Raw genomic sequence first — 57,671 nt, forward strand, 5'->3', positions numbered from 1 at the left:
GGGCGAAGGGGGGCGGGCCTGGTCAAATAGCTGATATTAAGGGAGTAAGCGTCGTTAGTCGGCGGCGTGGCGGCGTTAGAGGGTCGTTTTTAACAGCAGAACTGGGCCTCTAAGCGGTGAACGGATTGCCGTGTGATGCATTGCGATGGAATGGTTTCACGCGCCGGTTGCTCAAGTGGGCACCGATTGGCTGCCGTGGTGGGCGCGCGAGTCGGTTTTCTTGCTTGTCCAAGAAAACCGACGAAAAGAAGGACACCCCGACGCCTTGGCCCTGCGGGCCTGATCGCTGCCGCGATCAGCCTCGCGAACGGGCAATCGCGGACGGGTCGGTTCGACGCGACGTCCTGTCGCGGCGAACCTCGGGCCGCCGTCCCTGGCGGCCCGATCCTGCGATTCCCCGCCCGCGAGGCAAGGCGTAAGGGGACTCCCCCTCCGATTTGCCTGGTGATATGAGCGGACGCGGACAACTTGTCTTTTTGTTTCCGTGAGATGAGCGTTCGCCGTCCGAAGAGCACGGTCGCAAACGAAGGTCTCGCCCCCTGACGGCTTGCCTCACGGCCGGCGGGTGGCCGGGGTCGGAGCGACATGGACGTCGAGCCGGCCCCGAAGCCGGCCGGTGGTCGTGAGGCTTCGAGGTCGGACAAACGTCCGGCCTCGAAGGCCCGAAGGGCCAAGCCGTGGGGCTCGCACGCCGGGCACGGCGGTGGCCCAAGGCCACTCCGCGCAACAGGCGGGCGAAACCCTCCGCCTAGGTTCGAGATAGTTGGCTTGAGCCCGATCCAAAACGAAACGCTGCTTCGAACAGACAAAACCCCCGGCAAGAGCGACCTTGCCGGGGGTTTTTGGTCCAGGAGTCTAAGCGGCAGAAGCCGAACGGGCTGCGACGCCCCCACTTCGGCCCGCTTCGGCGCTCCTCCTCGTCACATAGTCACCACTATGCTCCTCAAACGAGCGCCGAAGCGGACTCGAATTGGGAACGCCTCGCCTCATCCGTTTCTACCGCTCAGACTCCTGGCGTCGGTCGCGCCGTTCGATCAGAAGTCGAACTGCGCCCCGACCATTACGGTGCGCGGTTTACCGACCCGGAAACCGGCCGGGCGGATCGAGGCGACGTAGGTCTCGTCGGTGAGGTTTTCCACCTCGGCGAACAGTTTGGCGTGCTTGGTCAGCCGGTAGTTCGCGGACAGATCGAAGATGGTGCGGGCATCGACCTTCTCGCCGGCCGGGATCGAGCCGCTGCCGGCCACGGCACGGGTCTCGCCGACGTAGTTGGCCGTGGCGTGAACGCCGAAGCGCTCACCCACTACACCCGCGGACACGGAGAGCTGGTGCTCGGGGGTGTTGGGCAGTTCGTCGCCCTGGTTCACGTCGCCCCAGGCGCCGTAGTCCGAGTCGAAGCTGTTCTGGAACTCGGTGTCGGTCCAGGTGTAGGCCACGCGCAGCGGCACGTTGACAGCCCAGTCGCGCCCGGCGGCCAGGTCGTACAGGGCGAGTGCCTCGATGCCGCGGACCTGCACCTCGCCACCGTCGAAGGTGTCACCGATGTTGCAGCCGCCGCCGGTGGAGGCGGTGCACTGGCCGACCAGGTTCTCGTAGTCGTTGAGAAAGCCGATCAGCTCGGACTGGAACGCGCCGTTCTGGTAGCGCACGCCGGCCTCCCAGTTGATGGCCTCTTCCTCGTCGGCCTCGCCCACGCCGGTCGGCGCGAAACCCTTGTAGACGCCGCCAAGCAGTTGCCAGTTCTGGTTGACGTCGAAGGTCGCGCCCAGCCCCGGGATCAGGACGTTGTAGTCGGCGGACTCGTCATCGCGCGATACCGTGCTGCGGTCGGCATCGGCGTACCGGGTGCGGTCGATGGAAATCGACTCGTAGCGCAGGCCCGGCGTGACGGCCAGTCGGCCGAAGTCCATGCGGTCCTGGACGAAGGCGGCGATGGTCTTCGCCTCGGTGACGCGGTTGCCGGCATCGCCCAGCGCGCCGCGATCGGTCAGCACCAGCGAGCCGTCGACCATGTCGTATTCGTCCTGCCACTGGAAGCGGTCGATCTCGTCTTCGTGGTAGCGCAGGCCGAATTTGAGGTGATGGCCGATGTCGCCGGTGGCGATGCGCCAGTTGGCGCGCGACTCGATGCCCTGCGAGACGTACTCGCGGTTGTTGGCCTTGATGGTGCCGCGCAGGTCGTCGTTGTTGGCGCCGGTGATCCAGCTCATTTCACCCGCGTTGGCGTCCGGGTCGGCAAGGATGCCGGAGATGCCGTTGCCGTCGACGCTGGCGAGCTTGTACCAGTTGCGGTGGAACTCGTTGCGATACAGGGTCGTGGTGACGTCCAGGTCCGGGTTGACCTCGATGAAGTGGCGCAGCTGGTATTGCGTGTGCTCGGTGTTCATCTGGTCGACGGCCGAGCCGGCGTAGCGGCGGAACGGGTCGGCCTCGTAGTCCTCGCGGGTCAGGCCCAGATAGGTCTCGTTGATGGTCTTCTCGTCGCGGGCGAGCTTGAGCTCCAGTTCCTGGTAGCGCTCGGCGCTGGCCGGGGTGTTGAGGCGGAACTTGCCCAGGTAGTTCTGAACCTCGTAGCCGGGGTTGTCCGTGCCGCGCTGGGGGGTGTCCAGATCACGGAAACCGTCCGCGCGGTCCTGGTAGGTCTCGAGCAGGTAGCCGAAGGTCTCCTCGCTGTCGCCGTACCAGGCGTGCAGTCGCTTGGCGTCGCGCTCGCCGGCGGTGACCCGCACGCGGCCCTGCGCCTCGCCCGGGATCGGGGTGGAGGTCATGTTGAGTGCGCCGCCGATGGTGTAGGGGCCGTACTCGATCGACGACGAGCCCTTCCTTACCTCGACCGAGTCCATGCGGGCGATATTGGGGAAGTAGTAGGCGGCCGGCGCGGCGTAGGGCGCCGGGGCGATCATCACCCCGTCCTCCATCACCGTGATCCGGCTGTTGCGATCCTGGTTCGCGCCGCGGATGGAGATGTTCGGGAACAGGCCGTGGCCTTCCTCTTCGGTGACGTAAGCGCCGGGGACCTGGCGCAGGACCTTCATCGGGTCGTTGCCGGGAATGGTCTCCAGCGTTTCGTGGTCGAGCACGTGCGCCGAGCCGGCGACGTCGCGGATGGCATCGGCCCCGCCGACGATCGAGATGCGGTCGAGAACGGGGCTGGCCGTGACCGGTACGGCCTGGGTGGTTTCCTGGGTGATTTTCTGGGTGCCCTCTTGAGCGAAGGCGGGGGCAGTCAGTGCTGTGGCGATGGCAGCGGCCAGCGCCCCACGCTGAGTGGGTCGGAAGGTCATGTCAGCTCTCCTGTCGTGTCGTTGTCGTGCCGGTAAGACCGGCCGATTGGCAGTGCTGGCTGGCTTGACCTGGTGACCCGGTGGGGTGTCGGTCTGGCTGGCTTGCGGTTAGGGAAATCTCCCCTCGATTACTTGGTAAGAATCAGCTTGTTGGCGGCGGTGACCCGTAGCTGGTAGCGCTGGCCGTCGTGGAAGATCCAGCATTGACCGTCGCGTGAGATCAGCTGGCGGCTGTCGATGCAGTGTTGCCCCGCGCTGGCTGGCCGATCCGGTCGTTGCTGCTCGGTTGCCTCGGTTGCGTTGTTCTTGGGTGGTTGTGTCATGGCGTTTCCGGCTCCGATACAAAGCCCAGTCGTTCGATGCCGGCGGTCTTGACCGTCGCCATGGCGCGCGCGACCAGGCGGTATGGCACCGACTCGTCGGCGCGCAGGTAGACGATCAGTTCGTCGTTGTCTCGCCGTGCCTGGATCAGCACGCTTTCCAGTCGCCTTTCCGAAACCGGCTTGTCGTCCAGGAAGAGCTGGCCGTCGCTGTCGAGCGACAGGGTCACCGATTCCGGGTCCTCGGCCTGCCGGTCGCTGCTCGCCTTGGGCAGGTCGAGGGTGACCGAGTGGGTGATCACGGGCGCGGCAACGATGAACACCACCAGCAGGACCAGCATCACGTCGACCAGCGGGATGACGTTCATCTCCGCCATCGGCTCGTCGTGATCGTCGAGTCGACCGAATGCCATGCTCAGACCCCCGCCGTTTGTGCCGTCGGTCGGTCAACGACCTTCCCGGTGGCCTGATTGCGCTTGCTGTGCGCCCAGTCCGACAGGTTCGGGTCGTGCATCACCAGGGAATGCACGTCATGGGCGGCGGCGTCGAGCGTCTGCCGGTAGAGGCGATGGCTACGGTTGAACAGGTTGAAGAACAGCACCGCCGGGATCGCGGCGGCCAGGCCCGCGGCGGTGGCGACCAGCGCCTCGCCCAGCGGCCCGGCGACCAGCCCCATCGAGACGCTTTTCGCGGAGGACAGCTCGATCAGCGCGCCGTAGATACCCCACACCGTGCCGAACAGGCCCACGAAGGGCGCGAGCGAGCCGACCGTGGCGAACAGCAGTTGACCGGCCTGGAGGCGGGTTTCCTGGCGGTCGAGTGCCTGGCGGATGCCGCGGATCAGGGCATCGTCGAGTCGCTGGCGGGCCTGGGCATCGCCATCGAGCGGCCCGCGGTAATCACGCACCGCTCGCAAGCCGGCTTGGGCGAGGGCGGCGGTCGGGTCATTGCGTTCGGCCAGGCGGGACTCGAGATCTGCTGCCTGATCGCTGTGGGCGATGGCGTCCATGCTGAGACGTGTCGCGCGACGGCGCTGGATCAGGGCGAACAGCTTGGTGGCGGCTACCGCCCAGGTCGCCAGCGACATGATCAGCAGCGTGACGAACACGCCGACGAGAACGCCGTCGCCATGGTCGAGAACAAGGAAAATATCCATCGCGTGAGTCCCTGGTTGGTGTCGTGAGATGGCGAATTAGCCGGCATGATAATCAAGACGAAGACAAATGCAAACCGTTCGCAATCGTGTTTGCAAGGCTACCGTAGCTGGAAGCGCATCGGCACGATGACCTCGCCTTCCACGGCCTTGCCGCCGCGGGTCGCCGGTTCGAAGCGCCATTGGGCCACCGCGTCCATCGCGGCGCGGTCCAGCCGTTCGTGCCCACTGGACCGGGAAATCGACCAATCCACCGGCTTGCCATCGGCATCCACCACGACGCGCAGGCGGACTTCGCCCTCCTGGCGCAATCGTTGTGCCGCGCGGGGGTAGGCCGGTGGCGGGTTGTCCAGGTAGCCGGCCGAGAATCCGGGTTCGGTAGTCGTCGCCTCCGCGTTCGAATCCAACGGGGCGTGCGTGTCGTCTGGGTCCTGTTCGGCGGCGGCTGCTGCGGGTGCCTCTTGCTCCGGGGCGTCTTGCGCATCGGATGCCGCCTCGCTCAGGTCCGGCGCTTGTGTCGACGGCGCCGGCCTCGGCTCGGGTTGGGGGTCCGGCCTAGGCTTTGGTTCGGGTTCGGGCTCGGGCTCGGGCGTTGGTTCCGGCTCCGGCTCCGGTTCCGGCATCGGCATCGGCACGTGACTGGGAGGGAGCGATTCCGACGGGGCGGGCTCGGGATTCGTTTCGACGGGTGGTGTCTCGACCCTGGTCTCGCTGAGGTCGACCCACTGCGCCTCGACCGGTTCGCCGCCGCCACGATTCGCCGCGCTCAAGCTTTCTTCGGGGCGCGTCCAAGTCAGCAATGCCCAGACAATCGCCGCATGCAGAGCCACGCTCGTGGTTGCGCCGGCCAACCACAGATGGCGACGTGATCGAGGGCGGCGGTACGAGGGGTGGTGTGCGGACATGGTGACTCGATAACCGATTTGGCCGAGCAGGATAGGGAATCAATAAAACGGATGCAAACCGAAACGATTCGCAACACGTTTGCGGGGTTGGCTGTATGGGTGTGCTGCTGAAGGAGTCGGCGGTTGTGCAGTAAAGTGGCGGCCGAAACGATCATTGAATGGACTCGATTGCCGAGTCACGAGCGAGGAATCTGAGATGTTGATGCCTGTGTTGGCCGTGCTGGCGGGGTTGGTGCTGCTGGTCTGGAGTGCCGATCGATTCGTGGACGGGGCGGCGGCGTCGGCCCGGCATTTGGGCATGTCGCCCCTGCTGATCGGGATGGTGATCATGGGGTTCGGCACGTCGGCGCCGGAACTGGTGGTGTCGGTCATGGCGTCGCTGGATGGCAACCCCGGGATTGCGTTGGGGAATGCCTATGGCTCGAACATCGCCAATATTGCCTTGATCCTGGGGCTGACGGCGGTGATCGCGCCGATCGCGGTGCACTCGCAGGTGATCCGCCGCGAGCTGCCCATCCTGCTGGCGGTGACGGCCGTGGCGGCCTTGCAGGTCTACGACGGTGAGATCACGCGCGTCGAGGCGATCGTGCTGCTGGTGCTGCTGGTGGTTCTGCTCGGCTGGAACATCTACCAGGGGCGCCGGGGCGAGGTCGACGCCCTGGGCGGCGAGGTCGAGAAAGACCTGGACGCGCACTCGATGCCGATGAAGAAGGCCCTGATTTGGGTGGGGGTCGGCCTGCTGCTGTTGGTGGTCAGTTCGCGTTTGCTGGTGTGGGGCGCGGTGGATATTGCGCAGTTCTTCGGCGTATCGGATCTCGTCATCGGGCTGACGGTGGTGGCCATCGGGACGTCACTGCCCGAACTGGCCTCCTCGATCGCCGCGATTCGCAAGGGCGAGCACGATATGGCGCTGGGCAATGTCATTGGCTCGAATCTGTTCAACACCCTGGGCGTCGTGGGTCTGGCCGGCGTGATTCATCCGATGGTCGCCGAGCCGGCGGTCTTCACGCGCGACATGCTGGTAATGGGCGCGCTCACCCTGGCCCTGTTCGTGTTCGCCTACGGCTTTCGCGGCCCGGGACGGATCAACCGCATCGAGGGTGGGTTGCTGCTGGTGGCCTTCGTTGCCTACACCACGTACCTGTTGAGCACCACGTTCGTCGGCTGACATGCGCGAGGTCTGCCCGCTCTGTGGGGGCTCGCTGGCGGCCTTTGTGACCGTGACGGCGGGCAGTAAGGCCGCCCCTCGGGATCTGGCCTTCCTGGAGTGCCCAACCTGCTCTCTGGTGGTGCGCGATCCGGCGGCCTGGCCCGATCTTCAGATCGAACGGGCGTACTACCGCTTGCACGAGAACCGGGCCGATGACCCGCACTACCGGCGTTTCCTGGCCCCGGCCATCGATCGACTGACGCCACTGCTTGGTCTCGGCGTGACCGGCCTGGATTTCGGCTGTGGGCCGGACTCGGCGCTGGTCGCCGTGGGGCAGAAAGCGGGGGCGTCGATGCTGGGCTACGATCCGTTGTTCGCCCCGGACGAGGCCCTGCTGCAGGACGGCGCGTACGACGTCGTCAGTTGCACCGAGACGGTCGAGCATCTGCATCGGCCGCGGTCGGCCTTTCGACAAATGGGGCGGTTGCTACGCCCGGGTGGCCGACTGGTGATTCAGACCGGGTTTGCCCCGGATGCCGCACAATTTGCGGCCTGGCACTACTGGCGCGATCCCACCCACGTGATTTTCTTTCGCGCCCGGACCTTCGAGTGGCTGGCCGCGTCCCATGGTTGGCGAGTGGTGGAGATCGCCGCGCCCGTGGTGGTGTTCGAGACACCGCAAGTCGCTCAGTGATTCACAGGAAAGAGGGTTGTCATGAAAGCCATCGGATTCGCGCGTCATTTGCCCATCGACCACGAGCAGGCGTTCGAGGCATACGAACTGCCGGTACCCGAGCCGGGACCGTCGGATCTGCGGGTGGCGGTCGAGGCCGTGTCGATCAACCCGGTGGACACCAAGGTGCGCGCCCCGCGCCACCCGGAACCGGATCATTCCGACAACCGCGCCGATCCCGCCCCGCGCGTGCTGGGCTTTGACGCCTGCGGGGTGGTCGACGCCGTGGGCTCGGCGGTGACGCGCTTTCGCCCCGGCGACGCGGTGTTCTACGCGGGCGATATCGGCCGGCCGGGCAGCAATGCCGAATTCCAGTTGGTCGACGAGGCCATCGTCGGCTGCGCCCCGCAGGGCGTCGATCCCTCGGCCGCGGCGGCCCTGCCGCTGACGGCGCTGACCGCCTGGGAGACCCTGTTCGACCGGCTGGGGCTGTCGCCCGATGGCGAGGATGCCGGTACGCCGGTGTTGTTGATCAACGGCGCGGGCGGGGTCGGGTCGATGGCGATTCAGTTGGCTCGTGCGGCCGGGCTCAAGGTGATCGCCACGGCCTCGCGGGCCGAGTCGCGCCAGTGGTGTCTCGACCTGGGCGCCGACGAGGTGGTCGACCATTTCGGTGATCTGCCGGCGCAATTGGCTGCACGTGATCTCGATTCGATCCCGGCGATCGCCTGCTTTAACGATCTTGATCGGCACTACCCGGCGATGGCGCAACTGGTCGCCCCGCAGGGACGGCTGGCCAGCATCGTCGGCAACAAGACGCCGTTGCCGTTCCAGGAACTGCGCGACAAGAGCGTGGGTTTTTTCTGGGAATACATGTTCACCCGGCCGCGGTTCGACACCCCGGACAAGGGACGGCAGGGTGAAATCCTGGACACGGTCGCCGGCATGCTCGAAGACGGGCGCATCCGGACGACCCGTCACGAGGTGCTCGGTCGTATCAATGTCGACAACCTGCGTGCCGCGCACCGGCTGCTGGAGGGCGAGCACGTGATAGGCAAGCTGACGCTAGCGGGATTTGACGGGCAGTAACGGAGAACCTGCCATCCGGCCAGCCGGATTGTCGGGCTGAAGCCCGACCCACAGCGGATGGCGCTTTCCTGATTCGGATAGCGGTGGGTTGGACTTCAGTCCAACGTCGGCCGGACGGCCGACTGTCGGATCGACGCATGCTTCGACCGGCTTGGCTTTAGCTGCCGAGGTGCTCTTCCAGCAGGGCCTGCGTGCGGGCGCTGATCCAGCGCGCCGGTTCGGCCATGGCCTGTTCGACCGTGATCGAGCCATCGCATAACGCGCGGGCATCGGCGAGTCCAAAGGCGGCCAGTTCCTCGTCGCTGCAGGCGATACTGCCGGCGATCGCCATGACGGGCACGTTCAGTCGCCCGGCTCGGCCCACCACTTCGGCGACCACCTTGCCGCGGGAGGTTTGTCCGTCGATCTGACCCTCACCGGTGATCACGAGATCGGATTCGGCGATGGCCGCATCCAGTTCGATCAGCTCGGCGATATAGGCCGCCCCCATCCGCGCGGTGCCCCCGAGCACGCAGTCCAGCGCGAACCCCAGCCCGCCCGCCGCACCGGCACCCGGCGTGTCCAGCGGACGTTGCAGGTGAGCTGCTGCATCGATGCTCTCGGCCAGGCACGCGAGATGCCGATCCATGGCCTCGATATCCGACTCGGCCAGCCCCTTCTGCGGGCCAAATACCGGGCTCGCACCGTGCGGACCGGTCAGCGGGTTGTCGACGTCGTTGAGCACGGTGATCTCGATATCCGCCAGTCGCGGATCGATTCCAGAGAAATCGACTCGCTCCAACGGGCGCAAGGCCGATGGGTTGGCGTCGAGCGCCTGCCCATCGGCATCGAGGAACCGCACGCCCAGCGCGGCGAGCATGCCCGCCCCGCCGTCCACCGTGCCGCTGCCGCCCAGACCGATGAGCAACTGACGGGCGCCGGCATCCATGGCCGCACGCATCAGTTCGCCCACTCCCCGGCTGTCGAGTTGCCACGGGTCGCGGCGATCCTCGGGAACCAGATCGAGACCGCAGGCGGAGGCCACGTCGATCACGGCCCGACGGTTGGCGGGGTCGAAACCCCAGCCGGCCGTCAGGTGCGTGCCGATGGGGCCGTGCACGTCGGAGAGGTGCCATTCCCAGCCCAGCGTATGGGTCACCAACTCCGCGGTGCCCTCGCCGCCATCGGCCATGGGCAGGGCGCGGATCTGTGCCGTCGGGCGAGTCGCATGAACGCCGCGTGCCATGGCCGCGGCCACGGCGTCGGCTTCCAGGCTGCCCTTGAAGCTGTCCGGGCAGAGGACAACGTGCAATTCGTCAGACAAGGACCAGCCCCAGCAGGTAGATGGTGATCATGGCGCTGATGCCCTGCAGCAGGGTGGCCGTGGTGAAGGTCTTGTAGGCCGTGGAGACCTTCATCCGGCTGAACTGCGAAACGACCCAGAAGAAGCTGTCGTTGGCGTGCGAGACGGTCATCGCCCCGGCGCCCACGGCCATGACGGCCAGCACGGTGCCCATCTCCGAATCGAGCCCCAGGTCTGGTAGCAGCGGTGCGACCAGGCTCGAGGCGGTAATCAGTGCCACGGTCGACGAGCCCTGCGCGGATTTGAGCGCCGCGGCAATGATGAACGGCACGAACAGCCCCAGGCCCAGGCCGGTCAGCATTGCACCGAGCTGGTCGCCGAGCGGGGTGGAGCGCAGCACGTTGCCGAAGGCGCCGCCGGCGCCGGTGATCAAGATGATCGGTGCGGCCAGCAGGATGCCGTCGACGGTCATCTGGTGGACGCGGTCCTTCTTCTCGCCGCCCTTGATCAGGCCCAGGGCGAATAGCAGGCCGATGGCCAGTGCCACGACCGGCAGGCCGAGGAAGATGAAGGTGTCGGCGATCAGGCCCGGCTCGGCGTCACGCGTGGCCAGATTGGCGATCGATCCCAGGCAGATCAGCGCGATCGGGGCGATGATCGGCATGAACGAGGCCAGTGTTGACGGACGATGCGTTGCGTCCGGTTCCGGCTCCTTGATCTCTTCACCGACCGCTTCACTGATCGGGTCGGGCTCGAGCATCTCGGCTTCATTGGCCGGGTCGGAAAAGCGGCTGGCCCACAGGGCGCCGATGATCGCGGTGACCGCGGCGACGAACAGGCCGACAAGGATGACCAGACCCAGCGAATCGGCAATGCCGAGGTTGGCGGCCGCGGCGATCGGGCCCGGCGTGGGCGGCACGAAGTTATGGGTGGCGAACAGGCCGGTGGCCAGTGCCACGCTCATGGCAACCACCGAGATGCCGGTCTTCTTCGCCATGGCGTTCTTCAGCGAGTTGAGGATCACGTAACCCGAGTCGCAGAACACCGGGATCGACACGATGTAGCCGATCAGCGAGACGGTGAAGGTGGGGAAGCGATCGGACAGCAGGCGAATGATCGCCTCGGCCATCACGATCGCCGCCCCGGTGCGTTCCAGGATCACCCCGATGATCGTGCCCAGGGCGATGACGATGCCGATGTAACCCAGCGTGCCGCCAAAGCCGTCGTTGATGATGCTGATGGCCTCTTTCGGCGCGATACCGCCGGCAAGGGCCATGGCAAAGGCGGCCAGCAGCAAGGCCAGGAATGGGTGCATGCGCAGTTTCGCGGTGGCGAACACCAGCGCGATCACCACGATGATCAGGCTTGCGATAAGCATGGGGCTCTAACTCCCTGTCTGGTTGGTATCCGCAGAAGCATAGACCCCCGAATCATGTGTAACGCCATGAAATGTATGAAGGGGCGATCAACTCGATTTGGTCCGGGAGTCGGGCCGTCCGGGGTGGCTGCTCTCGGGAACGGGAGGCGGCCGTTTTGGCGTTTACGAGCAGACGATCTGGTCGCGCCCTCTATCCTTGGCCAGGTAAAGGGCCTGGTCCGCGCGGTGCAGCATGGTGTCCGCGGTATCACCCGGCTGACGTTTCACCAACCCGGCAGAACAGGTCTGCCCGTAGGGTACGAGAGTGAGTAGGCGTTCGAGCACCTTCCGGCTCTGATCGATGTCCGTATCCGGGAGGGCGACGACAAATTCCTCGCCACCGAATCGGGCCAGGACATCGGATGGCCGCATCTCCTTTTCCCAGGCTTTGACGAGTTCTTGCAAAAGGACGTCTCCAGCCGAGTGCCCATGCGTGTCGTTGAAATCCTTGAAGTGGTCAAGATCTAGGAAGGTTAGGCTCAGGGGGGGTGCCGAGGCGCTCGGATCGGCCCATTTCTCGCGCCAGCTGATGGCTCAGTTCCCTGCGGTTGGCAGCGCCGGTCAACGGGTCGATCTTGGATAGTCGCTCTAGCGCCTCGGCTTGCCGTTGCGTTTCGTTGAGCAGGCCGCCCATGCGGTGCAGGACCAGGAGAAACAGCACAATCGAGGCGAAGGCGGCCACTTTCACGGTCTGCATGTCCGTCCCTGTCTGGAACAGGATCACCAGTGGAACGAGGATGGCGGCTAGCGCCAGGATGATTATGCGACGTTGCGAGAGTTGCTCGTTCGAGGTTTCGGCGTGAGCCTCGACGGAGGCGGAAGGATGATGGACTGCCGCGACGAAGAGGGCATAGGACAGCAACCAGAGGCTGTCGGTAAAACCGCCTGGAGCGTACCAGCCAATCAGGTTGCCGTGGGCATAGAGCAGATCGGCTGCCAGATAGGAGAGCATGCCCGCCAGGAGAAACAGGTTGGCAAGTATCCGGGCCCGTTGCAGAAACACCAGATAAAGAATCAATGGAAGCAGGATCAGGTCGGCGATCGGGTACGCCGCTGAGATGAGGAACTGACCCGCGCTGAGACTCGGGTCGTTCATGTAGGGGGCAATCAACAAAACCCAGGCCAGTACGGCCGCCGAGGTGCCCACCAGGAGGGCATCGCTCATGGCACCCTCGCTCTGCCCATCCGGGCGCCCGAGCTTGTAGAGGGCCACCATGAACAGAGGGTAGATAGCCAGGTAGAAAATGTCGGCAACCGACGGGAAGGGCGTCAAATCGTGCAGATCGAGCCAGTACCAGATGCCGTGGCCAATCGCCGCAAAGAGCAATGCAATGGCGATTAGTTTCCAGGCGGTCGGCTGAATCACCTCTGGGCGCTTATACGCGGCGACGCCGACGCCGAGTGCGGCGATCAGGCTGGTGAGCACGTAAACGAAGCTGGCCAGGCGGTCATAGGGAAGTGCAACGTACAACCCGGTCAGTATCACGCAGACGGCCGGCCAACACTGCCAGGCGAGCGCCTGTTTGGTCGCGGGGCTGTCGCTGGGATCAACCCCCGACTTTTCTGATTGCATTGTTCTGTCGATACTCAAATAACGACACCGTCCCGTGTGGCTGCCTTCCCGTGGCCCCAAGGACCCAAGGCATATCGCCGTCGTGGCGAGTGGCAAATTTCACAATAGCAGGAAGCGCTAACGAGAACACCCCCGAGGCGGTAAAGCCGTAACGGGGGTGTCGATCATCAGGGGAGCTAAGGAAACAGGGAGCCTGCGAGGGGGCTGTCGTGATTTTTTCCGGCTTCTTGCGACTCGGATGTGCCCGCGCAAGCCTTTTTGGAATTGGTGGGCCCAGCAGGGCTCGAACCTGCGACCAAGCGATTATGAGTCGCCTGCTCTAACCAACTGAGCTATGGGCCCGGGCGGCTGGTGGCGAGAACCACCAAGGCCGGCAAAAAGCCGGCCTGGAAGGGGGTTATTCCAACTTCGCGTCGATGAAGCTGCGCAGCTTTTCCGAGCGGGACGGATGACGCAGCTTGCGCAGCGCCTTGGCCTCGATCTGGCGGATGCGCTCGCGGGTGACGTCGAACTGCTTGCCGACTTCCTCAAGGGTGTGGTCGGTGTTCATGCCGATGCCGAAGCGCATCATCAGCACCTTGGCCTCGCGCGGGGTCAGCGTCGAGAGGATCTCGCGCACGATCTCGGAGAGCGAGGCGTTGGTGGCCGAGTCCAGCGGCGAGACCGCGCCCTGGTCCTCGATGAAATCGCCCAGGCTCGAATCGTCGTCCTCGCCGATCGGCGTCTCCATGGAGATCGGCTCCTTGGAGATCTTCATCACGCGGCGGACCTTGTCCTCGGGCAGGTCCATGCGCTCGGCCAGCTCCTCGGGGGTCGCCTCGCGGCCCATCTCCTGGAGCATTTGCCGGGAAATGCGGTTGAGCTTGTTGATCGTCTCGATCATGTGCACCGGGATGCGGATCGTGCGTGCCTGGTCGGCGATCGAGCGGGTGATCGCCTGGCGGATCCACCAGGTGGCGTAGGTCGAGAACTTGTAGCCGCGGCGGTATTCGAACTTGTCGACCGCCTTCATCAGGCCGATGTTGCCTTCCTGGATCAGGTCGAGGAACTGCAGGCCGCGGTTGGTGTATTTCTTGGCGATCGAGATCACGAGGCGCAGGTTGGCCTCGATCATCTCCTTCTTCGCCCGGCGGGCCTTGGCCTCGCCCAGGGTCACCTGGCGGTTGACCTCGCGGATGCCGCTCACGGGGAGTTGGTTGTCACGCTCGACGGTCGCCAGGCGCTTGGCCAGCCGCTCGATCTCCGGCTGGACCGCGGCGAACTTGGCCGTCGGCTTGCCCTTGGTGACCTCGACGACCCAGTCGTTGCTGGTCTCGTGGCCGCGGAAGGCATGGATAAAGGCCTCGCGCTTGATGCCGCCTTTCTCGACGGCATGCTGCATGATCTGTTTTTCCAGCAAGCGCACGCGCGCGATGGCGTCACGCACCTGCTTGACCAGCTTCTCGTTGAAGTTCGGGTTGAGCTTCAGGGTGATCAGCTGGTCGGCAATCTGGTCGGTCAGCGCCTTGATCTTGGCCGCGTCGGTCTTGGCCTTGCGACTCTTGGTGGCGACCGCGTGACGCTGCTCGTGCAGGTCCTTGATGTCCATGATCACCGTGCGGACGGCCTCGACGTCGATGCCGGTGTCCTTTTCCTCTTCGTCGTCGTCCGAGTCGTCGTTCTTGTTGCCGCCCGGCGTCGGGATCTCGTCCGTCAGGACGTGGAAGCCCACCACCACGTCGGCGAGCTTGATCTCCTCGGCCTCGACGCGGGCGTACTGGGCGAGCAGGGTGTCCAGCGTCGGCGGGAAGGCGGCCATCGCGATGGTGACTTCGCGCAGGCCTTCCTCGATGCGCTTGGCGATCGCGATCTCGCCTTCGCGGTTGAGCAGGTCGACCGTGCCCATTTCGCGCATGTACATGCGCACCGGGTCGGTGGTGCGACCGAACTCCGCATCCACCTGGGAGGCAAGGACGGCAACGGCTTCTTCGGTGGCATCGTCGTCGGTGGAGACGCGCTGTTCGTCCGACAGGCCCAGGTCGTCCTTGTCCGGCGGCGCCTCGGACACCTGGATGCCCATGTCCTGGATCATGCCGATGATCACCTCGATCTGTTCGGCATCGACCAGCGACTCGGGCAGGTGGTCATTGATTTCGGCGTACGTCAGGTAACCCTGCTCGTTGCCCAGGGCGATCAACTGCTTGATGCTGGTTTGTTGGTCTTGCTGCATCGGCGTGGAACCTGCTCCGGCAATTCGGTGAAAACGTCTGAAAGTCGCGCCGCGGGTGTGCAGGCGCCGAGCGCGGCGCGCTCAGGTGTCGAGCCGACCGCGTCAGTGGATTCTGGCGGCGCGAGGAGACGTTTGGGCCTCGCGCGGGAAGGCCCGAAGAGCCGGTCGACTGGACAGGCTGACGATTCGGGCGTTCCCGATGGGGAACACGAAATTATACCGCCCCGGGGGCGTTTCGTCCATGTTGCGCTTAGTCGCTAGGGAAGGCCTGCACGAATAGCCGATGTCTCTGGCTTACCGGCTTGTTCGCCATCAAGGCGCCGATTCTCGCCGGGCTCATTGCCCGGCGAGAATCGGCAACACCGAGGGCGGGCAAGCCGGTAAGCCCCGCAGGGCGGGCCGCCAAGCGGCCATCTGCGGTGTTGCAGCGCTTGCCAATGACTACGGCCATTGGGCAGCGCACTGCGCCTTGCATCTGGCCGCTTGGCGACCCGCAGAGGCGTCGACTATTCGTGCAGGCCTTCCCTAGGCGGCCGGGGGCGGCTGCCGGCCAGGTTGGCTCGTTGCTGCCGCTTCTTCTCCGCGAGTTCCTCGCGTTGACGTCGCTTCTCCAGGATGTCACCTAGCATGTTGGCGGCGATTTCGGCGTTTTCAATACCGACCAGGTTCTGCGCCCCGGCAATCTGGCGATCCTCGGCGGACAATTTATCGTCGAGCAGGCGCTGGATCACGGCCGGCGGCCTGCCTTCATACCAGACCTCCGCGGGGCGCAGGCGGTCGGTCAGGCGAGGGTGGGTCAGTGCCAATCGTAGAATGGCGTGCTCCTCCGCGCGCACCGGCGGTGGACGCTTGGCGGCAGTCGGCCCCGTTGCCCTGGTTTCCTCTCGGAATGGGCGGCCGAACAGCCCGTGGTGGCGGTCGACCTGGCGCGCGGTCAACCGCTTGAGGCTGCCCTGGGGCATGCGCTCGATCAGCTGGTGGGCCTGCTTGTTCTTGCGCGCCCGCGCGGCGGTATCGTCCCCGGGGCTTGCCTCGTCGAGGTGCAGGGTCAGGAAGCGATCGAACCCCACCGCCTCCTGCTCGAGGAAGCGGTTGAAGCCGGACTGTCCCTGGGCGCGCACGAAGCTGTCGGGGTCCTCGCCTTCGGGTAGGAAGGCGAACCGCAGGTCGCGCCCGTCCTGCATCAGGGGCAGGGCGACCGAGAGTGCCTTGACTGCGGCGCGTCGACCCGCGGCATCGCCATCGAAGCAGAACACGATTCGCTCGGTCTGCCGATAGAGCAGATCCAGTTGTTCGGCGGTCGTGGCCGTCCCCAGCGTGGCTACCGCGTGATGGACGCCGTTCTGCGCGAGCAGGATCACGTCCATGTAGCCCTCGACCACGACCAATTGGTCGGGGCGCTGGTCGATCTGGCGCGATTCGTACAGCCCGTAGACGCCAAAGCCCTTGTGGAACAGCTCGGTTTCCGGGGAGTTGAGATACTTGGGCTCGCCCGCCCCGATCACGCGACCGCCGAAACCGATCACGTGCCCGCGTGGATCGCGGATCGGGAAGATCACCCGGTCGCGGAATCGGTCGTAGCGGTCACCGTTGTCCCGCTGGATCAGCAGGCCGGTGGCCACCAGTTCGTCCGGGCGCGCCCGCGAGCCCAACGCTGCCTCGAGGTGGTTGCCGGACGGGGCGAAGCCCAGCGCGAAACGGGCGGCCGTCTCGCCGGTCAGGCCCCGTTGCTTGAGGAAGTCGATTGCCTCGGTCGACGAACGCAGATTGCCGCGAAACCAGTCGCTGGCCAGGGCGGTGACCTGGCGCAGCCGGCCGATCCGGTCGAGTTTCTCCTGGTCGCCCTTCTCGCGCGGGATCTCCAAGCCCAGCCGGCCGGCCAGGTGCTCGATCGCCGTGGGGAAGTCGAGGTGGTCGAATTCCATCAAGAACCCCACCACGTTGCCGTGCGCCCCGCAGCCGAAGCAGTGATAGAACTGTTTGTCGGGGGTGACGTAGAACGAGGGCGTCTTTTCCTGGTGGAACGGGCAGCAGGCGGCGAACTCCTTGCCCTTCTTCTTCAGTGGCACGCGCGCGCCGATCACCTCGACGATATCCGAGCGGCCGATCACTTCCTCGACGAAGGCTTCCGGGATACGGCTCATGGCGGTCCTCCGCGGTCGCAAACGACAAGACCGACCACCCCGGCAAGGGCGGTCGGTCCCGGATTGATGATGCCCCGAGCCAGATCGGGCCCGCGCATCGGCTTACGCCGCTTTGTTGAGCAGATCGAGCAGATCGCCGATTTCCATCGCCTTCGGCTTGACCAGCCAGAAGCGCTGCAGGTAGGCGTCGAAGTCCGCGAGGATCTCGTGGGCACGTGCGCTGTCGGTGCGGCGGGCGTGTTCCTCGATGATCGAGCGCAGGTGCTGGCGATGTGGCTCGAGTTCGGCGGCCTGCAGGCGGTGGATGTCGATCAACTCGTGGTTGTAGCGATCGACGAAATCGTTGGTCTCGTCGAGCACGTAGGCGAAGCCGCCGGTCATGCCCGCACCGAAGTTGATGCCGGTCGACCCGAGGATCGTGACCACGCCGCCCGTCATGTACTCGCAGCCGTGGTCGCCACAGCCCTCGATCACCGCCTGGGCGCCCGAGTTGCGCACCGCGAAGCGCTCGCCGGCCTGGCCGGCCGCGTACAGCTTGCCGTTGGTCGCGCCGTACAGGCAGGTGTTGCCGATGATCGGGGTTTCCGCGGAGTCGAAGGTGCTGCCCTTGGGCGGGTAGATGACGATCTCGCCCCCGGCCATGCCCTTGCCGACGTAGTCGTTGGCATCGCCCTCGAGCTCCAGGTGCAGGCCGCCGGCATTGAACACGCCGAAGCTCTGCCCGGCAATGCCGGTGAAGCGCAGCTTGATCGGGTGGTCGGCCATGCCCTGGTTGCCGTGACGGCGGGCGATCTCGCCCGAGACCCGCGCGGCGATCGAGCGATCGGTGTTGCGGATGGGATAGCTGTACTCGCCGCCGGTCATGCCCTCGATCGCGGGCATGACGTCCTTGACGATCTTCTCGGCCAGCAGGCCCTTGTCGTGCGGATCATTACGCGGCGCGACGCAGCAGCTGGGCGCATCCGAGACCATGCCGGCATCCGACAGGATCTTGGAGAGATCCAGGTGGCGCTGCTTGTCGGTGGTCGGCTCACGCAGTTCGAACAGGTCGGTCCGCCCAATTAGCTCCTCGATCGAGCGCACGCCCACGCTTGCCATCAGGTGACGCGACTCTTCGGCGATGAAGCGGAAGTAGTTGACCAGCTTGTCGACCTCGCCCTTGAAGTGCTCTAGGCGCAGCACCTTGTTTTGCGTGGCCACGCCGGTGGCGCAGTTGTTCAGGTGGCAGATGCGCAGGAACTTGCAGCCGATGGCGATCATCGGGCCGGTGCCGAAGCCGAAGCTCTCGGCGCCCAGGATGGCGGCCTTGATCACGTCGAGGCCGGTCTTGAGACCACCGTCGGTCTGCAGGCGGACCTTGTCGCGCAGGTCGTTGGCGCGCAGGGTCTGGTGTGCCTCGGTCAGGCCCAGCTCCCAGGGGCTACCGGCGTACTTGACGGAGGTCAGCGGGCTCGCCCCGGTGCCGCCGTCGTAACCGGAGATGGTGATCAGGTCAGCGTAGGCCTTGGCGACGCCCGCGGCGACCGTGCCCACGCCCGGCTCGGAGACCAGCTTGACCGAGACCAACGCCTGCGGATTGGTCTGCTTGAGGTCGAAGATCAGCTGCGCCAGATCCTCGATCGAGTAGATGTCGTGGTGCGGCGGTGGCGAGATCAGCGCCACGCCCGGGCGCGCGTAGCGCAGCTTGCCGATGAACTCGTCGACCTTGTGGCCCGGCAGCTGACCGCCTTCACCCGGCTTGGCGCCCTGGGCGATCTTGATCTGCAGTACCTCGGCATTGACCAGGTAGTGCGGCGTGACACCGAAGCGGCCCGAGGCGATCTGCTTGATCTTGCTCATCTTGGGCGTGTTGAAACGCGCCGGGTCTTCGCCGCCCTCACCGGAGTTCGAGCGTGCACCCAGACGGTTCATCGCTTGGGCGATGGTCTCGTGTGCCTCGGGGGACAGGGCGCCCAGGCTCATGCCGGCTGAGTCGAAGCGCGAGACGATCGATTCGATCGGTTCGACCTCGTCCAGCGGGATCGGCGTGACGCCCTCCTTGAGGCGGAACAGGTCGCGGAATGCCGCCACCGGGCGCTCGTTGACGTGGGCGGCGTACTCTTCCCAGGCCCGGTAATCGTCTTCCTTGACCGCCTTTTGCAGCGTCTGGACCACATCCGGGTTGTAGGCGTGGTACTCGCCGCCGTCGATGTACTTGAGCAGACCGCCCTGGCGCGGCAGCTTGCGCTTGGTGAAGGCTTCCTTGATCAGGATCTTCTGATCGGCCTCGAGATCGACGAAAGTGGCGCCGGCCACGCGGCTGGTGGTGTCCTTGAAGCAGAGGTCCACTACCTCGTCGGCCAGGCCGATGATCTCGAACAGCTGCGCGCCGCGGTAGCTGGCGACCGAGGAGATGCCCATCTTCGACAGGATCTTCTTCAGGCCCTTGTTGATGCCCTTGATGTAGTTGCTGGTCAGCTTGTCGGCCTGCTTGACGTCGATCTGGTTGCGGCGACGCATGTCGTTGATCGACTCGAAGGCGAGATACGGGAACACCGCGGTCGCGCCATAGCCGATCAGCACCGCGTTGTGGTGCGAATCACGGGCGGTGCCGGTCTCGACGACGATGTTCGCGTCGGTGCGCAGGCCTTCACGGATCAGGCGGTGGTGGACCGCGCCGGTGGCCAGCAGGGCGTGGACCGGCAGGCGATCGGCCGCGATGTTCCGGTCCGAGAGCACCAGCACGGTGTGCTCGCCCTTGATGGCGGCGACTGCCTCGTCGGTAATCCGGCGGACGGCCGCTTCCAGGCCCTCGTCCGGGGAGTAGTTGAGTTCGATGCGCTGCGAGGAGAATTCCCTGTCGGCCAGCCGGGTCAGGGCCTCGAAGCGCGCCGGCGTCAGGATCGGGCTTTCCAGCTGCACGCGGTGGGCGTGTTCCGGGGTTTCCTCGAAGACGTTGCGCTCGCGGCCGATCAGGGTCTCCAGCGACATGACCACCGCCTCGCGCAGCGGGTCGATCGGCGGGTTGGTGACCTGGGCGAACTGCTGGCGGAAGTAGTCGAACAGCGAGCGCTGGGTCCGCGACAGCACGGCCATGGGGGTGTCGTCGCCCATCGAGCCGATCGCTTCCTGGCCGTTTTCGGCCAGCACGCGGATGATCTCGTCCCGCTCCTCGTAGGAGAGCAGGAAGGCCTTCTCGTAGGTGCGTACCGTGTCGTCGTCCATCGGCGCAAGGGACAGGACTTCCTCGTCGGTGACCGAGTTCTTCAGTCGCACGGACTGTTCGCGCAGCCATTTTCGGTACGGCTTGCGGGTCTTGAGCTGGCCATCGATGTCCGGCGGCAGCAGCAGCTTGCCCTCGGCGGTGTCGACCGCAACCATTTGGCCCGGACGCACGCGTCCCTTCTCCACCACGTCTTCGGGCGCGTAATCCCAGACGCCGATCTCAGAGGCGAGCGTGATGTGACGGTCCTTGGTGATCACCCACCGGGCCGGGCGCAGGCCATTGCGGTCCATGGCGCAGGCGACGAAGCGCCCATCGGTCATCACGATGCCGGCCGGGCCGTCCCAGGGCTCCATGTGCAGGGAGTTGAATTCGTAGAACGCGCGCAAGTCGGCGTCCATGTGCTCGATGTTCTGCCAGGCCGGCGGCACGATCAGGCGCATGGCGTGGAACATGTCCAGCCCGCCGGTGATCAGGACCTCGAGCATGTTGTCCATCGACGAGGAATCCGAGCCGGTGGTGTTGACCAGCGGCTGGATGCGGTTCATATCCGGGATCAGCGGCGAGGAGAACTTGGCCGCGCGTGCCAAGGCCCAGTTGCGGTTGCCGCGGATGGTGTTGATCTCGCCGTTGTGGGCGAGGTAGCGGAACGGCTGGGCCAGCTTCCACTCGGGGAAGGTGTTGGTCGAGAAGCGCTGGTGGAATACCGCCTGCGAGGACTCCAGTGCCGGGTCGTTGAGGTCCTTGTAAAAGCGCGGCAGGTCCTCGGGCATCAGCAGTCCCTTGTAGGAGATGACCTGGCTGGCCAGCGACGGGATGTAGAAGTCCGGGTCGTCCTGGATCAGGTTCTCGGCATCACGGCGGGCGACGAACAGGGCGGCATTGAACTGCTTTTCGTCCATGCCCTCGGCCGGAGTGATGAACAGGTGCTCGATCTCCGGGCGTTTTTCGGCCGACATCTCGCCAAGGACCGACGGATCGGTCGGCACCGCGCGCCAGCCGGCGAGGTTCAATCCCTGCTCGGCGATCGCGCCGATCAGCGCCTCGCGGGCCCGCTCGCGCTTGGTCTCGTCGAGGCTGAAGAACACCACGCCCACGGCGTAGATCTCTGGCAGGTCGATGCCTTGGTCGGCGGCCGCCTTGCGGAAGAAGCCGTCGGGCTTTTTCAGCAGCAGGCCGCAGCCGTCGCCCGACTTGCCGTCGGCGGAAATGCCGCCGCGGTGGGTCATGCGAGCCAGCGCACCGATCGCAGTCGATACCAGGCCGTGGCTGGCCTGGTCGTCCATGTGTGCGATCAGGCCGAAGCCGCAGTTCTCTTTCTCGAAACTCGGGTGGTACAGACCTTGGGTGGGGGCTTGGCTCATGAGTTGCGCAACCTCTTGGATTCTTCCGGCTTGCCGGGCGAGCGACGCTCATCCCGCCCTCGGCTTGGCGGCCCGGCCGTCTGGTTGGCGTGCTTTTCAGCGTGCCAACAGCCTAGGTGCCGACCGTGGTTCGATGTGCGCCCGTATCCGGGGGATTTGGGCAAAATGGGCCGGAATTTTACCGGTCCGGGGGGAATCAGGCAAATCGATACGCTGGCGCGTCGCCGCGGCGCGGCGGCTAGGTGATGTGTTGGGGGCAGGCGGGGCGTGGATTGCCCCGAGGCAGTGCCTCGAGGCGGGCGACGAGACCCTTTAGTCCGCGGCGTCAGTGAGCCTGTCCTGAATCGCGCCCACCGAGCGCGGGTAGGGCTTGAGTTCGCGCAGTGCAGTCGGCAGGGAGGCGATGGCGTGCTCGGCCCGCTCGGCCGAGGCGAAGTCGCCGAAGGTCACCGTGTAGAGGACCTTGCCGTTGATTGCCTGGGTGAAGATGCGCCACTGATCACGCGGCTGCTCGTCGGTCGCGAAACGCTCGATCATCCCCTCGGCGCCGTCGAGATTGCCGAAGGCGGCCAACTGGATGGCGGCCCGGGCGCGTGGTTGGTCGCGGAACCAGGCGTTATCGACGTCGGCCGGTGGCGTGGACGCTGCGGTGCCACGGGCGTCTGCCGTGACGGGAGCCGCCGCGGCCTCATCGTCTTGTTCCGCGACGTCGGCGTTGGACGGCTCGCGGCCGTCGGTCGACTCGGCGGCATCGCTGTCGGCCGAGGCGTCGTCCGCGGGGGCAGAGGCGTTGCTTTCGTTCGGGGTCTCGTCGGGGAACGGGACGTACAACGGCAGGCCATGGTCGACCGGCGCGGCGGCCTCATCGGTCGAGGTGTCGGTGGTGCTCGGTGTCTGGCGGCCGGCTTCCTCGCTCACCGGTTGCTCCTCGGTGCTCTCCGCGTCGGCCGCGGTTGATGCGCCGGATTGCTCGTTCGACTCGTTGACGGTGATCGCGCTTTCGGTGTCCGAGGGCGTGGGGTCGTCCGACCGGCCGAGCAGGGCGAATACGCCAATGGCGACCACGGCGACGCTGATGACGGCGGCGATCAGCAGGGTCGGGCTGGCCCACATCGGGCGACTTGCCGGCATCGGCCGACGAGAACTGTTACCGGCCTGCCGGGTCGATGAGGTCGTGGCGGCGGCCGCTGTGGGAGTCGCCACGACGGCGCTGTCGGAGGCGCCTGCCGCGGCGACCGGTGCCGCGGCGGCCGCTTGTGTGGTGCCGAGCAACTGGGCGCAATGCAGGTCGGCGACCAGGCCGGCCAGTGGTTGGGCCGTTTCCGTCTGTTCACAGAGGCCGGCGGCGCCGACCAGGAGGAAAAGGATGCGTTCGCGTGCAAGCTCGTGCGACTGAGTGATCAGGTCAAACAGGGCATCGGCGCCGTCGGAGTCCAGCCAGTGGTCGGCATTTTCCACCACGATCAGGAGTCGCTCCTGGCCCTCAAGCGCGGCGGTGGCCGCGCTGATCAGCTGGTCGATCGTCTCGATGCCGGCGGACAGTTGCAGGAGGGTGCTCAGCTGGTCGATCAGGGCGGCGGAGCCGTTGCCACTGTCGGCACGCAACACGACCGGGCGGACCTGGCGGGGGAGTTTCTGGCCGATGAGCTTGACGAAGGCGCGACGCTCGGCGGCCGAGTCGCCCTCGACCACCATGAACCGGTCGGAATACTTGGCGTACTGGACGATTCGTTCGGCCTGTTCCAGGGCGTGTTCCGTCGCTTCGGTCATGACAGCATCCTTCGTGGCTTGAGTCGGTGGAAGTTGAGTGGTCAGTCGGCGGCCCGCGTGGCCTCGATGGTGGCGCGAATGTCTTCATCCGCCACCCAATCGACCAGGCGCGCCTGGCCAAGTCGGCCCAACAGGACGAGTCGCAGGCGACCCTCCTCGACCTTCTTGTCGCTATCCATCAACTCGCGCAGGCGGTCGGTGGACAGGTCGGCCGGGGCCCGGGTGGGTAGACCGGCCGATTCGATCAAGGTTTCGATGCGTTGGACCGTGGGCGTGTCGATTAGGTCGAGGCGATGGGACAGGTCGGCGGCCATGCACATGCCCGCGCCGACGGCCTCGCCGTGCAGCCAGCGCCCGTACCCCATACCGGCCTCGATGGCGTGACCGAAGGTGTGGCCCAGGTTGAGCAGGGCGCGAATGCCGCCTTCGCGCTCGTCCTGGCGGACGATTTCGGCCTTGATCAGGCATGACTGGCGGATCGCTTCGGTCAGTGCGGCCTTGTCGCGTTGGCGCAGCGCATCCATGTTGGTCTCGATCCAGTCGAGGAAGTCCTCGTCCCAGAGCAGTCCGTACTTGATCACCTCGGCCAGCCCGGCCGAGAGTTCGCGATCGGGAAGGGTGTCGAGGCTGCCGGTGTCCGCCAGTACGCAGCGCGGCTGATAGAAGGCGCCGATCATGTTCTTGCCGCGCGGGTGGTTGACGCCGGTCTTGCCGCCCACCGAGCTGTCGACCTGGGCGAGTAGGGTGGTCGGCACCTGGATGAAGGGCACGCCACGCTGGAAACTCGCGGCGGCAAAGCCGGTGATATCGCCGATCACGCCGCCGCCCAGGGCGATCAGGGTGGTCTTGCGATCCACCTGCTTTTCCATCAGGAAATCGAAGATGCGCTCGAGCGTTTCGAGGGTCTTGTACTGCTCGCCGTCGGGCAGGGCGATCAGGTCGACGCGCTTGTCGGCCGCCTCCAGCGCCTGCGTCAGTCGCTCGGCATACAGCGGAGCGACGGTCGTGTTGCTGACGATCACGGCCCGCGAGGAGGGAACGAAGCGGGCGATCTGGTCGCCATCGATCAGTCCGGTGCCGATGAAGATCGGGTAGCTGCGCTCACCCAGGTCCACGTTGACGGTGGTGGGCTGCGAGATGGGAGCGGCGGGATCGTGCATGAGCGGTGCCCTGTCGGCTGGGGTTCGTCAGATAACGACGACCCCGTGGGGCCGCCTTGGGAAACTCTGCACGATTCGATGGCATCTCTGGCTTGCGGGCAAACCCGCAAGCCCCATCCGGGCGGGCCGCCAAGGGCCCATCTGCTGTGTTGCAGCCCTTGTAAAGGGCGACGGCCCTTCACGGCGGACTGTGCCTTGCATCTGGGCCCTTGGCGGTCCCGCAGAGACGCTATCGAATCGTGCAGAGCTTCCCTTGCTAAGTCTACATCAACCCGTCGGGTTGTCGTCGGCGTCGAGCCCGCTCTGTCGGCTTGCCGCGAGGATGCGCTCGGCCATCGCGCGTGGGGTCTGGCCGCCGGTTTCCAGGACCACGTGGGCCGTTTCCCGGTAGAGCGGGTCGCGTTCCTCCATCAGTCGCCGCAGTGTCGCCCGCCGGTCGCTGTTTTGCAGTAGCGGTCGTTGGGTGTCGTGCTGGGTGCGTTCGAACTGGCGTTCGACCGAGGTGAACAGATAAACGACCAGGCCGTTGTCCCGCAACAGCTTCCGGTTGTCCGCTTGCAGCACGGCGCCGCCGCCGGTGGCGAGCACCATGCCCCTGCCTGCGGACAGCTTGGCGAGCATGTCGTGCTCCCGCTCGCGGAAGCCGGCCTCGCCTTCGATGTCGAAAATCAACGGAATGCTCACGCCGGTGCGCTTCTCGACTTCGCGGTCGGAATCGTGAAACTGCCAGCCGAGGCGGTTGGCCAGGATTCGGCCGATGGTCGTCTTTCCGGCCCCCATCGGCCCGATTAGGATGATATTGCGCATGGGATCCGAGTATACCGACGGGGAAACGAAAAACCCCGCCGAAGCGGGGTTGGTGTGTTGCGGAGCCGGTGTGGTCAGTTATTGATCATCACGCCGCGGTTGTGGTTCGCCAGGTTCTCACGGTCGATGATCTTCGGCGTGACGAAGATCAGCAGCTCGAACCGCGAATCGTCACGTATGCGATTCTTGAACAGGTTACCGACCCCCGGCAGGTCACCGAAGAAGGGCACCTTTTCCAGTTGGGTGACGTTCTCGAACTCGTAGATGCCACCCAGTACCACGGTCTGGCCATTCTGGACCTGTACCTTGGTCTGCACCTCGCGGGTGTTGATCGGCGGTTCGCCATTGATCGCGCGGGTGTAGTCCGGCTCTTCCTTCATCACCAGGATGTCCATGATCACCATGTCATTGGGCGTGATCTGCGGGGTGACTTCGGTCTTGAGCAGGGCCTCCTTGAACTCGATGTTCGAGATGGCGCCCCCGCCGGAGGCGGTCTGGGACTGATAGGGGATCTCGACACCCTGGGAGATCGTCGCCTTGTGCCCGTTGGTGGTGATGACCTTCGGGTTGGAAACGATCTTGCCGGTGCCCTCGCTCTGCATTGCCTGGAGTTCAAGGTTGAGCAGCACGTTCGAGCCGAGGATAGCGAGTCCCAGCGAGCCGGTCGGGTCACCACTGATCGGTGTGTTGACCATCCACGAACCAGGGTTGCTACCTACATTGCCGGCATTAGAGATCGTCTGTCCGGTGCCGTCTCCCGGGAGGGGGCTAGAGCCACTGACGCTGGGCACCTGCGATCCCAGGCCGACTGTACTGCCCGCCCGGTTGAATCCGGCATTCACACCCCAGCGGACGCCCAGTTCGCGCGAGAAGTTGTCGGTGGCGATGACGATGCGGGTCTCTATCAATACCTGCTTGACCGGACGGTCGACCTGCTCGATCAGGCCGCGGACCCGGTCGAGCGCCTCGGCCGTGTCGGTGACGATCAGGTTGTTGGTGCGTGAGTCGACGGTGATCGAGCCGCGCCGGCTGAGGAAGTTGCCGTCGCTCTGCTTGTCGCCAGCACCCTCGCCCAACCCCGAGCTCTGGCGCACGAGGGCCGCGATGTCGCCGGCCTTGGCGTAGTTGATCTGGACAATGTCGGTGATCAACGGTGCCAGTTGCTGGGCCTGTTCGCGGGCGGCCAGCTCGGCCTTGTCTCGCGCGGCGACCTCCTCGGTGGGGGCGACGTAGATCACGTTGCCATTCTCGCGCGAGGACAGACCCTTGGTGGTCATGATCAGGTCGAGGGCTTGGTCCCAGGGCACGTTTTCCAGTCGCAGACTGATCGACCCCTGAACGGTGTCACTGACGACGATGTTGTTGCCGGTGAAATCGGCGATCAGTTGCAGCAGCGGGCGGACCTGGATGTCCTGGAACTTCAGGGTCAGGCGCTCGCCCGTGTATTCCTTCTTGCCCAGCGAGGTGTGTCGCTCTTCCTCGGGTATTGGTTGGACCTCGATGACCAGGCGGTTGCCGGTCTGGTAGGCCAGGTGCTCGCCGGCATCGTTGGTCCGGAGTGTGACTCGACTGCCGTTGCCTTCGCGGCGGACGTCGACGCGCTCGACCGGCGTGGCAAAATCATTGACGTTATAGCCACCTTCCTCCAGCCGGGTGCCGGGGAGGCGCACGACGATCTGGCTGCCCTGACGGCGAATGTCCATCGGCGCCTCGGTGCTGCCCACGTTGAGCAACAGGCGGCCCGCCCCGCTGGAGGCACGACGGAAGTCGATCGGCTGGCCGGCATCCATGGCCGTGGCCTGGGAACTGCCGTGATCGGTCACGGTCAGGCCGCTTGATGTCGTCATGGCCTGGCGCACTTGATCAAAGGAGACGGTCAGGCGGTTGCCGTTTTGATTGATCGAATAGGGAACCGACTGGTCAAGGTTGAACACGGCTCGGGTCTTGCCGTTCGCCTCGGCCAGCATGACCGAATTCACCGCCCCCAGGGCGATCGAGGTCTGGCGATTGCCGGTCTGGTTGTCCACGTCGGGCAGGTCGACCGCCACCCGGGCCGGGTTGTCGATCTTGAAGCTGCCCGGCTCGCCGGCCAACGGCTCGGAGAGGTTGAAGTGTACTTGTACCGTGCCGTCGCTGGTGCGGTCGTAGGTGATCTCGTTGAGATCGCCGGCCAGCGCCAGACATGGAGCCAGGACGGCGGCCATGGTGATGGCTGGGAGGCCAAGCCCTCGACGCAGTCCGGTGCTCAGGCGTGAAGGTGTCTTGAGGTTGTCCATATCGCTGCTTCCCATCATTTAGCTCCGGCCGCTCTGAGACTTGACGACCGTTGTCTGTTTTTTCCAGCCACCCTGTCCATCGGGCACGACTTCTTCCAGCGTGACGCTGGTTTCACCGATCTCCATGACCTCGCCGTAGTTGCGCCCCATGTGGTCACCCAGCATCACCTCGTGGATGACGCCGTTGCCATCGCGCACCAAGGCGTACGTGCTGCCCTGCCGGTTGATGATGCCGCGCATGGCGAGTGCATCCAGAGGGAACTGCTCCAGTGGTTCCTTGGGGCGATCGATGTCCGGCTTGAGGCCATCCGAGTCGTCCACGTCGTCTTTCTTGGGCGGCATGAACGGCGTGCGGGCTTCTTCCGGAACGCTGTAGGCGTATTTCGGTAGAGGCTTCATCTCCGGGATCGGCTCGATCTTGCCACCCGGGCGGGCCTCCAAGTCGGCGACCTGCTGCTTGAGATCGGTCATGTCCTGGGCGCACCCGCTGACGGCGCCGATCAGAACGAGACCCGTGCCGATCAGCCCCAGCCGGGCCAGACCGGTTCGCTTGTGATCCGTGTTCATTGACCGCCTCCTTGCTCGCCGCTTTCGAGATACCGGTAGGTCTTCGCCTGGATGTCCATCGTCAGTTCGCGCGGGCTCGCATCATCGTCCGTGACGTTGCCGTCACGGGGATTCATGGCCGGATTGTGCAGGGTGACGATCCGCGGCAGGTTGGCCGTGTCGCTGACGAACTGCGTGAGTTCGCGGTAGGTGCCGCGCAGCGAGAGGTGGTAGGTCATCTCGGCGTAGAAGTCGTGCTTGACCTCGCTGCCGGGGCGGATCTGCTCATTCTTCAGTCCGTTTGAGAGCGATGTCTGGGCGACGTTGTCGATCAGGTTCTCCGCTTCGCGCTTGTTCGGCAGTTGGCGCAGCAGTTCGCCGAAACGTGTCTCCATTTCCTTGATCTGGGCCTGGTAGGCCTCGAGGTTGGCGGCCAGGCGCTGCTTTTGGTCGACGGTCTGCAGCAGCGATTGCTCCTCACGCTGTTCGCGCTCGAGCAGTTCCTTCTGCGGCAAGGTGTCGAAATACACCACCCCCCCAACGATGAGCACGAACACGAAGGCGAAGATGATCAGCCGGGTACCCAGCGAGGTCAGGCCGATCGTCTGAAAATCGAGATTTCTCAATTCGTTGAGATCCATGCTCAGTTCTCCTGGTCCGCGTCGTCTTCCTTGGGCGGCGTGATCTTCGCTTCGATCGAGAACACGTACTGGCCGGCATTGGCTGTCTGATCCGATCCCTCGGCAAGAATGCCCGAGCCCACCAGGCTGGCGTTGCCGATATAGCCGGCGCTGTTCAGTCGGCGGAGGTACGCCGCGACCCGTGCCTGGGCGTCAGCCTTGCCCTGGATGCTGATCTTTTCGTCGTTGGTCACCGTGACGTCGGTCAGCTGGACGCCGTCCGGCAGGGTGGTGACGAAGTTTTCCACCAGGTGGACGATCGTCGGCCGGCTGGACTGGAGTTTCTCGATGACCTGCATGCGCGCGGTCAGCTCGGCCTTGCGCTGTTTTAGCTCGTTGATCGTCTGGATCTGGCGGTCGAGCTTCGTGATCACGTCCTCGAGGTAGGCGTTGCGGGCCTGCTGGTTCTCGATCTGTGACTGCATGAAGCTGTGGATGCCGTAGGCGACGGCGACGGCGATCAGGGCGGCCAGCACAAGGTGGATGACGAAATCGCGTTGCCGTTTCTGGCGCCGTTCCTCGCGCCAGGGGAGAAGGTTGATCCGTCTCATCAGTCGAAACTCCTTAACGCAAGCCCGCAGGCAATCAGCATTGCGGTGCCGTGTCGAGCCATTTGCTCGGCGGACACGCCAGGTCCTTTGGCGAGTGCGGCGAACGGATTCGCCAGCCGGGTCGGAACCCCGGTCTCGTTGTTGATGCGTTCGACGGCGCCGGCGGCATTTGCCGCACCGCCGCCAAGCAAGATCAGGTTGACGGTGCTGCCGCTCGACTCCGAGTAGTAGTACTGGATGAATCGCTCGATGTTCATGGCGAGCGAATCGAGGTAGGGCTGCAGCACCTTGCGGGGGTAGTCCTCGGGAAGGCTGTCGTCACGTTTGCGCTCTTCGGCCTCTTCCAGTGTCAAGCCGTACTGGGCGGCGATCTCGCTGGTGAGTTGCTGGCCGCCGCCCTCGTGCTCGCGCGTGTAGACGATCTCGTCGCCGACAAAGATGCTCAGTGTCGTCGAGGTGTCACCCAAGTCGAATACCGCCACCGGTTGGGAACGTTCTTCGGGGGCGAGTGTCGGAGCCAGTATCTCGGTAAACGCGTTCTGCAGGGCAAACGATTCGATGTCGACCACGTCAACCATCATTCCGGCGGCTTCCGCCACGGCCACGCGACTGTCGACGTTGTCGGTGCGCGTGGCGGCCATCAGGACGTCGACACCCACGTCATCCCCCGCACGATGCTTCTTCTGCTTGCCGAGAATGTCGGTCTGGACGCGCTCGAAGTCGAAGTTGACCTCGTCGATCGGGAAGGGGATGTACTGGTCCGCTTCCAGTCGGACCTGTTCCTCAAGTTCGAACTCGTCACCGGGGTTGTCGATATGCAACACCCGGCTGACCGCCGAGGAGGTCGGCACCGCCATGGACAGATGCCGACCTTTGACGCGGGCACGGCGAATTGCCCGCGTCAGCGCGTCCGCGACGGCTTCCAGGTCGGTGATCGACTTGCCTTGAACGGCCCCCTGCGGCAGGGGTTCGATCGCGAATGCCGTGGTGCGATAACCACCGCGGCGTTTTTCCAGTTGGATTAGCTTGACGGCGGTCGAGCTGATGTCGACCCCGAGGCGAGCGGGTTTAGCGCTGAATAGTGGCACGGTCATTCCCTTCCTTTTGAGCGTGCGTTAAGGTTTCGCACACACGCACCTTGTCTCCCAGTAGATGCATCCTATGGCATAACCGTCGCGCTTGTCGACAACGGCGCCGGTGCGGGCTCGCAGCAACAGGTCAATGGGCCTTTTTCTCTACTATTCGAATGAAGCTTATCAAGATTATTTTCTATCTGGTTGGTTTGGGCCTGATTTTGGGCCTCGCCGGCGTTGGCGTTCTGTATCATATGTACAACACCCAGTTGCCCAGTGTCGTTGAGCTGGGCGAGGTGAGATACCAGATGCCGATGCAGATCCACGACCGCGAAGGCGGCTTGATCGCGGAGTTCGGCGATCAACGTCGTTTCCCGGTTTCCTACGATCAGCTGCCGCCGGTCGTGGTGGACGCGTTCATCGCTGCCGAGGACGATCGCTTTTTCGAGCACATCGGGGTCGATTTCCTGGGGCTGGCGCGTGCGGCTATCGAACTGGTGCGTACCGGCGAGAAGTCCCAGGGGGGTTCGACCATCACCATGCAGGTGGCGCGCAACTTTTATCTCGGGCGGGAGAAGACCTATACCCGTAAGCTTCACGAGATCCTGCTGGCGGTCAAGATCGAACGCGCCTTCAGCAAGGAAGACATCCTTGCCCTGTATCTCAACAAGATTTTCATGGGCCACCGGGCCTACGGCGTCAAGGCGGCGGCCCAGGTCTACTTCGACAAGGACTTGCCGGAACTGACGGTCGCTGAAGCGGCCATGCTGGCGGCCCTGCCGAAGGCCCCCTCGACCACCAATCCTGTCAGCGATCCCGAACGTGCCCTGGCGCGACGTGCCTACGTGCTGGGGCGCATGCTCAAGCTGGGCCAGATCGACCAGGCCACATTCGATCGCTCGATCGACGAGCCCTTGCCGGGGCGCCTGTACATCTCGTCGGAGGTCGATACCCGCGCACCGTACGCCGCGGAGATGGCGCGTAGTGACCTGATCGAGAAGTACGGCCAGGAAGCCTACGAGATGGGGCTGGCGGTGCACACGAGCATCGACCCCGAGGCGCAGAAATCCGCGAGGCGGTCCTTGCGTCGGGCGCTGATCGACTACGACCAGCGCCACGGTTACCGCGGTCCGGAGTCCGACTGGAGTGAATGGCTCGAGGATCGCGAGGCATTGGAAGAGCGACTGGCGGATGCCAGCCGGGTCGGCGGGTTGTTGCCGGGCGTGGTGCTGGAGGCCGATGCGGCCGAAGCGCGTGTGCTGGTGCGAGATGCGGGTGAAGTGATCCTCGATCTCGACGCCATGCGTTGGGCTTGTGAGTACCAAGACATCGATCGTTGCGGCCCCAAGCCCAAGGCTGTTGATGGGGTGCTCGGTCGAGGCGACCTGATTCGGGTCGAACCAGTCGAGTCCGACGAGGGGGTGGCGTACCGACTGGCGCAGATCCCCGAGGTGACCGGGGCATTTGTCGCACTCGATCCGTCCACTGGGGCCATTCGGGCGATGGTCGGTGGGTTTGATTTCTTCCAGGGCAGTAAATTCAACACTGTCACCCGGGCCGAACGACAGCCTGGCTCCGGGTTCAAGCCTTACCTCTACTCCGCCGCGCTCGACCAGGGATTTAGCTGGGCGAGTATGATCAACGACTCGCCGATCGTGGTGGAGGATGGCGTTAGCCAGGGCGTTGACTGGCGCCCAAGCAATTACGGGCGCAGTTTTGGTGGCATGCGTCGCATGCGTGAGGCCCTGACGAACTCGGTAAACCTGGTGTCCGTCCGCCTGGCGCAGGCCGTGGGTACCTCGGCGGTCCTGGAGTATGCCGGTCGCTTTGGCTTGCCGGTGGAGAAATGGCAGCCGACCCTGTCGATGGCGTTGGGCAGCTATACCTTGACGCCGCTGGACCAGGTCGCCGGCTTCGCCGTGTTCGCCAATGGTGGCTATCGCGTCACTCCGTTCCTGATCACCGAGCTGGATAACCCGGACGATGGCGTGATCGATTCACACCCGTCGGTCAGTCTCTGCGACAACTGCCCGGTCGACACGGCCGACCCGAGCCTCGCCCCACGAGTGATCTCGGCGCAGAACGCCTTCCTGATGCGTTCGGGGCTCAGGGGTGTGGTCCGTGAGGGCACCGGGGTGCGCGCCTGGCGGGCGCTGGAGCGGGAGGATATCGGCGGGAAGACCGGGACCACCAACGATCAGCGTGATGCCTGGTTCACCGGCTTCGGCCCCGGCTGGGTGGCCACTGCCTGGGTGGGTTTTGCCGACAACAGCGAGCTGGGACGACGCGAGACGGGTGGCAAGGCGGCTCTGCCGATGTGGATCGACTTCATGCGTGACGTGCTTCCGCCGCCCGGGGACGCCGAGGAGCCACCGGAGGGGATCATTACCGCGTGGATCGACCCGGATACCGGAAACCGGGTGTCGGAGGGGCACCCGGGGGCGATGAGCGAATATTTCGATTCGACCAACCCGCAGTCCAGCCTTCCCAAAGAGGGCGCCGCGGCGGCGTCGGGCACGTCGCGTGAGGTGATTGACAACCTGTTCTGACCGTTGGGGGCGATGGTCTCGAGCGTCGTCCCCTCGAAAGACGATTCGAAAGACGCTCTGCACGAGTCGAATGAGGAGACTGCGACATGGGGCCCGCTTCACTGGAATTGTTGCGTCGAGCGGCGCGTCACGCGGCCGAGGCCCTTGGCCAATCCCGCCGCGATTCATTGCGCGCCGCTGCGGATGAGCTGGGCGAAACCCTTGACCCTCGCTTTCGCTCCGCGGACCTGGAGCGGCTCGAGTTGGAACTGAGTCAGTATCAGGCGGCCTTTCGCCCCGAACAGCGAGAGCAATTGGCGACTCTCCGGCGGTCGGCGCTCGAGGCGATGAGCTTTTTCGCCGAGTTCCGGCCGCGGTTGGTGGGTGACGTGCTTACCGGGACGGCCGATGAGTATTCCTCGATCGTGCTGCAGCTGTTCGCCCCGACCCCCGAGCGCGTCATCGAGTGCCTGCTCGGCCACGACATCCCCTTCGAGGAGTCCGAGACCAGCTATCAATATCGCGACGGGCGGAACGAACGGGTGTCGGTATTCGCCTTCGGTGCCGGCGACGACCACATCGTGCTGGAGGTCTTCCCCGAAGAGCGGCTGCGCGAATCGCCGCTGGTGCCGGGAGGGGCGACGTTGCGCCGTGGCTCCCGGCGCCAACTTGAGGCGCTCATGCAGGAAGCGGCGGTGGACACGCCCTGAGGCGCAGTACCTGGTGATTCCATGGCAGCCCATCCCGTCCACTTGATCGGTGTCCAATTAAAAATGCCCCCGAAACCGGGGGCATTTTTAGTGGATCAACGAGCGACGTCCTGATCAGTCGCGGGCGCTCAGGCGGTGCACCGCGTCGACAAGTACTTTGACCTTGTCCGGATCGACGTGCTGATGGATGCCGTGTCCGAGGTTGAAGACGTGCCCGGGGTTGGGGCCGAATTCCTCTAGGATGCGCGCCACCTCGCGCTCGATCACCTCGTCGGGTGCATAGAGCACGCTCGGGTCGAGGTTCCCCTGCAGGGCAACGCGATCACCGACGCGTTCGCGGATGGTGTCGAGGTTTACGGTCCAGTCCAGCCCGATGCCGTCGGCACCGGTGTCCGCCATCAAGGACGCCCACTGGCCGCCGCCCTTGGTGAACAGCGTGACCGGGACGTAGCTGCCGTCCGGCCGCTCGCGGTTCAGGCCGTCGACGATGCGCTGCATGTACTGCAGCGAGAAGTCGCGGTAGTCATGCGGGGCGAGCACGCCGCCCCAGGTGTCGAACACCATCAGTGACTGGGCGCCGGCCTCGATCTGGGCGTTGAGGTACTCGGTCACCGCGTCCGCGAGCCGGCCGAGCAGATCGTGCGCCGCCTTCGGGTCGCTGTAGACGAGCCCCTTCACCTTGGCGAAGTCCTTGGTGCCACCGCCCTCGACCATGTAGGTCGCCAGTGTCCACGGGCTGCCGGTGAATCCGATCAGCGGCACGCGCCCGTCCAGGGCCTTGCGGATGGTCGACACGGCGTTCATCACGTAACCGAGGTCCGAGCCCATGTCCGGCTTCGGCAGACGGGCGATGTCGGCGGCCGAGCGCACCGGGCGCTCGAACACCGGACCTTCGCCGGCGACGAACTTCAGCCCCAGCCCCATGGCATCGGGGATGGTCAGGATGTCGGAAAACAGGATGGCCGCGTCGAGATCATAGCGTTCCAGCGGCTGGAGGGTGACCTCGCAGGCGAGATCCGCCGAGCGGCACAGGTCCATGAAGCTGCCGGCGCGCTGGCGCGTGGCCTTGTATTCCGGCAGGTAGCGGCCCGCCTGACGCATTATCCAGATCGGGGTGCGATCGACGGGCTGGCGAGCCAGGGCGCGTAACAGGCGGTCGTTCTGCAGCGGAGCGGTCATGAAGCTTATACGTCCAGGTAGTCGAGAATGCCGAAGGCCGCATTGCGCCCCTCAAAGACGGCGGTGACGACGAGATCCGCGCCACGCACCATGTCGCCGCCGGCGAAGATCTTGGGGTTGCTGGTCTGGAAGGCCGGGCCGCCCTGTTTCTGGTGCACGACCACGCGGCCGCTGGCATCGAGCTCGATCTTCTGCGGTTCGAACCAGTCGGCCGGTGAGGGGCGGAAACCGAAGGCGATCAGTACGGCATCGGCCTCGATCACCTGCTCGGAGCCCTCGATGGACACCGGGCGGCGGCGGCCGCGCTCGTCCGGCTCGCCCAGACGCGTCTCGACGAATTTCACGCCGGTGACCTGTCCGCCTTCGCCGAGCACCTCGACCGGCTGCAGGTTGAAACTGAAGTGCGCGCCTTCCTCGCGGGCGTTCTTCACCTCGCGGCGCGAGCCCGGCATGTTGTCCTCGTCGCGGCGATAGACGGTGGTCACCTTGGCCGCACCCTGACGCAGGGAGGTGCGGGTGCAGTCCATCGCCGTGTCACCGCCGCCGAGGACGACCACGCGCTTGTCCTTGACGCTGATGTAAGGGTAATTCCCGCCCATGTCGAGCAGGTGGTTGGTATTGCCGATCAGGAAGGGTAGCGAGGCGTACACGCCCTCGAGATCCTCGCCCGGGAAGCCGCCCTGCATGGCGTTGTAGGCACCCATGCCCATGAACACCGCATCGAACTCGCCGAGCAGGTCATCGATGGCAATGTCCTTGCCGATTTCGGTGTTGAGGCGGAATTCGATGCCCATGCCCTCGAAGATCTCGCGACGGGTTTCCATCACGTGCTTTTCGAGCTTGAACGAGGGGATGCCGAAGGTGATCAGTCCGCCGATCTGCGGGTGGCGGTCGAACACCACGGCCTGGACGCCGTGACGCGCCAGGATGTCCGCGCAACCCAGGCCAGCCGGGCCGGCGCCGATCACCGCGACCCGCTTGTCGGTGGGCACGACGTCGGACATGTCCGGACGCCAGCCCAACTTGAAGGCCTCGTCGGTGATGTATTTCTCGACCGAGCCGATGGTGACCGCGCCAAAGCCGTCATTGAGCGTGCAGGCGCCTTCGCAGAGGCGATCCTGCGGGCAGACGCGACCACAGACTTCCGGCAGGGAGTTGGTCTTGTGCGCCATCTCCGCGGCCTCGAGCAGGTTGCCTTCGGCGATCAGCTTGAGCCAGTTGGGGATGTAATTGTGGACCGGGCACTTCCATTCGCAGTACGGATTACCGCACTCGATGCAGCGATCGGACTGTTCGGCCGCGTGATCCGGGGTGAATTGCCCGTAGATTTCGTTGAAATCCTGGACGCGCTCTTCGGCGGGGGTGGTCTCCGGGTCGCGTCGCGGCACGTTCAGGAACTGGAAAGTCTCGCCCATGGCTCGTTTCTCGAATTGATGGTTCGGATCAACGCGGTGCCCGGGGTGGAGGTCCGGCGGTGCGGACCGCGGCCCGGGGCGATCCCCGTGGCTCAGGCCGAGAGGCGGGAGCGAACGGACTGGCTGACGGCGGCCATGTCGGCACGTCCGGCCAGGCGTTCGCGGGCCGTTTTCATTACGGCCCCCATCTGGCTCAAATCGGTGGCCTGCTCGGCGGCGATGATCTCGGCCACCGCCGCCTCGATTTCCTCGGGGGACAGCGGCTGAGGTAGGTAGGTTTCGATGATCGCGAGTTCGGCTTCCTCGACGCTTTTCAGGTCGTCGCGGCCGGCGGACTCGTACTGGGCGATCGACTCGCGACGCTGTTTGGCCTGCTTGGTCAGGATCGCCATGGCCTCGTTTTCCGAGACCTCCCGGCGCTCATCGATCTCCCGCTGCTTGATCGCGGCGATCAGCATGCGGATCGTGGTCAGACGCGACTTCTCGCGGCTCTTCATGGCCGACTTCATGTCGGCCGTCAGACGTGCCTTGATCGTGCTCATACGGTAATCGCCGTCACAAGCTCGATCAGTACAGGCGAACGCGACGCGATTGTTCCTTCGAGAGGCGCTTCTGGTTGCGCTTCACGGCAGCCGCGGCCTTGCGCTTGCGGGCGGCCGTCGGCTTTTCGTAGTACTCGCGCTCGCGCATCTCGCTGATGATGCCGGCTTTCTCGCAAGAGCGCTTGAAGCGACGAACTGCAACCTCGAAAGGCTCATTTTCCCGAACACGTACAGAAGGCATGAATGCGTTCCACCTCGTTGAATTGAAACTGAAATGTTTGGCTTCGGACCCATGCGGTCCAAAATAAAAGGTGTTGTAGTATAAAGCGTTGCCCGAGGTGTGCAAGAGGCAAATGCTGGCGCAGGCGGTGTCCTCGGCAATACCCAAATGGAGTGAGGAGTTTCGCGCGTGCGCGTATTGGCAATCGAGAGTTCCTGTGACGAGACCGCCGTGGCCTTGTTTGATGGTCGCCGCGGTGAGTTGCTGGCCCACCGTGTCCATTCCCAGACCGAGGTGCACGCCGAGTACGGCGGGGTGGTCCCGGAGCTCGCCGCCCGTGATCACATGCGCCGGTTGCCCAGCCTGACCCGCGCGACGCTCGCGGATGCGGGTCTGGGTTATGACGCCATTGACGCGGTTGCCTACACCGCCGGTCCGGGGCTGGCCGGGGCCTTGATGACGGGGGCGGCGTTCGCCAAGGGCATCGCCGCGAGTCGCGGGCTGCCGGCACTGGGCGTCAATCACCTGGAAGGGCATATCCTGGCGCCGCTGCTGGGCGATGACCCGCCGGCATTTCCGTTTCTGGCGTTGCTGGTGTCCGGCGGACACAGTCAGTTGATCGAGGTGCGCGAGGTGGGTGACTACCGGCTCCTGGGCGAGAGCATCGACGATGCCATCGGCGAGGCGTTCGACAAGTCGGCCAAGCTGATGGGTCTTGGTTATCCCGGTGGCGCGGCCCTGTCGCGATTGGCCGAGCAGGGCGACCCGAAGGCGGTGCCGTTCACTCGGCCGATGATCAATCGCCCCGGCCTGGACTTGAGCTTCAGTGGGCTGAAAACGGCGGTGGCGAACGCGATTGCTGCCGGTCACGCCCATGAGGACGTGGCGGCCTCGTTCGAGCGGACGGTGATCGATACCCTCGTGATTAAGCTCACGCGGGCACTGGAGCAAACCGGACTGGATCGCCTGGTGGTCGCCGGTGGGGTGGCGGCCAATCGCCCTCTGCGGCAGCGACTGGGCGAGATGATGACCGAGCGGGGTGGGGCGGTGTATTTCCCCGAAATCGAGCTATGCACCGACAACGCCGCCATGATCGCGTTGGCGGGATATCGTCGGCTTGCGGCCGGCGAGCGTGACGCCAAGCCGGGGTTCCGCGTGCGGGCCCGCTGGCCCCTGGCCGAGCTCAAATTGCCAGGGGCGCTTGGCTCGACGGTGGCCGTCACTCCTTGATCGACGGCTCGGTTTTTTCGCCGATGCGCGGTTCCTCGCCGCGCACCAGCCGGCGGATATTGCCGTGGTGGCGCAGGATGAGCAGCAACGACATCAACGAGATTGCCAAGGCGATGAACGGCGGCGCGATGAAGGTGGCCAGGGTCGCGGCCACCACCGCGGCAAACAGGGCGGACAGCGAGGAATAGCGGGTTGCCCAGGCCGTGCTCAGCCAGCCGACGATGGCGACCAGTCCGATTAACGGTGCCATGGCGAGGATTGCGCCGGCGGCGGTCGCCACCCCCTTGCCGCCCTTGAAGCCGAAGAACACCGGAAACAGGTGGCCGAGGAAGGCGAACAGGCCGGCCGTACCCATTGCAGCCTCGCGCGAGGCGCCATCGACGGCCATACTCGCGACGATGACGGGGATCAGGCCCTTGAGGAGATCGCCGACTAACGTGACAATGGCCGCCTTCTTGCCACCCAGGCGCAGGACATTGGTCGCGCCCGGATTGCCTGAGCCGGCCGAGCGTGGGTCCGGTAATCCCAGCAGGCGTGCTGTGATCACCCCGGTGGACAACGAGCCAACCAGGTAGGCGGCGACGGCGATGATGAGCAGAAGGGGCCAGTCGAGGGCAGTCAATTGCTGAATCCGGGGTTTGAATGGGATCGTCATTATCACGGTCCGCGGGCCTGCCCGCAAACCACGGCGATTCGATGGGTGATCGAACCCACGGTGCCGGGCCTAGGGTGTGAACCGTGATGACCGATGCCCCTTCTACCAAAGTGGCTTCGGTCGGGCTGGTAGCCGGCTGGTCCTTTCCGGCGACGGTGTTCGATCCGCTGATGCGCCACCTGGCCGCCGACGAGGTAGTGGCCTTTGGTTGGTCCACGTTTGCGACCGACTGGCTCGAGTCGACGCGACTGGAGCCGGGGCGACTGGAACTGGCGCAACTGGAAACGGGGCGACAGGGGCGCGCGGAGTCGATTTCCGGCCCGGCGGTCTGGGTGGGATGGTCGCTGGGCGGTTCGTTGCTGCTCGAAGCCGTCCGGCAGGGCCGCATACGGCCCGCGCGGCTGGTGTTGATCCAGGCTACACCGCGTTTTTTGGCGGCGGATGGATGGCCCGGGGTGAGTCACGGCGATTGGCAAGCCTTGCGCCGGGCGGCGGGGCGGCACCCCCTCGCGGCGGCGGTCGCCTTTCGGCGACGTTTTGATCTCCCGAGCGCGCCTGCCGCATCAGAAAAGCTGGCGGCTGCCAGCGGTCTCGACTGGCTGGCCCGGCTGGATCTTCGAAGCGAACTGGCCGCGATCGATGTGCCCGTCGACATCTGGCTGGCGCCCGACGACCAGTTGGTGCCCGTCGACTGGCCGCAGCATCTCGACCTGCCGGGCCATGTGCATGTGCATCGGTTCGAACAGGGTGGGCACGCCGCGTGGCTCAATCATCCGGTTGCCTTGGCGCGCTCACTGGTCCGTCCGCTCACCGATGATCCGGGTGCCCGTTCGACAGACTGAGCGACTCGCTCGTCGTGGCGCCTTGCTCCTTACACCGCATGCCATCCACAAATCAATCGCGAGTTCCTGTCCCTAGCATGTCTGCCTTGCCCTCTTTTGACCTGCGCCGCGTCCGTGACCGGTTCAACCGCGCGGCGACCGACTATGACCAACATGCGGCGGTTCAGCGTGAGATCGGTCGACGGCTGGATGAACGTTTCGACTGGTTGAAGCTCGATCCGCAACGCATTCTCGACCTGGGGGCGGGGACGGGGCAGATGGTGCGCGCCATGCGTGAGCGCTACGCGCAGGCGGATGTGGTGGGGCTCGATCTGGCGGAGAGTATGTTGCAGCGCCTGCCTCGACGACGCTGGTGGTCGCCGCATCGGGCAGCGGTCGCCGCCGACATGCATGCCCTGCCGTTTGCCGGCGGCAGCATGGATGCAGTGGTCTCCAATTTTGCCGTGCAATGGAGCGATCGGCCTGCGGCCCTGTTCGGCGAGGTCGCCCGGGTGAGTGCTTCGGGTGCGCCGTTTGCCTTCACGACGCTGGGGCCGGACAGCCTGCAGGAAATCCGGCGCGCCTGGGCAGAGGTCGACTTGACGCCCCATGTCCACCAGTTTCTCGATATGCACGATCTCGGCGATGCGCTGGTCTCGGCCATGCTGGCCGATCCGGTGATGGATCGCGAAACAGTGACGGTCACCTACCCCACGGTTGATGCCCTCCTGGCCGATCTGCGGGGCGTGGGTGTCGCCAATGCTCAGGCCGGACGTGCCACGGGGCTGACTGGCCCCAGGGCTTGGCGGCGGTTCCGGGAGGCGCTGGCGGCTCAGGCGGTCGATGGCCGCATTCCTTTGAGTTACGAGATCGTCTACGGCCTGGCGTGGGGTACCGGGGTCTCTCCGGTGGCTGATCGGGCGCACGGCATCGTGGCCGCCGGCTGAGCCCGTTATGCGGTCGTGTGGCGCTCCTGCAACAGATAAAACTTGCGCGTCAAGCAATCAGGTTTGCTTATGCGTGGCTGAAATGGCCGCTAACTGCTTGAAAGCGCGTCTTGCGGGTGGGTTTCGGTCGAGTAAATTAGTAAATTCATAGGTTTTTGTCGGCAGGGGATTCGATTATGATTGCCGACCGAGAAAAAGGGTCTGGCCGACGCGGCCGGGATGAACCTAAAAGTCTGGAGGGGTCACGATGTCCACCAATGCAGTGCCGGTAGCAACCGAGCAGTACAATTACGGCATCGTCAAGAAATTCGCCATCATGGCCATGATTTGGGCCTTGCTGGGGATGCTTGCCGGTGTCTACATTGCCAGTGAGCTGGCATGGCCGTTTTTGAACTTCAATATCGCCGAGATCACCTTCGGTCGTCTGCGCCCCGTGCATACGACGCTGGTGATTTTCGGTTTCGGTGGTAGCGCGCTGTTCGCAACGTCCTACTACATCGTGCAGCGCACCTGTCAGGCGCGCCTCTGGGGTGGCAAGCTCTTGCCGGAGCTCACCTTCTGGGGCTGGCAGCTCGCCATCCTCTCCGGGGTCCTGTTCTACATGGCCGGCTACACGCAGGGCCGTGAGTACGCCGAGTTCGTCTGGCCGATCGACCTGCTGATCACCGTGGTCTGGGTGGTCTACTTCGCCGTCTACGCGATGACGCTGGTCAAGCGCAGTCAGCCGCACATCTACGTGGCCAACTGGTTCTTCATGTCCTTCATCCTGGCCACCGCCCTGCTGCATATCTTCAACAACCTGCAGGTGCCGGTCGCCTGGAACAGCCTTGAGTCCTACTCGCTGTTTTCCGGGGTGCAGGATGCGATGACCCAATGGTGGTACGGCCACAACGCGGTCGGCTTCTTCCTGACCTCCGCCTTCCTCGGCATGATGTACTACTTCGTGCCCAAGCAGGCCGGTCGCCCGATCTACTCCTACCGCCTGTCGATCGTGCACTTCTGGGCGCTGTCGTTCCTGTACATGTGGGTCGGCGCGCACCACCTGCACTGGACCGCGCTGCCGGACTGGGTTACCACCCTGGCCGCGACCTTCTCGATCCTGCTGCTGCTGCCGTCCTGGGGCGGCATGATCAACGGCATCATGACCCTGTCGGGTGCCTGGGAGAAGCTGCGTACGGATCCGATCATACTGTTCTTGATCACCGCGTTAGCCTTCTACGGCATGTCGACCTTCGAGGGTCCGATGATGTCGCTCAAGTCGGTTAACGCCCTGTCGCACTACACCGACTGGACCGTGGGTCACGTGCACTCCGGCGCACTGGGTTGGGTGGCTATGATCACCATCGGATCCTTCTATCACATGATGCCGCGGCTCTGGGGTACCACGCTGTACTCGACCAAGCTGGTGTTCGTCCACTTCTGGCTGGCCACTATCGGTGTGGTGCTCTACATCGTCGCTCTGTGGGTCGCCGGCATCGGTCAAGGTCTGATGCTGCGTGCCTTCGACGAGTACGGCAACCTGGCCTACACCTTCATCGAGACCGTCACGTTCCTGCACATCCCGTATGTGGTACGTGCCATTGGTGGTGTCTTCTTCCTGTCGGGCATGCTGCTGATGTCGTACAACATCTACATGACGATCTCGGGTGCCCGTCAGTCGGCATCTGATGAAGGCCGCGAACCCGTTGCTGCCGCCGCACGCTAAAGGATTGAGGTTAGGTGAATGAAACACGAAAGCATTGAAATCAACTCCGGCCTGCTGATTGTCCTCACGCTGATGGTCATCAGTATCGGGGGGCTGGTCGAGATCGTCCCGTTGTTCCACATCGAGGAGACGGTCGAAGAAGTGGACGGTGTGCGTCCTTACACCCCGCTGGAATTGCGTGGCCGGGACATCTACGTGCGTGAGGGGTGTTACACCTGTCACTCGCAGATGATCCGTCCGTTCCGTGACGAGCAACTGCGCTATGGCCACTACTCGCTGGCGGCCGAGTCGCAGTACGATCATCCGTTCCAGTGGGGCTCCAAGCGCACCGGCCCGGACCTCGCTCGCGTTGGTGGCAAGTACTCCAACGAGTGGCAGACCCAGCACTTGGTCGACCCGCAGTCACTGGTGCCGGAGTCCATCATGCCGGGCTACCCGTGGCTGCTGGAAGACGATCTGGACTACAGTCAGATCGAGGGCCGCATGGTCGCGCTCAAGCGGGTCGGCGTACCGTACTCGCAGAGTCAGGAAGAGTACGACGCCAACGTCGAGCAGTTCGGTGCCGACCAGGCCGAGCAGCTTCACGTCTCCAACGCCACCGAGGTCCTGGAAAGCCAGGCCGGTGCGGAGAACTGGGACGGCAATCCGGACCGCATCACCGAAATGGACGCCCTCGTGGCCTACCTGCAGATGCTGGGTACGATGGTCGACTTCTCTAAGTATGAAGACGGCCACTTCAACCAGTTCCGTTAATACTTGAAACCGCCACCTTCGAGGTGATCTCTTGATTGGCGATATCTTTGCGTGGTTGGGCGACATGGAGAACAGCAAGCCGTTGGCGCTGATCCTGTTCTTCAGTGCCTTTGTCGGAATCATCCTGTACGTCTACACGGGCAAGCGGCGCAAGCAGCGGCTGGAGTCGTACAAGGACATTCCGTTCATGGACGACGACGAGCTCGACCCTACGCGGCAAAAGAAACAACAGGTGAAGAAAGATGAGTCAGAAAACGGAAAATAAGCAGGGGCAGGTCGAGACCACCGGGCACGTCTGGGACGGCGATCTGCGCGAGTACAACAACCCCCTGCCTCGCTGGTGGCTATGGGCGTTCTACATGACCATCGTCTTCGCGGTGGTTTACTGGATCCTCTACCCGGCGTGGCCGTACGGCGACAGCTACACCAAGGGCATCAACACGGTCGAGTACACCGTGGAAAACGAGCAAGGTGAAGAGGTGACCGTGAGCGAGGCGTGGAACACGCGTGCCCTGTTCACCCGTGACATGCAGTCCAGCCCGTCGGCCCTCGCCCAGGAAGAGTGGGTCGGCAAGGTCAAGGACATGAGCTTCGAGGAAATCGAGCAGGATCCGGATACCTTGCAGTTCGCCATGTCGATGGGTAACTACACCTTTGGTGACTTCTGTGCCGCCTGTCACGGCAGCGGCGGTCAAGGCAAGATTGGCCAGTACCCGAACCTGGCCGACAACGCTTGGTTGTACGGGAACTCCTACGAGACCATCGTCAACAAGATCAACAATGGCATCCAGGGCATGATGCCGGCTCAGAACGTCGCCGACGACCAGATCGACGATCTGGCCAAGTACGTGTTGAGCCTGTCCGGCCAAGCCGAGATCAGTGGCGAGGCGGCCAGCCGCGGTAAGCAGGCGTTCGCCAGCTGTGCCGGCTGTCACGGCGCCGAAGGTAAGGGCAACGAGGCCATGGGCGCACTGAACCTGGCCGACGCCATCTGGGGCGTTGCGGACGTGCCGGGCTGCGGCGACGACACCGCCTGCAAGATCGGCGAGATCAAGCACGTGGTCAACAACGGCATCCAGCGCCAGATGCCGGCCTTCGGTGATCGTCTGAGCGAGACCCAGGCACGCATGCTTGCCATCTACGTCCGGCAGATGGGCGGCAACTGATCGCTGATCGCGACTGAGGCCTGCCATTGCATCGAGAACACCGGCCCCATGGCCGGTGTTTTTTTATTGGGAAGGCGGTGAGCTGCGGGCGAGGGCGAGTGTGCCTGCGTCGGCTGGCGGCGATGTGGAGTCCGTTGCCGGGCCTGGAGAAGGTCTACTCGATCAGCCAATCGCCCCGCCGGTCGCCAAGGCCCCAGTCGGGGGGGGGCGAAGCCTGGTGATGCGAGCAGGGCCTTTTCGGCGCGGTGTCGCCTGCCCGTCGACCGGGCCCGATGCCCGGGTGTTTATGTTGGGTTTAGAGAAAAACCCTATGGGGGATAAGATATTCCCCCGCGCATCCATTCGGAGACCGACAGATGGCTCAGCACGACGATCCGAGCTACCCGGCTGACACCATGTATCAGGCCCGCGAGCCGGTCCACCCCAAGGCGATTCACGGCCGGTTCCGCCGGTTCAAGGATATCGTGTTGCTGGTGGCCTACGGGGTGTTCTTCCTGTTGCCGTGGGTGCGCTGGGAGCGGGGCGTGGGCCCGGATCAGGCGGTGATGTTCGACATTCCTTCGCGTCGTTACTACCTGTTCGACCTGGTCATTCACCCGCAGGACATGTTTCTGCTGGCGGGTTTCTTGATCCTGGCGGCCTGGTTGCTGTTCTTCGTGACCGGCCTGGTCGGTCGGGCGTTCTGTGGCTATTTCTGTTTCCAGACCCTGTGGACCGACGTCTTCATGAAGGTCGAGGCGCTGGTGCAGGGTGACCGTAACAAACGCATGCGCCTGGAGAAGCAGTCCTGGAACGGCGAAAAGATCGCCAAGAAGGGGTTGACTGTCGTGATCTGGACGCTGATCGCGTTCTGGACCGGCTTTACCTTTACCTCCTACTGGGCCGACGCCCCGCAACTGTTCGTCAATTTCTTTACGCTGGATGCGGCGAGCGCGGCCTACATAACGACCGGCATTCTCACCGCTACCACCCTGATTGCCGCCGGTTTCGCCCGCGAGCAGGTTTGCATCTACATGTGTCCGTACGCGCGCTTTCAGAGCGTGATGTTCGACAAGGAAACCTTGTTGGTGTCCTACGACGAGGCGCGCGGTGAGGGTGAGGCCGGCCGTCAGCCGCTCAAGCAGGGTCTGATGACGCTTGAGGAGCGACATGCCGAAGGGGTGGGGGATTGCATCGACTGCAAGCTCTGCGTGCAGGTCTGCCCCACCGGAATCGACATTCGTGACGGGCTGCAGCTCGAGTGCATCTCCTGCGGGCTCTGTATCGATGCGTGTGATCAGATCATGACCAAGCGTGGTTGGCCCACCGGCTTGATCCGCTATGCCTCGGAGATGGAGCTCGAGACCGGCGAAAAGCCCAATCTGCTCAAGTTCCGCACCATCGGTTACGGCATCGCCACAGCGGCGGCCACCATCCTGTTGCTCTATGGCATCTTCGCCCGGGCGCCGGCCGATGTGACCGTCCAGCAGGTGCGCCAGCCGCTGTTCACCGTGCTCGCTAGCGGGGACATCCAGAACAACTACAACGTCAAGATCAACAACAAGCTGCAAGAGCCGCTCGATTTCACGTTGGCCGTCGAGGGTCTGCCCGAGGCTCGCGTGAGCGTGGTGGGGGGGTTCGATTCGCTGGAACTGCCCGCCGACGAGTCACGCAACTATCTGGTGCATGTTCGCGCCTCGCGGGATGTCCAGGTGGAGCGTCGCGAGATACAATTCATCCTGACCGAACAGAACGGACGCATCGAGCCGCTGGAGCACGATGCCAGCTTCGTTTTCCGCTGATCGTCACCGCCCTTTGCCCACGCCGATTCTTGCGGTGGGCAGGGCCAACTCCCAACCGGATTCCTGACCATGGCTGTATTGCTGCCTGCCGCGCTCGGCATGACCATCATCCCGATCCTGTTCTTCCTGCTGCGCTGGCGTTTTCCCTCTGCCGGTCGCCAGATCGCCTTCATTCTGGGCGTCCTGGCGCTGGCTGCCTACGCCCCTTACGCGATCATCAACTGGCCGGGGCTGGATGTCGTGGCCATGGTGGCCGCGATTCTGGTGATGACGGCGTTCATCCTCGGGCTGATCTCGCCGCCAAAGCATGCCGACTCGCACAAGATGGCGTTCCACGCGGGGCCGGCGACGATCATTGCCTTCTTCGCCGTGATCATCCTGCTCGATTCGATCTTCCTGACCATCGCGACCACCGGCTTGAGCGAGAACGTGGCGCGCCAGATCCTCCCCGAGCCGCAGGGCGGCCCGGTGGCCACTTCCTATTTCCCCGGTACGGTCGCCCACGACTACCAGGAAAAGGTGCGCGCCTTCGAGGCCTACGACGCGGCCCGCGAGGAGCAGTCCGAGCGTGGCTGGCAGATCCGCCGCGGCTGGGTGGGCGAACCGATGGTCGACCAGTCGACGCCGTTCCGTGTCCAGGTGCTCGATCGCAAAGGCGAGCCGGTCACGGGGGCATCGGTCGAGACGCATTTCCTGCGTTCGTCGAGCAAGGGGCTGGATTTCGTCGAGGGCATGAGTGAGATCGAGCCGGGTGTCTACGAGGCATCGGTGACACCGACCCATCCCGGGCGCTGGGAGGTCATTGTCGAGATTCGCCGTGGCGAGGATCGCCACCAGTTGCGCGGCTCGACCGACGTCGCCAGCTGATTGGCAGTGACCGTTTGATGCGCCTATTCGCCCGATGTCGGTCGATCCGATGAGCGAGACCCGCCCCGAGGCCGCGGCGCCAGACAGTGCCGCGGCCTGTTTCCATTGTGGTCTGCCCGTGCCCACCGGGGCGGACTACCGCACCCGCGTGCTCGGCGAGCCGCGTGACATGTGCTGCCCCGGTTGCCAGGCGGTCGCCCAGGCGATCGTCGAGGCGGACATGGAGGAGTATTACCGCCACCGCACCGAGGCCTCGCCGCGCCCGGACGATGATCTCGAACGCGTGCTCGAGGAGTTGTCGATCTACGATCGCCCCGAGATGCAGAAATCATTCGTCGCCAACCGCGAGGGCGACCGACGCGAGGCCTCATTGATCCTCGAGGGGATCGTCTGCGCCGCCTGCATCTGGCTATCCGAGCGGCAAGTCCGGCAGTTGCCTGGGGTGGAGTCCTTCTCGGTGAACTTCACCACGCACCGCGCCCAGGTGGTCTGGGACAACACCCAGGTACAGCTCTCCGAGATCCTGCGGGCGATCGCTGCCATCGGCTATCGCGCCTATCCCTACGATCCCGATCGTCAGGATCGCGTCTATCGGCGCGAACGCCACGACATGATGCGTCGCCTGGCGGTCGCCGGGCTGGTCTACTTGCAGGTGATGATGATCTCGTTGTCGCTGTACTTCGGCGACTTCCTCGACCTCTCCGCTGACCTGCGTTACTTCTTTTGGTGGGTCAGCCTGGTCCTGTCGACGCCGATCGTGCTCTATTCGGGCCAAGCCTTCTTCCGGCCCGCCTGGCGAGACTTGAAGCAGCGACGCGTGAGCATGGATCTGCCCGTGTCGATCAGCATCCTGCTCGCCTACTCCGGCAGCGTGTACGCGGTGCTGACCGATAGCGGCGAGGTCTACTTCGACTCGGTCACCATGTTCATCTTCCTGCTGCTCGCCGGGCGTTTTCTCGAGCAGGGCGCACGTCACAAGGCCGGCGAGCTGGCCGAGTCACTGAACAAGCTGGTGCCGCAGGTGGCCAACCGCTTCGATGCCGACGGTTCGGTGGCGGTGGTGCCGGCCTTCGATCTGGTCCCCGGTGACCGCATCCTGATACGTCCCGGCGGGCCGGTGCCGGCCGATGGCGTGGTGATTGAGGGCGAGAGTGGCATCAACGCTTCGATGCTGACCGGCGAGAGCCTGCCCGAGTTCAAGCGCGCCGGGGATCGGGTTTCCGCCGGCACCGTCAATACCGAAAGCCCGCTGGTGGTCGAGGTGGACAAGGTCGGTCAGGACACCATGGTCTCCTCGATCGTCCGCCTGATCGATCGGGCCCAGTCGCAAAAGCCACAAGTGGCCGAGACGGCCGACCGCTTCGCGCGTAAGTTCGTCATCGCCCTGCTGATCACCACCGCAGTGGTGACGGCGGCCTGGCTGGTCATCGATCCGTCCCGTGCGTTCTGGATCGCCGTGGCAATCCTGGCCATCACCTGCCCGTGCTCGCTGTCACTGGCCACGCCTGCGGCGATTGCGGTGGCGGTGGGGCGGCTGACCCGTTCGGGGCTGCTGGTCACCCGCGGCCGGGCGCTGGAAGGATTGGCGCGGGTCACCCACGTGGTGTTCGACAAGACCGGCACACTGACAACCGGTGAGCTGACGGTGCGCAACGTGGAGTCATTGGCCGATGTCGAGTCCGGGCGCCTGGCGGGTATCGTCGCGGCCCTCGAGCAGTACGCCGATCACCCGGTCGGGCGGGCGTTGTCTACCTGGGGCAATGAGCACACGGCCGAAAAGCTACACGCGGTCACGCAGGTGGAGAGTGCCAGCGGCCGCGGCGTGACTGGCTGGCTCGACGGTGAACGCTTTGCCGTCGGCAACGCCCGCTTGATGGACGATTTGGCGGTGACCTTGCCCGAGGCACACGCCGCCGTCGACGAACTGGTGGTCTGGGTCGCGCGTGGCCCCGAGGTGATCGCCCGCGCGGTGCTGACCGACCGGTTGCGCGACGATGCCCACGAGGTGGTCGATCGCCTCAAGCAGCAGGGGGTGTCGGTCTGGCTGCTTTCCGGTGATCACCCGGACCGCGCGGCCATGATCGGGCAGCACCTGGGGGTGGATCATGCCGAAGGCGGGTTGCTGCCGGAAGACAAGATGGCGCGCGTGGCCGCGCTGCAGGCCGACGGTGGGCGGGTGCTGATGGTCGGTGACGGGGTCAACGACGCGCCGGTGCTCGCCTGTGCGGACGTTTCCATGGCGATGGGCGGTGGGACCGCGGTCGCCAAGCACAGCGCCGACATGGTGCTGCTCAATGACCGGGTGGTCGAAACGGCCTTTGCGGTGGGCTATGCCCGGCGGACCATGGGCGTGATCCACCAGAATCTGACCTGGTCGGTCTGGTATAACGCGATCGCGATCCCGATCGCCGCGCTGGGCTTCGTTCAGCCGTGGCTCGCGGCGATTGGTATGTCGGTCAGTTCGATCGCCGTGATCGGCAATGCCCTGCGCTTGCGGCGCGGGTAGGGGGCGCAAGGAAGGTATGCACGCATCTGGTGCTGCTCCGCGCGCTCGGCAAGCGTGGCGCCGGGTTCGTGCAGGCCTTCCTGGTTAGCCACCCATGTTGTGGATGTACTGGTTGAGCTGGGCCACGTCAGTACTGGTGCGGCGGTAGAGGTGATCCAGGCTCACGATCGCGTACTCGAGCAGCAGCACGGTGAACACGGGATGTTCCAGACGCAGGCGGTTGTACTTGGCTCGCGACAGGCGCAGCAGCCGGACGGTGGAGCGCGCGCGCATGCGCACATTGCGTGGCTGGCGATCGAAGAAACTCATTTCGCCGAGCATCTCGCCGGCGTGGATCTGGCCGACCGGCACCTCGTTGGTGGTCGGGCCGACGATCAGTTCGGCCGTGCCGTCGAGCAGGAAGTAGAGCGACTCGCCCACTTCACCGATGTCGGCGATGATCCGCCCGCGCTCGATGATCTCGAAATCACAAAAGTCGAGAAACGCGCTGACCTCGGCGTGGGTCAGGATCTGCGTGTCGACGTGGCGGGCGAGAAAGTCGACCAGGGCGTCGCGGTCGTTGTCGGTCATCATCGCGTTAGTGCTCCCATGCCGTTTGCGGGAAAGGTAGGGACCTATGCACGAATCGTAATGCCACTCTGGCTTGGTGAGTCACTCTCCCTCAAGGCGCGGTGTCGCCGGCGTGCCGGTGGCCACGCCAAGACAGTGCAACACCGAGGGCGAGTGACTCGGCAAGCCCCGGAGGGCGCGCCTTGAGCCGGGCATCTGCGGCGTTTCCGTCCTTGACAAGGGAATCACCCTTGCGCGGCGGACGGTTGCCTTGCATCTGCCCAGCTCAAGACGCGCAGAGCGGTATTACGATTCGTGCAGAGGTCCCTGGGGGCCCCATTGTCGCGAGCCGGCGCGGTTTTGTCGATCTTCTACGATCTTCTATCAGTAGCGGGTCGCCATGACGTGGATTCATGCCGATGTTGCATACCGCTCCCATGCGCCGGGGCAGGCGACCGGTCGCAACATGCTAGAATTCGCGGCATTGTTCGGTCGCCCGCGGAAGCTCTCGGGGCGGCCGCTTGTGTTTCGCGGTCTCGCCCAATCGAGCTCGCCCCGAATTTGCTTTCACCTTTGTCAGGAGCCGACTCATGTTTGCCAAGTCCATGACCATCGCGGGTTACGACCCGGAACTCAGCGAGGCGATCGACGCCGAGGTGCGCCGCCAGGAAGATCACGTCGAGCTGATCGCCTCGGAGAACTACGCCAGCCCGCGCGTCATGGAGGCCCAGGGCTCGGTGCTGACCAACAAGTACGCCGAAGGCTATCCGGGCAAGCGCTACTACGGTGGCTGCGAGTACGTCGACGTCGCCGAGCAGCTCGCCATCGATCGGGCCAAGGAGCTCTTCGGTGCCGACTATGCCAACGTCCAGCCGCATTCGGGCTCGCAGGCCAACGCCGCGGTGTTCCAGGCGCTGGTCGAGCCGGGTGACACCGTGCTGGGCATGAGCCTCGACGCCGGCGGTCACCTCACCCACGGCGCCAAGCCCAACTTCTCGGGCCGGATCTACCACGCGGTGCAGTACGGCATCGACGCCGAAGGCTACGTCGATTACGACGAGGTCGAGCGCCTGGCGAAAGAGCACAAGCCGAAGATGATCATCGCCGGCTTCTCCGCCTACTCGCGCGTGATGGACTGGGCGCGCTTTCGCGAGATCGCCGACGCGGTGGGTGCCTACCTGATGGTCGACATGGCCCACGTCTCCGGCCTGGTCGCCGCCGGCCTCTACCCGAACCCGGTGCCGCACGCCCACGTGGTCACCTCGACCACGCACAAGACCCTGCGCGGCCCGCGCGGCGGCATCATCGTGGCGAAGTCTGACCCGGATCTCGAGAAAAAATTCCAGTCGCGCATCTTCCCGGGCACGCAGGGCGGGCCGTTGATGCACGCGATCGCCGGCAAGGCGGTCGCCTTCAAGGAGGCCATGGAGCCGGACTTCAAGACCTACCAGCAGCAGGTGATCGACAATGCGCGGGTCATGGCCAAGGTATTCGTCGATCGCGGCATCGATGTGGTCTCCGGCGGCACCGACAACCACCTGTTCCTGGTCAGCTTCGTTAAGCGCGGCCTGACCGGCAAGGCGGTCGATGAGGCGCTGGGCCGGGCCCACATCACGGTCAACAAGAACGCCGTGCCCAACGACCCGCAGTCGCCGTTCGTCACCTCGGGCATCCGCGTGGGCACCGCGGCAATCACCACCCGTGGCTTCGGTACGGAGGAGAGCCGCGATCTGGCCGGCTGGATGTGCGACATCATCGACGACATTGAAAACGACGCGGTGATCGAGGCGGTGCGCGAGAAGGTCACCGCACTCTGTCGCCGCCTACCGGTCTACGAGGCCAACCGGGCCTGATCCTGGGCCTGGTCGGGGGTACGGTATGCGCTGCGCGATCTGTGGCAACGACGGCACCCGCGTGATCGACTCCCGGGCGATCGACGCGGGCGAGGGCATTCGGCGTCGTCGCGAGTGTGCTGCCTGCGGGCAACGCTTCACCACCTACGAGCGGGCCGATCGGCAGATGCCGCGGGTGGTGAAGTCCAATGGTGCGCGGCAGAACTTCGATGATCGCAAGTTGCGTGACGGCCTGATGCGCGCGCTGGAAAAGCGTCCCGTGCCGACCCGGCGGGTCGAAGAGGCGATCGAGCAGATCGAGCGCCAGCTGCGCAGCCGTGGCGAACGCGAGATTCCGGCCCGGGAGATCGGCGACATGGTCATGGCGCAACTGCGGCGGCTCGACCACGTCGCCTACATCCGCTTTGCCTCGGTGTACTTGAGCTTCGACAGTGTCGAGGCCTTCCGTGACGCGATCGAATCGCTGGCCAACGACGTCATCAGCGACCCCGATCACCAACTGCCCCTGATCGGCGATGCCAACTAAAGCCGCCGACCGGCCCGCGTCCCACGAGGATCGACCCGGCTCCCACGAGGATCGGCGATGGATGGCGCAGGCGCTGGCGCTGGCCGAGCGTGGCCTGACCACCACCTCACCTAATCCGCGCGTCGGCTGCGTGCTGGTCCGCGATGGGGCGATCGTCGGCGAGGGATTCCACGCCCGCGCCGGCGGCCCGCACGCCGAGGTGCATGCCTTGCGCCAGGCCGGTGACCGGGCAGATGGCGCGACGGCCTACGTAACGCTCGAGCCCTGCAGCCACGTCGGCCGCACGCCGGCCTGCGCGCCGCAACTGGTCGAGGCCGGCGTGGCCCGCGTGGTCACCGCCATGAGCGATCCCAATCCGCAGGTGGCCGGTCGCGGACACGCCATTCTGCGCGAGGCGGGTATCGAGGTGGTCGAGGCGATCGCCCCCGCGGCGGCGCGCGCGCTCAACCCCGGGTTCGTCTCGCGCATGGAGCGTGGACGGCCTTGGGTGACGGTCAAGGTGGCCCAGTCGCTCGACGGGCGTAGCGCGCTGGCCAGCGGCGAGAGCCAGTGGATCACCGGCGAGGCGGCGCGGCGGGATGTGCAGTTCCGGCGCGCCCGCCAGTGCGCGGTGCTGAGCGGCATCGACACGGTGCTGACCGACAGCGCCCGGCTGAACGTGCGCCTGTCGGCCGAGGAACTGGGTATCGAGGACGAGGTGCGCCAGCCGGTGCGCGTGGTGCTCGACTCGGGGCTGCGGCTGCCGCCCTTTGCCGCCATCTTCGATGCATCGGGGCCGGTGTGGATCTACACCCGGGATACGACCGACGGTGTGCACCACGATGCGCTGGTCAAGCGTGAGGCGACCCTGATCGAGGCGCCGGCGGCCCCCCGGCTGGGCCTCGACCTGGAATTCATCCTGGCCGACCTGGCGCGACGGGACATCAACGAGGTGTTGGTCGAGGCGGGCGCCAAGCTGGCCGGGGCGTTTGTCGCCGCCGGTCTGTGCGACGAGCTGGTCGTCTACCAGGCGCCGGTGCTGCTTGGTCACCAGGCGCGCCCGGCGCTGGCGCTGCCCGAGCCGCTTGCACTGGCCGACGCGATGCGCTGGACGCTGGTCGACGAGACGCGCCTGGCCGACGACTTGCGCCTGACCCTGCGGCCGGTCCGTTAACGTTCGCGACCGACCACTACCTGCGGAGAGATCCATGTTCACTGGCATCATCCAGACCGTCGGCACCCTGGTCGAGCAGACCCCCACGGGGGGCGACGCGCGCCTGACCATCGAGGCCCCGGGGCTCGACCTGGCGAATACCGCCATCGGCGACAGCATTGCCGTCAACGGCGTGTGTCTCACGGTGACCGATCTCAGTGGCGATCGCTTTTCGGTCGACTGCTCGGCCGAGACCCTGCGCCTGACCACGGTCGGGCAACTGGCGTCCGGCTCTCGCGTCAATCTCGAGCCGGCGCTCACGCTGGCGACCCCGCTGGGCGGGCACCTGGTCAGCGGCCACGTCGACGGGCTGGCGATCATTGATGCCCGGCGCAGCGAGGCGCGGGCCACCGAGTTCTGGTTGCGCGTCCCGCCGGAGCTGGCGCGTTACGTCGCCAAGAAGGGTTCGGTCGCCATCGACGGGGTGAGCCTGACGGTCAACGAGGTCAGCGGGGTGCGCTGTCGCCTGACCATCATCCCGCACACACTCGACGTGACCATCATGGGCGAGTACCGGCCGGGTCGGCAGGTCAATCTGGAGGTGGATCTGATGGCCCGTTACCTCGAGCGACTGCTGCAGGCGGGCGAGGGTGCGGCCGGTAGCGGCGGACAGAGCCCCTATCAGGCATTGACCTGAGCTGACCGGGGCGGCCTGGTGGCCAGATGGCCTACAGTCGCGCCCGCGATGATACAATCCCCGATTGCCTTCGACGGCGCTGAGAGACCCTATGAGCTTTAGTTCCATTGACGAGATCCTCGACGACCTGCGTGCCGGGCGCATGGTCATCATTGTCGATGACGAGGATCGCGAGAACGAGGGCGATCTGGTGATGCTCGCCGAGCATGTGCGCCCCGAAGACATCAACTTCATGGCGCGCTACGGCCGCGGGTTGATCTGTCTGACGCTTTCGCAGCCGCGTTGCGAGCAACTGGAACTGCCGCTGATGGTCAGCCGCACCCGCGAGGCGTTCCAGACGGCATTCACCGTCTCGATCGAGGCCGCGCGCGGCGTGACCACCGGCATCTCGGCCGCGGACCGGGCCACCACCATTCGCACGGCGGTGGCCCCGGAGGCCAAGCCCCTCGATCTGGTCCAGCCGGGGCACGTCTTCCCGCTGATGGCGCGGCCGGGCGGCGTGCTGGCACGGGCCGGCCACACCGAGGCGGGCGTGGACCTCGCCCGCTTGGCCGGGGCGCGCGAGCCGGCGGCGGTGATCGTCGAGATCCTCAACGAGGACGGCTCGATGGCGCGCCGCCCGGATCTGGAGCGCTTCGCCGCCGAGCACGACATCAAGATCGGCTCGATCGAGGACCTGATCCGCTACCGCATGCGCCACGAGCGCTCGGTCGAGCACCAGTTCGCCACCGAGATCGACACGCGTCACGGCCGTTTCACCCTGCACGCCTACAAGGACTTCACCAGCGGGCAGTTGCAGTTTGCCGCGGTGCGCGGTAAGCCGGATGCCGAGACGCCCACGCCGGTACGGGTGCATGTGCATCACGCGGTCTGTGACCTGTTCGAACCGCAGGATCGCGATTGCGGCTGGCCGTTCTCCGACGTGCTGGCCCGATTGGGTGAGATGGAAACGGGCGTGGCCGTGGTGCTGCGCTCGACCCCCAACGAGGACGAGATCCTGCGCCAATTGCAGGGTTGGGGGCAGCCCTCGTCGCCGCCGGCCGGGGACGAGGTCGAAGAACTGCGAAACTACGGGGTGGGGGCCCAGATCCTCAAGGATCTGGGCGTCCGCCAGATGCGCGTGATGAGCGCGCCCAAACGCTTCCATGCCCTGGCCGGCTTCGGCCTGGAAGTGGTTGACTACATTCACGACGAGGCGGAATGACCGCCGCTCACGGGACAGACAGGCATGAATGAAGTTCAGGTGATCGAGGGCGGGCTGACGGCCCGCGCGGGACGTTACGCCATCGTGGCGACGCGCTGGAACGCGCAGGTGGTCGACCGGCTGCGTGACGGGGCGATCGACACCCTGCGTCGGCACGGTATCGATCCGGCCCAGATCACGGTGGTGATGGCGCCGGGCTCCTTCGAACTGCCGCTGGTCGCCCAGCGTGTCGCGGCGAGCGAGAAATTCGACGCCATCATCTGTCTCGGCGCGGTCATCCGTGGGGCGACGCCGCATTTCGACTACGTCGCGGGCGAGGCGGCCAAGGGCATCGCCGGCGTGGCCACCGACTTCGACATGCCGGTGATCTTCGGCGTGCTGACCACCGACACGGTCGACCAGGCAATGGAACGTGCCGGCAGCAAGGCCGGCAACAAGGGGGCGGAAGCCGCCGCCACCGCCATCGAGATGGTCAACCTTCTCGATCAGATCGACCAGATTGCCTAAGCGCCCATGATCAAGCAGTTTCCCCAAGATGAGCCCACCGGCGAGATGCCGGAGGATCCGCGCGGTGCCGAGGAAAGCCCCTCCGGCCACGGCGTGAAGTCTCCGCCGGCGCGTAAACAGCGGCGCTGGGCCCGCGAACGGGCCGTGCAGGGGCTCTACCAGCAGTTGTTGAACCCGCTTGCGGTCGACCAGCTCGAGACGCAGTTCATGGAGGATGCCTTCATGCTGCGTATCGATCTCGAGCTGTTTCGCCGCATCCTGCGTGGTGTCGAACAGCATGCCGCCGAACTCGATGCGGCCATCGAGCCCCACCTGGATCGCCCGGTGCACGAACTCGACCCGATCGAGCACGCCATTCTGCGCCTGGGTGCCTTCGAGCTGACGCACATGCTCGAGACCCCGCGCGCGATCGTGATCAACGAGGCGGTCGAGCTGGCCAAGCGTTTCGGCGCGACGGACGGGCATCGCTACATCAATGGCGTGCTCGATCGGTTGGCCGATCACACCCGCCCCACCGAACCCCGCCGCCGGGACTGACGGTCTCCGGATTTGCCGGGTCGTCCGGGAGGACACTGGTCGACATGCAGGAATTCGACCTGATCCATCGGTATTTCGACTGGGCCCCGGCGAACCCCGAGGTCGCGCTTGCCGGCGGCGACGATGCCGCGATCCTGGCCCCGCGACCGGGGCAGCAGGTGGTGGTCGCCACCGACATGCTGATCGCCGGCCGGCACTTCCCCGCATCGACCGCCCCCGATGCCATTGCCCACAAGGCGCTGGCGGTAAATCTCTCCGATCTGGCCGCGATGGGTGCCGCCCCACTGGGCTTCACCCTCTCGCTGGGCTTGCCCGAGACAAACGAATCCTGGCTGCAGCAATTTTCTAGCGGCCTGCGGGCGGCAGCGGATCGCTGGGGCTGCGATCTGGTCGGCGGGGACACCGTGCGCGCCCCGCAACTGACCCTGTCGATCACCGCCTTGGGCTCCGTGCCGGCCGGAACGGCCATTCGCCGAAGCGGGGCCCGAGCCGGTGACCGGCTGGCCGTCACCGGCACCATCGGCGATGCGGCACTGGGCTTGGTGCTGGCCCTTGAAACCGGACACGCGCCGTCCGATCTCTCCCGCTCCGATCGTGACTATCTCCTCGATCGACTCGACCGCCCGGAACCGCGGTTGTCCGTGGGCCAGGCCCTGTGTGGCGTGGCCACCGCGGGCCTGGATGTCTCCGACGGTCTGCTACAGGATCTCGGGCACATGCTCAGCGTCAGCGGGCTTTCGGCCGAAATCGATCTCGATGCCGTCCCCCTGTCGCCGGCGGCGAGACGCTGGCTCGATGCCCGGCCCACAGACATCGGCCGTGTGTTGGGTGGGGGCGATGACTACGAACTGCTGCTCGCCCTGCCGCCCGAGTTGCCACTCGACCCGGCCTGGGATCTGACGGTGATCGGTCGGCTGGACGAAGCCGGCGCGGTGGGCGAAATTCGGGAACGGGGTGGTCGGCCCTTGCCGGGTCAACGCGGCTACAACCATTTCGCGGGGGAGGGCGCATGA

At 65.1% G+C, this 57,671-nt stretch carries 48 protein-coding genes, 1 tRNA gene and 1 pseudogene (1 of these 50 running past the window's edge); 24 read left to right on the forward strand and 26 right to left on the reverse strand.

The features are described from left to right. Positions 1-1,034 precede the first annotated feature (1,034 nt). The 5 genes from ABGV18_RS05715 to ABGV18_RS05735 all read right to left on the reverse strand — a co-directional run bounded on the left by ABGV18_RS05715 (position 1,035) and on the right by ABGV18_RS05735 (position 5,527). Positions 1,035-3,284 (reverse strand): TonB-dependent receptor domain-containing protein, encoded by a 2,250-nt coding sequence (locus tag ABGV18_RS05715; protein ID WP_396585187.1) that lies wholly within the window; start codon positions 3,282-3,284, stop codon positions 1,035-1,037. Positions 3,285-3,412: 128 nt separating this feature from the next. Then, the gene (locus ABGV18_RS05720; protein WP_396585188.1) at positions 3,413-3,607 is read right to left on the reverse strand and encodes a hemin uptake protein HemP; all 195 of its coding nucleotides are present in this window, start codon (positions 3,605-3,607) and stop codon (positions 3,413-3,415) included. Beyond that, positions 3,604-4,017 (reverse strand): biopolymer transporter ExbD, encoded by a 414-nt coding sequence (locus tag ABGV18_RS05725; RefSeq protein WP_396585189.1) that lies wholly within the window; start codon positions 4,015-4,017, stop codon positions 3,604-3,606. The genes ABGV18_RS05720 and ABGV18_RS05725 overlap by 4 nt, the downstream gene beginning before the upstream one ends. 2 nt (positions 4,018-4,019) lie before the next feature. Beyond that, complete coding sequence (locus tag ABGV18_RS05730) at positions 4,020-4,760, reverse strand: MotA/TolQ/ExbB proton channel family protein (RefSeq protein ID WP_396585190.1); 741 nt, start codon at positions 4,758-4,760, stop codon at positions 4,020-4,022. 98 nt (positions 4,761-4,858) lie between these two features. Beyond that, positions 4,859-5,527 carry a TonB family protein gene (locus ABGV18_RS05735; RefSeq protein WP_396585191.1) on the reverse strand — a complete coding sequence of 223 codons (669 nt, stop codon included), beginning with the start codon at positions 5,525-5,527 and terminating at the stop codon, positions 4,859-4,861. Between the two features lie 331 nt (positions 5,528-5,858). On the opposite strand from ABGV18_RS05735, the gene ABGV18_RS05740 reads away from it, so the two are divergent. From ABGV18_RS05740 to ABGV18_RS05750, 3 genes are read left to right on the forward strand one after another with little or no spacing between them, the layout of a single operon-like run. Then, complete coding sequence (locus tag ABGV18_RS05740) at positions 5,859-6,830, forward strand: calcium/sodium antiporter (protein ID WP_396585192.1); 972 nt, start codon at positions 5,859-5,861, stop codon at positions 6,828-6,830. 1 nt (position 6,831) lies between these two features. Next, positions 6,832-7,506 carry a methyltransferase domain-containing protein gene (locus tag ABGV18_RS05745; protein ID WP_396585193.1) on the forward strand — a complete coding sequence of 225 codons (675 nt, stop codon included), beginning with the start codon at positions 6,832-6,834 and terminating at the stop codon, positions 7,504-7,506. 21 nt (positions 7,507-7,527) lie between these two features. Further along, positions 7,528-8,574, forward strand: a complete 1,047-nt coding sequence (locus ABGV18_RS05750; RefSeq protein WP_396585194.1) for a zinc-binding alcohol dehydrogenase family protein — start codon at positions 7,528-7,530, stop codon at positions 8,572-8,574. 157 nt (positions 8,575-8,731) lie between these two features. Here the strand turns inward: ABGV18_RS05750 and ABGV18_RS05755 are convergent, their stop codons facing one another. The 15 genes and pseudogenes from ABGV18_RS05755 to pilM all read right to left on the reverse strand — a co-directional run bounded on the left by ABGV18_RS05755 (position 8,732) and on the right by pilM (position 30,649). Continuing rightward, positions 8,732-9,865, reverse strand: coding sequence for a glycerate kinase (locus tag ABGV18_RS05755; protein WP_396585261.1), 1,134 nt, complete (start codon positions 9,863-9,865; stop codon positions 8,732-8,734). Positions 9,866-9,869: 4 nt separating this feature from the next. Beyond that, positions 9,870-11,234, reverse strand: coding sequence for a GntT/GntP/DsdX family permease (locus ABGV18_RS05760; RefSeq protein ID WP_396585195.1), 1,365 nt, complete (start codon positions 11,232-11,234; stop codon positions 9,870-9,872). Positions 11,235-11,396: 162 nt separating this feature from the next. Then, positions 11,397-12,846 (reverse strand): annotated as a pseudogene (locus ABGV18_RS05765) (GGDEF domain-containing protein). Between the two features lie 265 nt (positions 12,847-13,111). After that, positions 13,112-13,188, reverse strand: a tRNA-Ile gene (locus ABGV18_RS05770). A gap of 55 nt (positions 13,189-13,243) precedes the next feature. Beyond that, positions 13,244-15,079, reverse strand: a complete 1,836-nt coding sequence (gene rpoD, locus ABGV18_RS05775; protein ID WP_396585262.1) for an RNA polymerase sigma factor RpoD — start codon at positions 15,077-15,079, stop codon at positions 13,244-13,246. Positions 15,080-15,561: 482 nt separating this feature from the next. Next, the gene (gene dnaG / locus ABGV18_RS05780; RefSeq protein WP_396585196.1) at positions 15,562-17,199 is read right to left on the reverse strand and encodes a DNA primase; all 1,638 of its coding nucleotides are present in this window, start codon (positions 17,197-17,199) and stop codon (positions 15,562-15,564) included. Between the two features lie 102 nt (positions 17,200-17,301). Next, positions 17,302-21,765, reverse strand: a complete 4,464-nt coding sequence (gene gltB, locus ABGV18_RS05785) for a glutamate synthase large subunit (protein WP_396585197.1) — start codon at positions 21,763-21,765, stop codon at positions 17,302-17,304. 312 nt (positions 21,766-22,077) lie between these two features. Continuing rightward, positions 22,078-23,535, reverse strand: coding sequence for an SPOR domain-containing protein (locus ABGV18_RS05790; protein WP_396585198.1), 1,458 nt, complete (start codon positions 23,533-23,535; stop codon positions 22,078-22,080). A gap of 41 nt (positions 23,536-23,576) precedes the next feature. Then, entirely contained in the window at positions 23,577-24,695 is a 1,119-nt protein-coding gene (gene aroB, locus ABGV18_RS05795) for a 3-dehydroquinate synthase (RefSeq protein ID WP_396585199.1), read from the reverse strand. Positions 24,696-24,962: 267 nt separating this feature from the next. Then, positions 24,963-25,502, reverse strand: a complete 540-nt coding sequence (gene aroK / locus ABGV18_RS05800) for a shikimate kinase AroK (protein ID WP_396585200.1) — start codon at positions 25,500-25,502, stop codon at positions 24,963-24,965. Between the two features lie 74 nt (positions 25,503-25,576). Then, positions 25,577-27,706, reverse strand: coding sequence for a type IV pilus secretin PilQ (gene pilQ / locus ABGV18_RS05805; RefSeq protein WP_396585201.1), 2,130 nt, complete (start codon positions 27,704-27,706; stop codon positions 25,577-25,579). A 90-nt stretch (positions 27,707-27,796) separates the two neighbouring features. Further along, complete coding sequence (locus tag ABGV18_RS05810; protein ID WP_396585202.1) at positions 27,797-28,345, reverse strand: pilus assembly protein PilP; 549 nt, start codon at positions 28,343-28,345, stop codon at positions 27,797-27,799. After that, entirely contained in the window at positions 28,342-28,965 is a 624-nt protein-coding gene (locus ABGV18_RS05815; RefSeq protein ID WP_396585203.1) for a type 4a pilus biogenesis protein PilO, read from the reverse strand. Before ABGV18_RS05815 ends, ABGV18_RS05810 begins: the two co-directional genes overlap by 4 nt. A 2-nt stretch (positions 28,966-28,967) precedes the next feature. Beyond that, on the reverse strand, positions 28,968-29,555 hold the full coding sequence (locus ABGV18_RS05820; protein ID WP_396585204.1) for a PilN domain-containing protein: 588 nt from the start codon (positions 29,553-29,555) through the stop codon (positions 28,968-28,970). Continuing rightward, complete coding sequence (gene pilM / locus ABGV18_RS05825; RefSeq protein WP_396585205.1) at positions 29,555-30,649, reverse strand: type IV pilus assembly protein PilM; 1,095 nt, start codon at positions 30,647-30,649, stop codon at positions 29,555-29,557. Before pilM ends, ABGV18_RS05820 begins: the two co-directional genes overlap by 1 nt. Positions 30,650-30,882: 233 nt before the next feature. Here pilM and ABGV18_RS05830 point away from each other — a divergent pair, with 233 nt between their 5' ends. Further along, the gene (locus ABGV18_RS05830; RefSeq protein ID WP_396585206.1) at positions 30,883-33,177 is read left to right on the forward strand and encodes a PBP1A family penicillin-binding protein; all 2,295 of its coding nucleotides are present in this window, start codon (positions 30,883-30,885) and stop codon (positions 33,175-33,177) included. Between the two features lie 86 nt (positions 33,178-33,263). After that, positions 33,264-33,866, forward strand: coding sequence for a hypothetical protein (locus ABGV18_RS05835; protein ID WP_396585207.1), 603 nt, complete (start codon positions 33,264-33,266; stop codon positions 33,864-33,866). 114 nt (positions 33,867-33,980) lie between these two features. Here ABGV18_RS05835 and hemE read toward each other — a convergent pair whose 3' ends face one another. From hemE to rpsU, 4 genes are all read right to left on the reverse strand, one after another. Then, positions 33,981-35,045 (reverse strand): uroporphyrinogen decarboxylase, encoded by a 1,065-nt coding sequence (hemE, locus tag ABGV18_RS05840; protein ID WP_396585208.1) that lies wholly within the window; start codon positions 35,043-35,045, stop codon positions 33,981-33,983. A gap of 5 nt (positions 35,046-35,050) precedes the next feature. Then, complete coding sequence (locus tag ABGV18_RS05845) at positions 35,051-36,460, reverse strand: FAD-dependent oxidoreductase (protein ID WP_396585209.1); 1,410 nt, start codon at positions 36,458-36,460, stop codon at positions 35,051-35,053. Between the two features lie 92 nt (positions 36,461-36,552). Further along, positions 36,553-37,002 (reverse strand): GatB/YqeY domain-containing protein, encoded by a 450-nt coding sequence (locus ABGV18_RS05850; RefSeq protein ID WP_396585210.1) that lies wholly within the window; start codon positions 37,000-37,002, stop codon positions 36,553-36,555. Between the two features lie 25 nt (positions 37,003-37,027). Beyond that, positions 37,028-37,243, reverse strand: a complete 216-nt coding sequence (gene rpsU, locus ABGV18_RS05855) for a 30S ribosomal protein S21 (RefSeq protein ID WP_396582066.1) — start codon at positions 37,241-37,243, stop codon at positions 37,028-37,030. Between the two features lie 168 nt (positions 37,244-37,411). On the opposite strand from rpsU, the gene tsaD reads away from it, so the two are divergent. After that, complete coding sequence (gene tsaD / locus ABGV18_RS05860; protein WP_396585211.1) at positions 37,412-38,452, forward strand: tRNA (adenosine(37)-N6)-threonylcarbamoyltransferase complex transferase subunit TsaD; 1,041 nt, start codon at positions 37,412-37,414, stop codon at positions 38,450-38,452. Here tsaD and plsY read toward each other — a convergent pair. Then, positions 38,442-39,107 (reverse strand): glycerol-3-phosphate 1-O-acyltransferase PlsY, encoded by a 666-nt coding sequence (plsY, locus tag ABGV18_RS05865; RefSeq protein WP_396585212.1) that lies wholly within the window; start codon positions 39,105-39,107, stop codon positions 38,442-38,444. The two genes, tsaD and plsY, sit on opposite strands and share 11 nt — an antisense overlap. A gap of 86 nt (positions 39,108-39,193) precedes the next feature. On the opposite strand from plsY, the gene ABGV18_RS05870 reads away from it, so the two are divergent. The 9 genes from ABGV18_RS05870 to ABGV18_RS05910 all read left to right on the forward strand — a co-directional run bounded on the left by ABGV18_RS05870 (position 39,194) and on the right by ABGV18_RS05910 (position 49,653). After that, on the forward strand, positions 39,194-39,949 hold the full coding sequence (locus ABGV18_RS05870; protein ID WP_396585213.1) for an alpha/beta fold hydrolase: 756 nt from the start codon (positions 39,194-39,196) through the stop codon (positions 39,947-39,949). 77 nt (positions 39,950-40,026) lie between these two features. After that, the gene (bioC, locus tag ABGV18_RS05875; RefSeq protein WP_396585214.1) at positions 40,027-40,875 is read left to right on the forward strand and encodes a malonyl-ACP O-methyltransferase BioC; all 849 of its coding nucleotides are present in this window, start codon (positions 40,027-40,029) and stop codon (positions 40,873-40,875) included. A gap of 247 nt (positions 40,876-41,122) precedes the next feature. Continuing rightward, entirely contained in the window at positions 41,123-42,580 is a 1,458-nt protein-coding gene (ccoN, locus tag ABGV18_RS05880; protein WP_396585215.1) for a cytochrome-c oxidase, cbb3-type subunit I, read from the forward strand. A gap of 18 nt (positions 42,581-42,598) precedes the next feature. Then, complete coding sequence (gene ccoO / locus ABGV18_RS05885) at positions 42,599-43,333, forward strand: cytochrome-c oxidase, cbb3-type subunit II (protein WP_396585216.1); 735 nt, start codon at positions 42,599-42,601, stop codon at positions 43,331-43,333. A 31-nt stretch (positions 43,334-43,364) separates the two neighbouring features. Further along, positions 43,365-43,598 (forward strand): cbb3-type cytochrome oxidase subunit 3, encoded by a 234-nt coding sequence (locus tag ABGV18_RS05890; RefSeq protein WP_396585217.1) that lies wholly within the window; start codon positions 43,365-43,367, stop codon positions 43,596-43,598. Next, positions 43,576-44,499 (forward strand): cytochrome-c oxidase, cbb3-type subunit III, encoded by a 924-nt coding sequence (gene ccoP / locus ABGV18_RS05895; RefSeq protein WP_396585218.1) that lies wholly within the window; start codon positions 43,576-43,578, stop codon positions 44,497-44,499. Before ABGV18_RS05890 ends, ccoP begins: the two co-directional genes overlap by 23 nt. 356 nt (positions 44,500-44,855) lie before the next feature. Next, a complete protein-coding gene (gene ccoG, locus ABGV18_RS05900; protein ID WP_396585219.1) occupies positions 44,856-46,280 on the forward strand; it encodes a cytochrome c oxidase accessory protein CcoG in 1,425 nt (474 codons plus the stop codon). A gap of 69 nt (positions 46,281-46,349) precedes the next feature. Beyond that, complete coding sequence (locus ABGV18_RS05905; RefSeq protein ID WP_396585220.1) at positions 46,350-47,147, forward strand: FixH family protein; 798 nt, start codon at positions 46,350-46,352, stop codon at positions 47,145-47,147. A 49-nt stretch (positions 47,148-47,196) separates the two neighbouring features. Beyond that, positions 47,197-49,653: a heavy metal translocating P-type ATPase metal-binding domain-containing protein gene (locus tag ABGV18_RS05910; RefSeq protein WP_396585221.1), complete on the forward strand. Its 2,457-nt coding sequence runs from the start codon at positions 47,197-47,199 to the stop codon at positions 49,651-49,653. Positions 49,654-49,737: 84 nt separating this feature from the next. Here the strand turns inward: ABGV18_RS05910 and ABGV18_RS05915 are convergent, their stop codons facing one another. Next, a complete protein-coding gene (locus ABGV18_RS05915) occupies positions 49,738-50,226 on the reverse strand; it encodes a cyclic nucleotide-binding domain-containing protein (RefSeq protein WP_396585222.1) in 489 nt (162 codons plus the stop codon). A 566-nt stretch (positions 50,227-50,792) separates the two neighbouring features. On the opposite strand from ABGV18_RS05915, the gene glyA reads away from it, so the two are divergent. After that, complete coding sequence (gene glyA / locus ABGV18_RS05920; RefSeq protein ID WP_396585223.1) at positions 50,793-52,055, forward strand: serine hydroxymethyltransferase; 1,263 nt, start codon at positions 50,793-50,795, stop codon at positions 52,053-52,055. A gap of 25 nt (positions 52,056-52,080) precedes the next feature. Then, positions 52,081-52,581, forward strand: coding sequence for a transcriptional regulator NrdR (gene nrdR / locus ABGV18_RS05925; protein WP_396585224.1), 501 nt, complete (start codon positions 52,081-52,083; stop codon positions 52,579-52,581). Continuing rightward, positions 52,571-53,734: a bifunctional diaminohydroxyphosphoribosylaminopyrimidine deaminase/5-amino-6-(5-phosphoribosylamino)uracil reductase RibD gene (gene ribD, locus ABGV18_RS05930; protein ID WP_396585225.1), complete on the forward strand. Its 1,164-nt coding sequence runs from the start codon at positions 52,571-52,573 to the stop codon at positions 53,732-53,734. The genes nrdR and ribD overlap by 11 nt, the downstream gene beginning before the upstream one ends. A gap of 34 nt (positions 53,735-53,768) precedes the next feature. Beyond that, the gene (locus ABGV18_RS05935; protein ID WP_396585226.1) at positions 53,769-54,410 is read left to right on the forward strand and encodes a riboflavin synthase; all 642 of its coding nucleotides are present in this window, start codon (positions 53,769-53,771) and stop codon (positions 54,408-54,410) included. Between the two features lie 91 nt (positions 54,411-54,501). After that, on the forward strand, positions 54,502-55,614 hold the full coding sequence (ribB, locus tag ABGV18_RS05940; protein ID WP_396585227.1) for a 3,4-dihydroxy-2-butanone-4-phosphate synthase: 1,113 nt from the start codon (positions 54,502-54,504) through the stop codon (positions 55,612-55,614). A 24-nt stretch (positions 55,615-55,638) separates the two neighbouring features. Beyond that, complete coding sequence (gene ribH, locus ABGV18_RS05945; protein ID WP_322521874.1) at positions 55,639-56,121, forward strand: 6,7-dimethyl-8-ribityllumazine synthase; 483 nt, start codon at positions 55,639-55,641, stop codon at positions 56,119-56,121. A gap of 6 nt (positions 56,122-56,127) precedes the next feature. Continuing rightward, on the forward strand, positions 56,128-56,658 hold the full coding sequence (gene nusB / locus ABGV18_RS05950) for a transcription antitermination factor NusB (protein ID WP_396585228.1): 531 nt from the start codon (positions 56,128-56,130) through the stop codon (positions 56,656-56,658). A 44-nt stretch (positions 56,659-56,702) separates the two neighbouring features. Next, entirely contained in the window at positions 56,703-57,671 is a 969-nt protein-coding gene (thiL, locus tag ABGV18_RS05955; protein WP_396585229.1) for a thiamine-phosphate kinase, read from the forward strand. Further along, positions 57,668-57,671: the beginning of a phosphatidylglycerophosphatase A gene (locus tag ABGV18_RS05960; RefSeq protein WP_396585230.1), read on the forward strand. 530 nt of this gene lie beyond the right edge of the window; the window shows 4 of its 534 coding nt (coding positions 1-4); the start codon lies at positions 57,668-57,670; its stop codon lies off the right edge, out of view. Before thiL ends, ABGV18_RS05960 begins: the two co-directional genes overlap by 4 nt.

Origin of the sequence: Guyparkeria halopsychrophila (assembly GCF_044582135.1) — a bacterium.
Classification (GTDB): Bacteria; Pseudomonadota; Gammaproteobacteria; order Halothiobacillales; family Halothiobacillaceae; genus Guyparkeria.

Bases quoted from the DNA above. Each gene is read 5' to 3' on its own strand.
- pilM (WP_396585205.1), bottom strand. From the start codon at position 30,649: ATGACCGTGCCACTATTCAGCGCTAAACCCGCTCGCCTCGGGGTCGAC.
- ABGV18_RS05760 (WP_396585195.1), bottom strand. From the start codon at position 11,234: ATGCTTATCGCAAGCCTGATCATCGTGGTGATCGCGCTGGTGTTCGCC.
- aroB (WP_396585199.1), bottom strand. From the start codon at position 24,695: ATGCACGATCCCGCCGCTCCCATCTCGCAGCCCACCACCGTCAACGTG.
- ABGV18_RS05850 (WP_396585210.1), bottom strand. From the start codon at position 37,002: ATGAGCACGATCAAGGCACGTCTGACGGCCGACATGAAGTCGGCCATG.
- hemE (WP_396585208.1), bottom strand. From the start codon at position 35,045: ATGACCGCTCCGCTGCAGAACGACCGCCTGTTACGCGCCCTGGCTCGC.
- pilQ (WP_396585201.1), bottom strand. From the start codon at position 27,706: ATGGCCGCCGTCCTGGCTCCATGTCTGGCGCTGGCCGGCGATCTCAAC.
- ccoN (WP_396585215.1), top strand. From the start codon at position 41,123: ATGTCCACCAATGCAGTGCCGGTAGCAACCGAGCAGTACAATTACGGC.
- ABGV18_RS05820 (WP_396585204.1), bottom strand. From the start codon at position 29,555: ATGAGACGGATCAACCTTCTCCCCTGGCGCGAGGAACGGCGCCAGAAA.
- ccoO (WP_396585216.1), top strand. From the start codon at position 42,599: ATGAAACACGAAAGCATTGAAATCAACTCCGGCCTGCTGATTGTCCTC.
- ABGV18_RS05905 (WP_396585220.1), top strand. From the start codon at position 46,350: ATGGCTGTATTGCTGCCTGCCGCGCTCGGCATGACCATCATCCCGATC.
- ABGV18_RS05725 (WP_396585189.1), bottom strand. From the start codon at position 4,017: ATGGCATTCGGTCGACTCGACGATCACGACGAGCCGATGGCGGAGATG.
- ABGV18_RS05835 (WP_396585207.1), top strand. From the start codon at position 33,264: ATGGGGCCCGCTTCACTGGAATTGTTGCGTCGAGCGGCGCGTCACGCG.
- ccoP (WP_396585218.1), top strand. From the start codon at position 43,576: ATGAGTCAGAAAACGGAAAATAAGCAGGGGCAGGTCGAGACCACCGGG.
- rpsU (WP_396582066.1), bottom strand. From the start codon at position 37,243: ATGCCTTCTGTACGTGTTCGGGAAAATGAGCCTTTCGAGGTTGCAGTT.
- plsY (WP_396585212.1), bottom strand. From the start codon at position 39,107: ATGACGATCCCATTCAAACCCCGGATTCAGCAATTGACTGCCCTCGAC.
- ABGV18_RS05745 (WP_396585193.1), top strand. From the start codon at position 6,832: ATGCGCGAGGTCTGCCCGCTCTGTGGGGGCTCGCTGGCGGCCTTTGTG.
- ribH (WP_322521874.1), top strand. From the start codon at position 55,639: ATGAATGAAGTTCAGGTGATCGAGGGCGGGCTGACGGCCCGCGCGGGA.
- ABGV18_RS05750 (WP_396585194.1), top strand. From the start codon at position 7,528: ATGAAAGCCATCGGATTCGCGCGTCATTTGCCCATCGACCACGAGCAG.
- ABGV18_RS05935 (WP_396585226.1), top strand. From the start codon at position 53,769: ATGTTCACTGGCATCATCCAGACCGTCGGCACCCTGGTCGAGCAGACC.
- nrdR (WP_396585224.1), top strand. From the start codon at position 52,081: ATGCGCTGCGCGATCTGTGGCAACGACGGCACCCGCGTGATCGACTCC.
- ABGV18_RS05830 (WP_396585206.1), top strand. From the start codon at position 30,883: ATGTACAACACCCAGTTGCCCAGTGTCGTTGAGCTGGGCGAGGTGAGA.
- ABGV18_RS05870 (WP_396585213.1), top strand. From the start codon at position 39,194: ATGACCGATGCCCCTTCTACCAAAGTGGCTTCGGTCGGGCTGGTAGCC.
- ABGV18_RS05730 (WP_396585190.1), bottom strand. From the start codon at position 4,760: ATGGATATTTTCCTTGTTCTCGACCATGGCGACGGCGTTCTCGTCGGC.
- glyA (WP_396585223.1), top strand. From the start codon at position 50,793: ATGTTTGCCAAGTCCATGACCATCGCGGGTTACGACCCGGAACTCAGC.
- ABGV18_RS05740 (WP_396585192.1), top strand. From the start codon at position 5,859: ATGTTGATGCCTGTGTTGGCCGTGCTGGCGGGGTTGGTGCTGCTGGTC.
- ABGV18_RS05810 (WP_396585202.1), bottom strand. From the start codon at position 28,345: ATGAACACGGATCACAAGCGAACCGGTCTGGCCCGGCTGGGGCTGATC.
- ribB (WP_396585227.1), top strand. From the start codon at position 54,502: ATGAGCTTTAGTTCCATTGACGAGATCCTCGACGACCTGCGTGCCGGG.
- dnaG (WP_396585196.1), bottom strand. From the start codon at position 17,199: ATGAGCCGTATCCCGGAAGCCTTCGTCGAGGAAGTGATCGGCCGCTCG.
- thiL (WP_396585229.1), top strand. From the start codon at position 56,703: ATGCAGGAATTCGACCTGATCCATCGGTATTTCGACTGGGCCCCGGCG.
- ABGV18_RS05915 (WP_396585222.1), bottom strand. From the start codon at position 50,226: ATGATGACCGACAACGACCGCGACGCCCTGGTCGACTTTCTCGCCCGC.
- ccoG (WP_396585219.1), top strand. From the start codon at position 44,856: ATGGCTCAGCACGACGATCCGAGCTACCCGGCTGACACCATGTATCAG.
- ABGV18_RS05715 (WP_396585187.1), bottom strand. From the start codon at position 3,284: ATGACCTTCCGACCCACTCAGCGTGGGGCGCTGGCCGCTGCCATCGCC.
- bioC (WP_396585214.1), top strand. From the start codon at position 40,027: ATGTCTGCCTTGCCCTCTTTTGACCTGCGCCGCGTCCGTGACCGGTTC.
- gltB (WP_396585197.1), bottom strand. From the start codon at position 21,765: ATGAGCCAAGCCCCCACCCAAGGTCTGTACCACCCGAGTTTCGAGAAA.
- ribD (WP_396585225.1), top strand. From the start codon at position 52,571: ATGCCAACTAAAGCCGCCGACCGGCCCGCGTCCCACGAGGATCGACCC.
- ABGV18_RS05720 (WP_396585188.1), bottom strand. From the start codon at position 3,607: ATGACACAACCACCCAAGAACAACGCAACCGAGGCAACCGAGCAGCAA.
- ABGV18_RS05815 (WP_396585203.1), bottom strand. From the start codon at position 28,965: ATGGATCTCAACGAATTGAGAAATCTCGATTTTCAGACGATCGGCCTG.
- ABGV18_RS05910 (WP_396585221.1), top strand. From the start codon at position 47,197: ATGAGCGAGACCCGCCCCGAGGCCGCGGCGCCAGACAGTGCCGCGGCC.
- aroK (WP_396585200.1), bottom strand. From the start codon at position 25,502: ATGCGCAATATCATCCTAATCGGGCCGATGGGGGCCGGAAAGACGACC.
- ABGV18_RS05790 (WP_396585198.1), bottom strand. From the start codon at position 23,535: ATGACCGAAGCGACGGAACACGCCCTGGAACAGGCCGAACGAATCGTC.
- ABGV18_RS05845 (WP_396585209.1), bottom strand. From the start codon at position 36,460: ATGGGCGAGACTTTCCAGTTCCTGAACGTGCCGCGACGCGACCCGGAG.
- nusB (WP_396585228.1), top strand. From the start codon at position 56,128: ATGATCAAGCAGTTTCCCCAAGATGAGCCCACCGGCGAGATGCCGGAG.